Origin of the sequence: Burkholderia cepacia, from assembly GCF_001039005.1 — a bacterium.
GTDB lineage: Bacteria > Pseudomonadota > Gammaproteobacteria > Burkholderiales > Burkholderiaceae > Burkholderia > Burkholderia theae.
In genome coordinates this window covers 57672-114723 of record NZ_LDWR01000023.1, presented here as the reverse complement: position 1 = coordinate 114723, position 57052 = coordinate 57672, and the positions used below count along the sequence as shown (strand labels likewise).

Annotated in this window: 53 protein-coding genes (1 of these 53 running past the window's edge); 15 read left to right on the top strand and 38 right to left on the bottom strand. The window is 67.4% G+C overall.

Annotated elements, in window-relative coordinates; translation table 11 throughout:
- The first annotated feature begins 129 nt into the window (after positions 1-129).
- Complete coding sequence (gene ahpC, locus VL15_RS14815; protein ID WP_006488685.1) at positions 130-693, top strand: alkyl hydroperoxide reductase subunit C; 564 nt, start codon at positions 130-132, stop codon at positions 691-693.
- A gap of 128 nt (positions 694-821) precedes the next feature.
- Positions 822-2420: an alkyl hydroperoxide reductase subunit F gene (ahpF, locus tag VL15_RS14810; RefSeq protein ID WP_048246379.1), complete on the top strand. Its 1599-nt coding sequence runs from the start codon at positions 822-824 to the stop codon at positions 2418-2420.
- 110 nt (positions 2421-2530) lie between these two features.
- Here the strand turns inward: ahpF and VL15_RS14805 are convergent, their stop codons facing one another.
- Positions 2531-3445: a LysR family transcriptional regulator gene (locus tag VL15_RS14805; RefSeq protein ID WP_048246378.1), complete on the bottom strand. Its 915-nt coding sequence runs from the start codon at positions 3443-3445 to the stop codon at positions 2531-2533.
- 23 nt (positions 3446-3468) lie between these two features.
- Here VL15_RS14805 and VL15_RS14800 point away from each other — a divergent pair, with 23 nt between their 5' ends.
- On the top strand, positions 3469-5052 hold the full coding sequence (locus VL15_RS14800) for a YfcC family protein (protein ID WP_230684447.1): 1584 nt from the start codon (positions 3469-3471) through the stop codon (positions 5050-5052).
- A gap of 26 nt (positions 5053-5078) precedes the next feature.
- A complete protein-coding gene (locus VL15_RS14795; protein ID WP_048246376.1) occupies positions 5079-6269 on the top strand; it encodes a M20 aminoacylase family protein in 1191 nt (396 codons plus the stop codon).
- Here the strand turns inward: VL15_RS14795 and VL15_RS42690 are convergent.
- Entirely contained in the window at positions 6251-6424 is a 174-nt protein-coding gene (locus VL15_RS42690) for a hypothetical protein (protein ID WP_196319586.1), read from the bottom strand. The two genes, VL15_RS14795 and VL15_RS42690, sit on opposite strands and share 19 nt — an antisense overlap.
- Here VL15_RS42690 and VL15_RS14790 point away from each other — a divergent pair.
- On the top strand, positions 6390-7625 hold the full coding sequence (locus VL15_RS14790) for a lipase family protein (RefSeq protein WP_419188667.1): 1236 nt from the start codon (positions 6390-6392) through the stop codon (positions 7623-7625). The two genes, VL15_RS42690 and VL15_RS14790, sit on opposite strands and share 35 nt — an antisense overlap.
- Positions 7626-7744: 119 nt before the next feature.
- On the opposite strand, the gene VL15_RS14785 is transcribed toward VL15_RS14790, so the two are convergent.
- The 8 genes from VL15_RS14785 to VL15_RS14750 form a co-directional block, all read right to left on the bottom strand.
- On the bottom strand, positions 7745-8497 hold the full coding sequence (locus tag VL15_RS14785) for a hypothetical protein (protein WP_048246375.1): 753 nt from the start codon (positions 8495-8497) through the stop codon (positions 7745-7747).
- Between the two features lie 151 nt (positions 8498-8648).
- Positions 8649-9203, bottom strand: coding sequence for a carboxymuconolactone decarboxylase family protein (locus VL15_RS14780; RefSeq protein WP_048246374.1), 555 nt, complete (start codon positions 9201-9203; stop codon positions 8649-8651).
- Between the two features lie 36 nt (positions 9204-9239).
- Positions 9240-10574 carry an aspartate aminotransferase family protein gene (locus tag VL15_RS14775; RefSeq protein WP_048246373.1) on the bottom strand — a complete coding sequence of 445 codons (1335 nt, stop codon included), beginning with the start codon at positions 10572-10574 and terminating at the stop codon, positions 9240-9242.
- Between the two features lie 15 nt (positions 10575-10589).
- On the bottom strand, positions 10590-11639 hold the full coding sequence (locus VL15_RS14770) for a C45 family autoproteolytic acyltransferase/hydolase (RefSeq protein ID WP_048246372.1): 1050 nt from the start codon (positions 11637-11639) through the stop codon (positions 10590-10592).
- 20 nt (positions 11640-11659) lie between these two features.
- Positions 11660-12388 (bottom strand): glutamine ABC transporter ATP-binding protein GlnQ, encoded by a 729-nt coding sequence (gene glnQ, locus VL15_RS14765; protein WP_048246371.1) that lies wholly within the window; start codon positions 12386-12388, stop codon positions 11660-11662.
- The gene (glnP, locus tag VL15_RS14760; protein WP_048246370.1) at positions 12385-13041 is read right to left on the bottom strand and encodes a glutamine ABC transporter permease GlnP; all 657 of its coding nucleotides are present in this window, start codon (positions 13039-13041) and stop codon (positions 12385-12387) included. The genes glnQ and glnP overlap by 4 nt, the downstream gene beginning before the upstream one ends.
- 66 nt (positions 13042-13107) lie before the next feature.
- The gene (gene glnH / locus VL15_RS14755; protein ID WP_048246369.1) at positions 13108-13860 is read right to left on the bottom strand and encodes a glutamine ABC transporter substrate-binding protein GlnH; all 753 of its coding nucleotides are present in this window, start codon (positions 13858-13860) and stop codon (positions 13108-13110) included.
- A gap of 529 nt (positions 13861-14389) precedes the next feature.
- A complete protein-coding gene (locus VL15_RS14750) occupies positions 14390-17929 on the bottom strand; it encodes an ATP-binding cassette domain-containing protein (protein ID WP_048246368.1) in 3540 nt (1179 codons plus the stop codon).
- 120 nt (positions 17930-18049) lie between these two features.
- Here VL15_RS14750 and VL15_RS14745 point away from each other — a divergent pair, with 120 nt between their 5' ends.
- Entirely contained in the window at positions 18050-18997 is a 948-nt protein-coding gene (locus tag VL15_RS14745) for a LysR family transcriptional regulator (RefSeq protein WP_048246367.1), read from the top strand.
- 53 nt (positions 18998-19050) lie between these two features.
- Here the strand turns inward: VL15_RS14745 and VL15_RS14740 are convergent, their stop codons facing one another.
- Positions 19051-19422 carry an MAPEG family protein gene (locus VL15_RS14740; protein ID WP_048246366.1) on the bottom strand — a complete coding sequence of 124 codons (372 nt, stop codon included), beginning with the start codon at positions 19420-19422 and terminating at the stop codon, positions 19051-19053.
- A 302-nt stretch (positions 19423-19724) separates the two neighbouring features.
- Here VL15_RS14740 and alr point away from each other — a divergent pair, with 302 nt between their 5' ends.
- Positions 19725-20846 carry an alanine racemase gene (gene alr / locus VL15_RS14735; protein WP_048246365.1) on the top strand — a complete coding sequence of 374 codons (1122 nt, stop codon included), beginning with the start codon at positions 19725-19727 and terminating at the stop codon, positions 20844-20846.
- Positions 20847-21008: 162 nt separating this feature from the next.
- Here the strand turns inward: alr and VL15_RS14730 are convergent, their stop codons facing one another.
- Together VL15_RS14730 and VL15_RS14725 are read right to left on the bottom strand one after the other, a co-directional pair.
- Positions 21009-21803, bottom strand: a complete 795-nt coding sequence (locus VL15_RS14730) for an enoyl-CoA hydratase (RefSeq protein WP_048246364.1) — start codon at positions 21801-21803, stop codon at positions 21009-21011.
- A 163-nt stretch (positions 21804-21966) separates the two neighbouring features.
- Positions 21967-23394, bottom strand: coding sequence for an MFS transporter (locus VL15_RS14725; protein WP_048246363.1), 1428 nt, complete (start codon positions 23392-23394; stop codon positions 21967-21969).
- Between the two features lie 133 nt (positions 23395-23527).
- Here VL15_RS14725 and VL15_RS14720 point away from each other — a divergent pair, with 133 nt between their 5' ends.
- Entirely contained in the window at positions 23528-24409 is an 882-nt protein-coding gene (locus tag VL15_RS14720; RefSeq protein ID WP_048246387.1) for a LysR family transcriptional regulator, read from the top strand.
- Between the two features lie 16 nt (positions 24410-24425).
- On the opposite strand, the gene VL15_RS14715 is transcribed toward VL15_RS14720, so the two are convergent.
- The 12 genes from VL15_RS14715 to VL15_RS14660 all read right to left on the bottom strand — a co-directional run bounded on the left by VL15_RS14715 (position 24426) and on the right by VL15_RS14660 (position 36242).
- On the bottom strand, positions 24426-24899 hold the full coding sequence (locus VL15_RS14715; protein WP_048246362.1) for a DUF3592 domain-containing protein: 474 nt from the start codon (positions 24897-24899) through the stop codon (positions 24426-24428).
- Positions 24900-25275: 376 nt separating this feature from the next.
- Positions 25276-25641, bottom strand: a complete 366-nt coding sequence (locus tag VL15_RS14710) for a response regulator (protein ID WP_006486240.1) — start codon at positions 25639-25641, stop codon at positions 25276-25278.
- A 29-nt stretch (positions 25642-25670) separates the two neighbouring features.
- Complete coding sequence (locus VL15_RS14705; RefSeq protein WP_048246361.1) at positions 25671-26630, bottom strand: chemotaxis protein CheX; 960 nt, start codon at positions 26628-26630, stop codon at positions 25671-25673.
- 22 nt (positions 26631-26652) lie between these two features.
- Positions 26653-27225: a hypothetical protein gene (locus VL15_RS14700; RefSeq protein ID WP_048246360.1), complete on the bottom strand. Its 573-nt coding sequence runs from the start codon at positions 27223-27225 to the stop codon at positions 26653-26655.
- Entirely contained in the window at positions 27222-27962 is a 741-nt protein-coding gene (locus VL15_RS14695) for a methyl-accepting chemotaxis protein (protein ID WP_419188668.1), read from the bottom strand. The genes VL15_RS14700 and VL15_RS14695 overlap by 4 nt, the downstream gene beginning before the upstream one ends.
- 10 nt (positions 27963-27972) lie before the next feature.
- Positions 27973-30357, bottom strand: coding sequence for an ATP-binding protein (locus VL15_RS14690; RefSeq protein ID WP_048246359.1), 2385 nt, complete (start codon positions 30355-30357; stop codon positions 27973-27975).
- A 393-nt stretch (positions 30358-30750) separates the two neighbouring features.
- Complete coding sequence (locus tag VL15_RS14685) at positions 30751-31761, bottom strand: succinylglutamate desuccinylase/aspartoacylase domain-containing protein (RefSeq protein ID WP_048246358.1); 1011 nt, start codon at positions 31759-31761, stop codon at positions 30751-30753.
- A gap of 41 nt (positions 31762-31802) precedes the next feature.
- On the bottom strand, positions 31803-32996 hold the full coding sequence (locus VL15_RS14680) for a pyridoxal phosphate-dependent aminotransferase (protein WP_048246357.1): 1194 nt from the start codon (positions 32994-32996) through the stop codon (positions 31803-31805).
- Between the two features lie 53 nt (positions 32997-33049).
- Positions 33050-33745, bottom strand: a complete 696-nt coding sequence (locus VL15_RS14675) for an ABC transporter permease (protein ID WP_048246356.1) — start codon at positions 33743-33745, stop codon at positions 33050-33052.
- Positions 33746-33794: 49 nt separating this feature from the next.
- On the bottom strand, positions 33795-34511 hold the full coding sequence (locus VL15_RS14670; protein WP_048246355.1) for an ABC transporter permease: 717 nt from the start codon (positions 34509-34511) through the stop codon (positions 33795-33797).
- Between the two features lie 55 nt (positions 34512-34566).
- The gene (locus tag VL15_RS14665; RefSeq protein WP_048246354.1) at positions 34567-35364 is read right to left on the bottom strand and encodes a transporter substrate-binding domain-containing protein; all 798 of its coding nucleotides are present in this window, start codon (positions 35362-35364) and stop codon (positions 34567-34569) included.
- A 71-nt stretch (positions 35365-35435) separates the two neighbouring features.
- A complete protein-coding gene (locus VL15_RS14660) occupies positions 35436-36242 on the bottom strand; it encodes an ABC transporter ATP-binding protein (protein ID WP_048246353.1) in 807 nt (268 codons plus the stop codon).
- 304 nt (positions 36243-36546) lie between these two features.
- On the opposite strand from VL15_RS14660, the gene VL15_RS14655 reads away from it, so the two are divergent.
- Positions 36547-37137: a TetR family transcriptional regulator C-terminal domain-containing protein gene (locus VL15_RS14655; RefSeq protein ID WP_230684445.1), complete on the top strand. Its 591-nt coding sequence runs from the start codon at positions 36547-36549 to the stop codon at positions 37135-37137.
- Between the two features lie 76 nt (positions 37138-37213).
- Here VL15_RS14655 and VL15_RS14650 read toward each other — a convergent pair whose 3' ends face one another.
- The 9 genes from VL15_RS14650 to VL15_RS14610 form a co-directional block, all read right to left on the bottom strand.
- On the bottom strand, positions 37214-38815 hold the full coding sequence (locus VL15_RS14650; protein WP_048246352.1) for a 5-guanidino-2-oxopentanoate decarboxylase: 1602 nt from the start codon (positions 38813-38815) through the stop codon (positions 37214-37216).
- A 52-nt stretch (positions 38816-38867) separates the two neighbouring features.
- Positions 38868-39506: a MarC family protein gene (locus VL15_RS14645; protein ID WP_048246351.1), complete on the bottom strand. Its 639-nt coding sequence runs from the start codon at positions 39504-39506 to the stop codon at positions 38868-38870.
- Positions 39507-39568: 62 nt separating this feature from the next.
- A complete protein-coding gene (locus tag VL15_RS14640; protein ID WP_048246350.1) occupies positions 39569-40516 on the bottom strand; it encodes an electron transfer flavoprotein subunit alpha/FixB family protein in 948 nt (315 codons plus the stop codon).
- A gap of 16 nt (positions 40517-40532) precedes the next feature.
- Complete coding sequence (locus VL15_RS14635; protein ID WP_155420215.1) at positions 40533-41282, bottom strand: electron transfer flavoprotein subunit beta/FixA family protein; 750 nt, start codon at positions 41280-41282, stop codon at positions 40533-40535.
- Positions 41283-41311: 29 nt separating this feature from the next.
- Positions 41312-42040 (bottom strand): NAD(P)H-dependent oxidoreductase, encoded by a 729-nt coding sequence (locus VL15_RS14630; protein ID WP_048246348.1) that lies wholly within the window; start codon positions 42038-42040, stop codon positions 41312-41314.
- A 42-nt stretch (positions 42041-42082) separates the two neighbouring features.
- Positions 42083-42877 (bottom strand): ABC transporter permease, encoded by a 795-nt coding sequence (locus VL15_RS14625; RefSeq protein WP_048246347.1) that lies wholly within the window; start codon positions 42875-42877, stop codon positions 42083-42085.
- A gap of 21 nt (positions 42878-42898) precedes the next feature.
- A complete protein-coding gene (locus VL15_RS14620) occupies positions 42899-43774 on the bottom strand; it encodes an ABC transporter permease (RefSeq protein ID WP_048246346.1) in 876 nt (291 codons plus the stop codon).
- A gap of 25 nt (positions 43775-43799) precedes the next feature.
- Entirely contained in the window at positions 43800-44909 is a 1110-nt protein-coding gene (locus tag VL15_RS14615; protein WP_048246345.1) for an ABC transporter substrate-binding protein, read from the bottom strand.
- Positions 44910-45029: 120 nt separating this feature from the next.
- The gene (locus VL15_RS14610; RefSeq protein WP_053077643.1) at positions 45030-46196 is read right to left on the bottom strand and encodes an ABC transporter ATP-binding protein; all 1167 of its coding nucleotides are present in this window, start codon (positions 46194-46196) and stop codon (positions 45030-45032) included.
- 144 nt (positions 46197-46340) lie between these two features.
- On the opposite strand from VL15_RS14610, the gene VL15_RS14605 reads away from it, so the two are divergent.
- The 3 genes from VL15_RS14605 to VL15_RS14595 are packed head-to-tail and all read left to right on the top strand — an operon-like array spanning position 46341 to position 50470.
- Entirely contained in the window at positions 46341-47129 is a 789-nt protein-coding gene (locus tag VL15_RS14605; RefSeq protein WP_048246344.1) for an enoyl-CoA hydratase/isomerase family protein, read from the top strand.
- A 3-nt stretch (positions 47130-47132) separates the two neighbouring features.
- Entirely contained in the window at positions 47133-48290 is a 1158-nt protein-coding gene (locus VL15_RS14600; protein WP_048246343.1) for an acyl-CoA dehydrogenase family protein, read from the top strand.
- A 50-nt stretch (positions 48291-48340) separates the two neighbouring features.
- Positions 48341-50470 carry an acetate--CoA ligase family protein gene (locus tag VL15_RS14595; protein WP_048246342.1) on the top strand — a complete coding sequence of 710 codons (2130 nt, stop codon included), beginning with the start codon at positions 48341-48343 and terminating at the stop codon, positions 50468-50470.
- 75 nt (positions 50471-50545) lie between these two features.
- On the opposite strand, the gene VL15_RS14590 is transcribed toward VL15_RS14595, so the two are convergent.
- Positions 50546-51937 (bottom strand): FAD-binding oxidoreductase, encoded by a 1392-nt coding sequence (locus VL15_RS14590; RefSeq protein ID WP_048246341.1) that lies wholly within the window; start codon positions 51935-51937, stop codon positions 50546-50548.
- A gap of 43 nt (positions 51938-51980) precedes the next feature.
- Complete coding sequence (locus VL15_RS14585; protein ID WP_048246340.1) at positions 51981-53111, bottom strand: porin; 1131 nt, start codon at positions 53109-53111, stop codon at positions 51981-51983.
- Between the two features lie 262 nt (positions 53112-53373).
- Here VL15_RS14585 and VL15_RS14580 point away from each other — a divergent pair, with 262 nt between their 5' ends.
- Together VL15_RS14580 and VL15_RS14575 are read left to right on the top strand one after the other, a co-directional pair.
- The gene (locus VL15_RS14580) at positions 53374-53952 is read left to right on the top strand and encodes a thioesterase family protein (RefSeq protein ID WP_048246339.1); all 579 of its coding nucleotides are present in this window, start codon (positions 53374-53376) and stop codon (positions 53950-53952) included.
- An 18-nt stretch (positions 53953-53970) separates the two neighbouring features.
- Positions 53971-55458 (top strand): aldehyde dehydrogenase, encoded by a 1488-nt coding sequence (locus VL15_RS14575; RefSeq protein WP_048246338.1) that lies wholly within the window; start codon positions 53971-53973, stop codon positions 55456-55458.
- Positions 55459-55557: 99 nt separating this feature from the next.
- Here VL15_RS14575 and VL15_RS14570 read toward each other — a convergent pair whose 3' ends face one another.
- Both VL15_RS14570 and VL15_RS14565 read right to left on the bottom strand, forming a co-directional pair.
- Positions 55558-55965 carry a type II toxin-antitoxin system VapC family toxin gene (locus VL15_RS14570; RefSeq protein ID WP_048246337.1) on the bottom strand — a complete coding sequence of 136 codons (408 nt, stop codon included), beginning with the start codon at positions 55963-55965 and terminating at the stop codon, positions 55558-55560.
- Positions 55962-56204, bottom strand: coding sequence for an antitoxin (locus tag VL15_RS14565; RefSeq protein WP_048246336.1), 243 nt, complete (start codon positions 56202-56204; stop codon positions 55962-55964). The genes VL15_RS14570 and VL15_RS14565 overlap by 4 nt, the downstream gene beginning before the upstream one ends.
- Before the next feature lie 259 nt (positions 56205-56463).
- Between VL15_RS14565 and VL15_RS14560 the strand changes: the two genes are divergently transcribed.
- A protein-coding gene (locus VL15_RS14560; protein ID WP_048246335.1) for an alpha/beta hydrolase crosses the window boundary here: on the top strand, positions 56464-57052 show its 5' portion. Its footprint extends 95 nt past the window's final position; only the first 589 of its 684 coding nucleotides appear in the window; the start codon lies at positions 56464-56466; its stop codon lies off the right edge, out of view.

The following is a 57052-nucleotide window of genomic DNA, read 5'->3' as shown; positions in this document are numbered from 1 at the left end:
CCCAATCAAGGGCCGGAAGCAGATAGAAATTCTCGATGCCCCGGATTGAAACAAGCAATTTCACAAGATCAGGGTGAACCCGGATACTGACGACACTCCACTCACCACTGAAGCAAAGGAACTGACCAGATGCCGATCATCAACACCCAAATCAAGCCGTTCAAGGCAACCGCATACCACAACGGCGATTTCGTGCCCGTGTCGGAAGAGAACTTCAAGGGCAAGTGGTCCGTCGTCGTGTTCTACCCGGCCGACTTCACGTTCGTCTGCCCGACCGAGCTGGGCGACCTCGCCGACCGTTACGCGGAATTCCAGAAGCTGGGTGTCGAAATCTACGGCGTGTCGACCGACACGCACTTCACGCACAAGGCATGGCACGACACGTCGGACACGATCGGCAAGATCAAGTACCCGATGATCGGCGACCCGACGCTCACGCTGTCGCGCAACTTCGACGTGCTGATCGAGGAAGAAGGGATGGCGCTGCGCGGCACGTTCGTGATCAACCCGGAAGGCGAGATCAAGCTGTGCGAAATCCACGACAACGGCATCGGCCGTGACGCGGGCGAACTGCTGCGCAAGGTGCAGGCTGCTCAATACATCGCGGCGCACCCGGGTGAAGTGTGCCCGGCCAAGTGGACGCCGGGCGCGGAAACGCTGACCCCGTCGCTCGACCTGATCGGCAAGATCTGACGATCGCTCCGCGCGCCTCGCACGAGGCGCGCGAGACACACGCATACGGGCCGCCGCATCGCGCGGCCCGCGCCCTCCTCCGGCACGACGTGCCCGACCATAATCATTAATACGGAATCCGAAACGCCATGCTCGACGCCAATCTCAAGAATCAACTGAAAGCGTACCTCGAAAAAGTCACGCGCCCGATCGAACTCGTCGCCTCGCTCGACGACAGCGCGAAATCGCAGGAACTGCTGGCGCTGCTGAACGAGATTGCGTCGCTGACGGATCGCGTAACCGTGACCGAACGCCGCGACGACGCCGAGCGCAAGCCGTCGTTCTCGATCGGCGAGCCCGGCAAGCCGGCCGGCATCCGCTTCGCCGGCATCCCGATGGGCCATGAATTCACGTCGCTCGTGCTCGCGCTCTTGCAGACGGGCGGCCACCCGATCAAGCTCGACGACGATGTGATCGAACAGATCCGCGCGCTCGACGGCGACTACGCGTTCGAAACGTATTTCTCGCTGTCGTGCCAGAACTGCCCGGAAGTCGTGCAGGCACTGAACGTGATGTCGCTGATCAACCCGCGCATCCGTCACGTCGCGATCGACGGCGCGCTGTTCCAGAATGAAGTCGAGTCGCGCCAGATCATGGCCGTGCCGACGATGTTCCTCAACGGCACATCGTTCGGCCAGGGCCGCAGCAGCGTGAAGGAAATCCTCGCGAAGCTCGATACGGGTGCGAGCGCCCGTGCCGCGAAGTCGCTCGAAAGCAAGCCGGTGTTCGACACGCTGATCGTCGGCGGCGGCCCGGCAGGCGCGGCTGCGGCGATCTACTCGGCACGCAAGGGCATCGCGACGGGCGTCGTCGCCGAGCGTTTCGGCGGCCAGGTGCTCGACACGATGGCGATCGAGAACTTCGTGTCGGTGCAGGAAACCGAAGGGCCAAAGTTCGCGACCGCGCTTGAGCAGCACGTGAAGCAGTACGACGTCGACATCATGGACGTGCAGCGCGCCGATGCGCTGATTCCGGGCGACGTGCACCAGATCCGCCTCGCGAACGGCGCGGTGCTGAAGGCAAAGACGATCATCCTCGCGACCGGCGCACGCTGGCGCGAAATCAACGTGCCGGGCGAGCGCGAATACCGCAATCGCGGTGTCGCGTACTGCCCGCACTGCGACGGCCCGCTGTTCAAGGGCAAGCGCGTCGCGGTGGTCGGCGGCGGCAACTCGGGCGTCGAAGCCGCGATCGACCTCGCCGGCATCGTGAAGGCCGTCACGCTGATCGAATACGGCGCGCAACTGCGCGCGGACGAAGTGCTGCAGCGCAAGCTGCGCAGCCTGCCGAACGTGACGATCGTCACGCAGGCGCAAACGACCGAGCTGACCGGCGACGGCAGCAAGCTGAACGGGCTCGTCTACGAGGATCTGCGCTCGGGCGAAGCGCAGCGCATCGATCTCGAAGGCGTGTTCGTGCAGATCGGCCTCGTGCCGAACACCGAATGGCTGAAAGGCACGGTCGAACTGTCGAAGCACGGCGAGATCGTCGTCGATGCACGCGGCGCGACGTCGGTACCGGGCGTGTTCGCGGCCGGCGACGTGACGACGGTGCCCTTCAAGCAGATCGTGATCGCGGTCGGCGAAGGCGCGAAAGCATCGCTCGGCGCGTTCGATCACCTGATCCGGCAGGACGTGGCGCCGGTTGCAGCCGCTCAGCCGCAGGCCGAAGAAGCGGTCGCCGCTTAACGCACAACAGTTTGTCTCTCTTGGCCCCGCATGCTTTGGTCGGCGTGCGGGGTCCTTTTTTTGCATCTGCGTCGAGTGGTAGTGGACCGCAGGTCAAAGCCCCTTCGCTGCTACACGGTCGACATCAACCTGACGATTTCCCGCCGCAGATAGTTCGCAGCCGGACCGAGCCGCCGCCCCGCACGCGTGACCACATAACGATCGAACGAGCGCGCGATCGGATGATCGAGCGGCACCGCGACGACCTGCCCCGCCGCGATCCTCTCCTGCGCCGCACCGCGCGTCATGAACGCGACGGCGAGATTCTGTGCCGCAATCGCGACTGCCGTCGAAAACCGGTCGCAGCGGAATGCAGGCACGACGATGCGCCCGATATCGGCGAGGATCGCATCGACACGGGCCTGCGGCCCGAACTCGGCGGGCATGAAGACCACGCGCTCGTTGGCGAGCGCTTCCATCTTCACGGATTTGCGCGACGCCATCGGATGATCGACCGAGAAGATCGCGCAGATGGGCTCGCTCTGGAACAGGCGCGCGTTCAAGGTCGGATCCGTCGTCGCACCGATCGATACGCAGATATCGACCTGATCCTCCCGGGTCATCGACAAGAGTTGCGGAAGCGAGCCGGTGCGCAACTCCACGGTGATACCCGGATACTTTTCCAGGAAAGGCTTGAGGACCATCGAGACCAGGCTCGCTACCGCCCCTTCGCCTGCGGCGATCGTGACCTGCCCGCGTTTGAGGCCGCGATATTCGTCGAGCTGCGCACGAAACCGGCGGGCGTTGCGTTCGCAGTCGCGAAAATAATCGACCGCCATCTGCCCCGCTTCAGTCAACTCCATTTTTCGCCCGCGACGGGTGACCAGCGACAACCTGAGCTCGCGCTCGGCAACGGCAACCTGCCGGCTGATCGTCGACACGTTCACATCCAGACCGAGCGCCGCCTGGCGCATTCCGCCGTACGTGGCGATCGCGACCAGATAGTGCAGCGTGCGCTCCGAAAGACTCCGTTCGACCGTATCCAATGGGTGCTCCAGTGTTGCCTTCAATGCAACATTCTCGCAGCGACAGATGCAACTTTCCAGACGGGATTTCGCCGATACTCCGCCCCGGAGCCGGCCCGGACAAACAGACAGCCCGCGCCGGACCGAAAACAGGGTGGCCGACCACCCGAGCCCATCTACGGAGGAGCAACATGAACGACGTCAGCCGGTCAGTCGACGGCACGGGGCAACCGCGCCAGCCCGCCCGCGCGCGCGGCGGCAAGGAGCCGATCAGCCCCTATGTGCTGCTGTTCGTCATGCTGGTGGCGGCCGCCATCGCGACCTGGGTCGTGCCGTCAGGCGAATTTGCGCGAACGGTCAGCAACGGCGTCAGCTTCGTCATTCCGAACAGCCTGAAACCGGTTGCCCGGCACGGCGTGTTGCCGGGCGAGATGTTCGTCGCGCTGGCCAAGGGGATGACCACTTCCGCGCCGATCATCTTTCTCATCCTGTTCACCGGCGGCGCACTGGCCGTACTCGAATCGACGGGTGCAGTCCGCAGCGCACTTGCGCTGGTCGCACCGGGCGAGCGCACACGATCGCACGTCGCCGCCGTCGTCATCTGCTGCATTTTTTCGCTGCTCGGCACACTCGGCGTGGTGACTAATTCGGTCGTCGCATTCGTCCCGCTCGGACTGCTGCTCGCGGAGTCGATGCAACTGTCGAAAGAAATCGGCGCCGGCATGATCTATCTGGGCACCTATGCCGGCTTCAACACGGGCATCCTCAATCCTGTAACGACCGGACTGTCGCAACGCCTGGCCGGCCTGCCGATGTTTTCCGGGATGACGTTCCGGGTGTGCATCTATGTCGCGTTTCTGGCCGCCACCGTTATTTTCCTCGTCGCACGAATCCGTGCCGGTCGAATGAATGACGCTACGGTTCCGGACTCGACGACCCGTGCGGCCGGCGCTCGGTCGACGTCGTCCGCGCAACGGTTCGACGCGCGGCAACTCGCCGTCGTCGGCATCGTGCTCGTCTGCCTGGCGGTTTTCGTCTACGGCTCATCGACGCGCCACTGGGCCGAGATCGAAATGATCGCGATGTTTCTCGTCATGGCGATCGCCGCCGGGATCGTGAGCGGCATGCGCCCGGGTGCGATCGCGGACACGTTCCTCCACGGCTGCGGCGGGCTCGTCAAGGGCGCGCTCGTGGTCGGCATGGCGCGGGCCATCTCGATCGTGCTCGGCGACGGCAGAATCATGGACCCGATCGTCAACACGCTCGCCGGCATGCTCGCCCCGCTGGATGCCACACTGGCCGCGATCTGCATGTTCCTTAGCGCCGCGCTGATCCATGTCGGCATCTCGTCCGGGTCCGGCGAATCGGCAGTGCTCGTGCCGATCTTCGCGCCGCTTGGCGACACGCTGCACCTGACCCGACAGGTCACGGTGCAGGCCGTGCTGCTCGGCGAAGGCTTCATCAACTGCTTCAACCCGACTTCCGGTGTCCTGATGGCTGTCCTCGCAACGTCCGGCATCCCCTACTTCAAGTGGGTGCGTTTCGTCATGCCGCTGCTGGTTGCGTGGTTCGCCATCTGCATCGCCGCCATTGCGACCGGCGTCGCGATGCATTGGGGCCCCTTCTAGTCAGCCGCATTTTTCCTGGACCGCACATGCTATTACCCGACCTCAGTTCCCTCTCCGATCTGCAGCCGCTTGCCGACGACATGCGCAAGCTCCGCTATACGCTGCATTGCTGCCCCGAACTGGCATTCGAGGAGGTGCAGACCGCGGAAATCGTCGCAAGCCGCTTGCAGGAATATGGCTACACGGTCGCGACGGGCATTGCCGGCACTGGCGTGGTCGGTACGCTGCGATCGGGTTCGAGCGAACGTCGTATCGGGATTCGCGCCGACATGGATGCGCTGCCGATCGACGAACGCAATACGTTCGGTCACAAGAGCCTCCACCCGGGACGGATGCATGCGTGCGGCCATGACGGCCATACCGCGATGTTGCTCGGCGCGGCCCGGCACCTCGCACAACGCGGGCGATTCGACGGCACCGTGCATCTGATCTTCCAGCCGGCCGAGGAACGCGGCTTCGACAGCGGGGCCAAGCGCATGGTCGAGCAAGGGCTCTTCACGCGGTTTCCCTGCGACGCGGTGTTCGCCATGCACAACCATCCGGGCGCGCCGGCGGGCACGTTCATGTTCCGCAAGGGGCATTTCATGGCCGCGGGCGACCGTGTCTTCGTGAAGATCATCGGCAAGGGCGGGCACGCTGCCCGCCCGCACCTGGCCAACGACCCGATCGTCGCGGCCGGCAGCATCGTGATGGCCTTGCAGACCATCGTGTCGCGCAACGTCGATCCGACGCAGTCCGCGGTCGTGACGATCGGCAAGATCGTCGGCGGATCGGCGCCGAACGTGATTCCGGGCGAAGTCGAGTTGAGCCTCAGCATCCGGTCGTTCGATGCGGATGTTCGCCGGATGCTGAAGGAAAGAATCACCGCGCTCGTGCACGCGCAGGCCGACAGTTACGGCCTCCGGGCCGTCGTCGATTATGTGGAAGGCTACCCGGTCGTGACGAACACCGATGCCGAAACCGAGCTTGCGATCGAAGTCGCGAAGGAGCTGGTTGGCGAGGCGCGCGTGACGGAACAGATGGCCCCGTTGATGGGCAGCGAGGACTTCGCGTACATGTTGCAGGCGTGCCCCGGTACATTCCTGCGGATCGGCAATGGCCCGACCGACGGCGGGAACACGCTGCATAGCGCGACCTACGACTTCAACGACGAGAACCTGGTCGTCGGTTCCGCTTTCTGGGCCAGGCTGGTGGAACGTTATCTGCGCGTCGCCTGAGCGATCGATGGCCGCCGTGCGGCATCGCTCGCGCGGCGGCCCTTCGTCAACACGCCGTTGCACGGCCGACCCGATCCGGCGTAGGCTTCGTCGAACCTGTCCGTCAACCAGGAAACACCGATGATGCTCGGCACGCCAATCAGATCGTTCGTCATGCTGGCCCTCGGCGCCGCTGCCGGCACGTGGGCACTTGCCGCCGAACCGCTCCCTGTCGGGCGGGACGCCGGTGTTCCGGCCTTCTATGCGTGGACCGACACCGTTCCGGCAACGCCCGGACAATTGCTACGCTCCGAGCCGCTGACGCCTGAGCAGAGCCTCGCCGAAGCCGGCAAGAACATCCGGATCCTCTACACATCGACCGACGGCGTCGACGGCCGCACGCCGATCGTCGTGTCCGGCGCCCTGTTTCTGCCGAAAGGAACGCCGCCGCAAGGCGGCTGGCCGATGATGGCGTGGGCACACGGCACCGTCGGCAGTGCCGGCGTGTGTGCGCCGTCGCTGGCACGCCGAAGCGAACGCGACACGCGCTATCTGAATGACTGGCTCGCCCACGGCTACGCGATCGTCGCAACCGACTATCAGGGCCTCGGTGCGCCCGGCGTGCATCCCTACGGACTGACGCGCCCGCTCGCGTACGGCGTGCTCGACAGCATCCGCGCGGTGCAGCACGGCGACTTCGACCTGACGTCCCGCGCCGTCGTGTTCGGGCAATCGCAAGGCGCGCGCGCCGCATTTGCAACGGCCGTCTTTGCGAAGTCGTATGCGCCCGAACTGGCGATCGCCGGCGTGGTGGCCACCGGCACGCCCTATGCGGCCGTTCACATCCACGCGGCCGATGCCGAGCGCGCACACGCGCACCAGTCGGTCGTCCCGACCTTCGCATACGACATGCTGCGCATCAGTACCGCAGCGCTGCTCGATCCCGCGTTCGTTCCTGCCGATTACCTGAACGACAAGGCGATGCCGGCGTTCGAACTGAGCCGGCATGCATGCCTGCATGCACTCGAAGACAGGATCGTCGCGGACGGGCTCACGTACGACAGCAGCTTCAAGCGCTCGCCCAAACCGGCATTCGAGGCGATCCAGCGTGAAGCCGCCTATCCGGCGCTGACGTCGAATATCCCGATCTTCATCGGCACGGGCGGCAAGGATCGCGACGTGTTCGTGCCGGACCAGATCGCACTCGCCACTGACGCGTGCCGGGCCGGCGACCGGATCGAGTGGCATTTTTATCCGGCACTCGACCACTCCGGAACCGTCAACGGCTCGCTACCCGATTCCACTCGATTCGTCGCACGCGCGTTTGCGGGCGAACGCCTCGATGGAAATTGCGCGTCGTTACCGTCGAAACCTTGAACAGGCGCTGAAGCGCATGCGCCGACACGTTTCGCGAACGGCTCGTCGCACGCCCGGCCCACCGTCGACGACACGATCGCGACGCGCGTCCGTCATGCAACAGACGCCCGCCGCCGACATCACTTCGACGTCGCAGACGGGCTACCGTTCGTCGTCCTGACGTTGCTCGATTCCCGGATCAGTTGCTCGGTCATCGCCGCGGCAACCGGATTCGCGCCCGACGACGAACCACCCTGCCGAGTCGACCCACTGCTTGCCGACATCGATGACATCGGCGGCGGCGGCAACGACGGATCGAGCTTTGCCGATTGCCTGACGAGCGCGGCCGTCTCCGGCGTTTCGGATTTCGTTGCGGCAGGCGCTGCGGCCGCGTGGCGTTCGATGCCGTCGCGCTTGCGCGGTGCGCGTTGCGTGACCTGCGACGGCGCGGCCGGCTGTGCCGGTTGTGCGGCCGGCGGGGTCGAATCCTGCGCATCGACCGTCACGACGTTGACCTTCGGCGGCGGCGCGCTCGGCTTCGTCACCGGCTGCGCTTTCTCGCTGACGACCGGAACGGCGGGGACAGATGCAGGTGCGGCGCTAACGCGCGCAGTTGCGGGTGCAGCCGGCGCAGGCGCCGGTGCGGGTGAAGGCGGCGGGACAGCCGCCTTTTTCGACGCCGTATCGGCAGCTGCCGGTGCCGGCGGCGCGATGGCGCCCTGCACCGCGTGATCGTTGTTCGCGGGCGCCGTGGCAACCGGCGCGGCGGAATCGCCGATGCCTGAGTCTTCGATCGCACGGTGGTCCGCGCGCAGCAGCATCACGTAGGCAGTGCCGGCCGCGGCTACCAGGAGCCCACCGGCAATCATCAAGGTCTTGCGGGTACTCGTCATGCTTGTTCACCGATCATGTCGACGTGAACAAGCCATCATACGCGGCCATCGGCCGTTGATCCCCTACGAATACATTTGGTTGCATTGATGCCGGCAAGGCGATCGTCAGACGTATCGCCTCCCCTGTTCCGGCGCGATCAACGCACGGTCATCACTCCGGAAACGGCAAATCGGTCTGCCCATCCGCGCGCATGCCGAACGTATTCAGCGTCATCGCGACGAGCGCGTAGTAGCCGAGCAGCGCAACGAGATTCACGACGGTTTCGTGACCAAAGCGGGCTTCCGCACGCGCGAACGTCGCATCGCTGACGCGCCGCGTGTCGTACAGCTCGCTCGCGAACGCATGGATCAACGCATCGTCGTCCGACTCAAACGCCGGCGCGACGCCGCGCCGGATCGCCTCCGCGGTCGCGGCCGGCACGCCCGCATCGAGCGCGATCGGATGGTGGATGTGCCACTCGGCCTGCGAACGCCAGCGCGCGGCCGTCACGAGAATCGCGAGTTCCGACAGCCGCAGCGGCAAGCCCGTGCGATAACGGCAGAACGCACCGAGCTTCTGCGCGTGCTGCGCCAGCTCAGGGCTCGCGATCCAGCCGAGAAACGGCCCGTTCAGGTTGCCGCGCGGGCCGCTGAGAATGTCGGCCAGCACGGCCTTCTGGGCGTCGGTGGCCGACGCGGGATCGAAAGGGGGCAGTCTGTTCGTCATGGCGATGATCCGGTGAAGTTCAGTGTCTCGACGCCGTCACACGCCGGCCGACGCGAGCGCCGCACCGATCGCGCCGGACAGGCGCTCGACGATCGTATCGATCTGCTGCGCGGCGCAAATGAACGGCGGCGCGATCAGGATGTGATCGCCGTTCACGCCGTCGATCGTCCCGCCCATCGGATACACCATCAACCCGCGCTGCATCGCTTCGCGCTTGACCGCCGCGTGCAGTTTCAATGCGGGGTCGAACGTCGCCTTGGTGTCGCGATCGCGCACGAGTTCGACGCCGACGAACAGCCCGCGGCCGCGCACGTCGCCGATATGCGGATGCGCGCCGTAGTGCTCGCGCAGCGATGCACGCAGCTGCTCGCCGCGTGCCTTCACGTTGTCGAGCAGCTTCTCTTCGGCGATCACGCGCTGCACTTCGAGCGCGGCCGCGCACGCGGTCGCGTGGCCGAGGTACGTGTGACCGTGCTGGAAGAAGCCGGAGCCATCGACGATCGTCCGGTAGATGCGGTCGCTGACGAGCGTCGCGCCGATCGGCTGGTAACCCGCGCCGAGCCCTTTCGCGATCGTCAGCAGGTCGGGCGCGACGCCGTCTTCATCGCACGCGTACAGGTAGCCCGTGCGCCCCATCCCCGACATGATCTCGTCGAGGATCAGCAGCACGCCGTACTTGTCGCACACCGCGCGAATCTTCTTCAGGTACGTGCGCACCGGCGGCACCGCGCCGACCGTTGCGCCCACCACCGTTTCCGCGACGAACGCCGCGACGTTGTCCGCGCCGAGCTCGACGATCTTCCGCTCGAGCTCGTCCGCCAGACGCTGCGCATACGCTTCGTCGGTTTCCCCGGCCTGCTGGTCGCGGTACGCATAACACGGGCTCACGTGATGCGCTTCGATCAGCAGCGGCAGGAACGGCTCGCGCCGCCACGCGTTGCCGCCGATCGCAAGCGCGCCGAGCGTGTTGCCGTGATAGCTCTGGCGCCGCGCGATGAAATGGCGGCGCTGCGGCTCGCCCTTCTCGACGAAATACTGGCGCGCGAGCTTCAGCGCGGCCTCGACCGCCTCCGAGCCGCCCGACACGAAATACACGTGTTCGAGGCCGGCCGGCGCGGCATCGACGAGCCGGTCGGCCAGTTCCTCGGCCACGTCGGTCGTGAAGAACGACGTATGCGCGTACGCCAGTTGCTGCGCCTGGCGCTTGATCGCATCGATCACGCGCTGATTGCTGTGGCCGAGACACGAGACGGCCGCGCCGCCGCATGCGTCGATATAGCGTTTGCCGGTCGAGTCGATGATCTCGATGCCATCGCCTGCGACGGCGACGGGCAAGGTGGCGCGCGGGGCGCGATGAAATACGGTCGTCATGCGTTGCCTCATGGATCAGGACGCGCCGTGTGCGCGTCCGGACGGCACGATGCGCGTCGCAAAGCGCTGCGTGCCGTGTTGATGAATGCTGAAATCGATCGCCGCCGCGCCGATCGCGAACACCGCCGTCGCCAGCGTGTTCTCGTCGTCGGGGTCGGCCGGGTCGTCGCGATAGATCGGCAGCCCTTCCGGCGCGCGATCGCCGAGCACGCGCAGCAGCGCGGCTTCGTCGATCGTGTCGATGCCCGGTGTCAGCGCGTCGACGCGCCGCTGGCGGTCGGCCGACGATTGCGTGACGATCTGCGCTTCCGCATCGCAACCGGGGTGCACGAGATGGTTCGCATGGCCGGCAAGCCGCGCCACGTCGACCACCGAGCAGCGCGCGGCACTCGCTTCGATACTGAGCAGCCGCGCATCGCCGGTCGCGCCGAGCGTATGGTGGAAGCCGCTCGCGCGTGCATGCGTGCGCAGCACGTCGGCTGCCGCGTCGAGCGACGTCGCATCGAGCACGGCGCGCGCGAGAATCATCCGCGGCACGCCCGGCGCGGGCGTCCGGATCCGCAGGTTGTTGATCGCCTGCGCGATACCCGCGCGGTTCGCGGCAAAGGTATGCCCCGGCAACGAGCCGGGGTAATAGAAACTGATGAAGCCCGGTTTGCCCGCAGGCTGCACGTCGACGAGCAGGCAGCGCTCGCGCAGGAACGGATCGCCGTCCTCGTTGTGCGCGATCCAGCGCGTGCCGTCCGCATCGCGCGCGGCCAGCGTCGTGCAGCCGTCCGGCGCGTTGTGGATCAGCTCGCCGCGGCAGTTCCACAGAAAGATGTCCTCGGCCGGCCAGCCGATGCCCGCCGCGATCCCGTCCAGTTCCGCGACGAGATCGGGGTACGCGGCCAGCGCGGCCTGCCGCAGTGCATCGACGAACGGATGGCCGCGCCAGCGGCGCACGGCCTGCCACGCGCCGCTCTGCTGCATGTACGCATCGAACACGGGACGGGCGAGCTCGCCGAGGCGCACGCCGATGTCGAACGGCGCGCCGGCGATGACGGGAGAAAGGGAAAGCGGCATGTCAGATGATTCGGTTTCTTTCAGGACACATGTTTCAGGAACTCCTTCAGGCGCGGCGTCGGCGGCCGGTCGATCAAGTCGACCGGATGACCGTCTTCGGCGATACCGCCCTGATCCATGAACAGCAGGCGCGTGCCGACCCGCTTCGCGAAGCCGATCTCGTGCGTGACGACGATCATCGTCATCCCTTCGGTAGCCAGATCCTGCATCACTTTCAGCACTTCGTGGCGCAATTCCGGATCGAGCGCCGACGTCGGCTCGTCGAACAGCATCAGCCGCGGCCGGATCGCGAGCGCCCGCGCGATCGCGACGCGCTGCTGCTGGCCGCCCGACAGCTCGGACGGGTAGTGATTCGCCCGCGATTCGAGACCGACCTTGTCGAGCAGCGCCATCGCCTGGTCGCGTGCGTCGGCACGCGACGCGCCGCGCACCTGGGTCGGCCCGAACATCACGTTCTCGAGCGCGGTCATTTGCGGAAACAGGTTGAATTGCTGGAACACCATGCCGGCTTCGAGCCGGATGTTGCGGATCGTCGTCGCGTTGCCGCGCACGCTCTGGCCGTCGACGAGCAGCTCGCCGCCGGTGATTTTCTCGAGTGCGTTGATACAGCGCAACATCGTCGATTTGCCCGACCCCGACGGGCCGATCACGACGACCACCTCGCCCGCGTCGATCTTCAGGTCGATATGCTTCAGCACCGGCACGTGGCCGAAGCTCTTCGACACGTTCTGGAATTCGATCATGCTCATAGGATCCTCATCCTCTTTTCGACGACCCGAAGCGTCAGCGTCATTGCGCCGGTAAGAATCAAGTAGATCACAGCCACCGCGCTCCAGATCTCGACCGCCTGGAAATTGCCCGCGATGATTTCCTGCCCCTTGCGCGTCAGTTCGCCGACGCCGATCACGATGAACAGCGACGTGTCCTTCAGGCTCACGATGCACTGGTTGCCGAGCGGCGGAATCAGCCGCCGGAACGCCAGCGGCCCGACCACCTTCAGCAGCACGCGCGGCATCGACAAGCCCATTGCGAGCCCCGCTTCCGTCAACCCCTTCGGGATCGACAGCAGCGCGCCGCGCACGACTTCCGCGAGATACGCGCCGGAATTCACCGTGATCGCGATGATCGCGGCCGTCAGGCCGTCGATGCGGATGTGCGCGAGCAACGGCAGCGCGAAATACAGGAACATCACCTGCACGACGATCGGCGTGCCGCGGATCAATTCAATGTAGACCTGGACGAGCACGTTCATCGCCTTCGGTCCGTATGCGCGGAACATCCCCGCGACCATCCCGACGATGAAACCGCCCGCCAGCCCGAAAAATGCGATGAACACCGTCAACCGGACCCCGTCCATCAGGTCCGGCAACGCCGCCCAGATCGCCGACCAATCGAAATTCACTTGTCGCTCTCCGTTCGATTCAAGACCGGCGCGGCCGCACGGCCGCGCGCTGTTGCCGCGTCACGCTCACATCTTCGGCGGTTCGGCACCAAACCACTTCTTGTAGATCTGCGCGTAACGACCGTCGGCCTTGATCTTCACGAGCGACGCGTTGACCTTCGGCACGAGCGGGCTGCCCTTCGGGAAACCCATCCCGTACTTGTCGCCGCTGACCGGCTGGCCCGCGACCTGCACCTTGCCCTTGCCTTCGTTGTTCACGAAGAACAGCACGTTCGGCGTGTCGTGCATCGCCGCGTCGACCCGGCCGGCTTCCAGCGCGAGGTAGGCCTGGTCGATGTTCGGGAACTGGCGGATCTCCTTCGGCTTCAGGTGCGCCTTGATCCAGTCGATCGTCGCCGTGCCCGTCTTCGCGGCGATCACCTTGCCGTTCAGGTCGTCGATCGACTTGATCGACGTGTTGCCGACCTGCACCATCGCCGCGAGGCCGCTGTCGTAGTACGGCGCGGAGAAGTCGATCGCCTTCTTCCGCTCCTCCTTGATCGTCATCCCCGACAGCGCGACGTCGATGTTCTGCGTCTGCAGCGCCGGGATCAGGCCCGCGAAATCCATCGGCTGGATCGTGTATTTCCAGCCCTGGTCCTTCGCGATCTCGGCCCACAGGTCGAGATCGAAGCCGACGTACTTGTCGCCTTGCTTGAACTCGAACGGCATGAACGACGTATCGGTCCCGACGACGAGCGTCTTGGTGTCCGCGTGCGCGATGCTTGCGCCGAGCGCGGCAGCAACCGCGACGGCTTTCAGGAAGGAACGGCGACTCATGGTTTCTCTCCGCATGATTGAGCGATGTAACCGGCCAGCCGGCCGGCGGTAACGACGACATCAAGCCGCACCGCAACATGCGATGTCGAATTAGACATTAATGCAACATGTGTTGTCAATCGCGATACTACGACAACAAAAAAGTCCGCAACGGAAAAATGCATCGAGACAAACCCGAGCCGCTCGGGCCGGATAGATCTGAGGAAACGGGGAGATGGGCGGTGTGAAGCGCCGCGCAGGTGGATGGCGGCGCGTGAAGAGAGGATGGTGGTGTCGGGTGTGGGCCGGCAGGTTGGCCATCCCGTGCGACAAGCGCGACGGGATGACGACCGTTCAACCATGAACGCATTCGCGCTGGACGGCCCGCTCGTTCATGCGAAACGTCGGCGATCCGCCGCGGCGTGGCCCGGGTGGCCGGGGTGGCCGGGGGCGGCCGCACGCGCGAAGCCGGCAAGCGCCGGCGCGGCTCAACGAACGGGACGGGATTCCCGTAACGACACCGGCCGGCGACGCGCCGATCCGGCGTCCGTCACGCCGCCACCCCGCTCGCCTGATGCGACACGAGCCGCGCATACGCGCCCTGCCGCGCCAGCAGTTCCGCATGACGCCCGGCCTCGATGACGCTGCCCTGCTCGATCACGAGGATCAGGTCGGCATTACGCACGGTCGACAGCCGGTGCGCGATGATGATCGACGTGCGTTGCGTCATCAGGTCTTCGAGCGCCGCGCGGATCTGCTGCTCGCTGATCGTGTCGAGGTGGGACGTCGCCTCGTCGAGGATCAGCACGGGCGCATCCTTCAGGAACGCACGCGCGATCGCGACACGCTGGCGCTGGCCGCCCGACAGTTGCACGCCGCGCTCGCCGACGCGCGTCGCAAGCCCGTCCGGCAGCCGCGCGACGAATTCGCCGAGCGCCGCCTGGTCGATCGCACGCTGCACGTCCGCGTCGGATGCGTCGTTCGCGGCGAGCCGGATGTTCGCTTCGAGCGTGTCGTTGAACAGGTAGGTATCCTGCGCGACCAGCGCGATGTGCTGCCGCAGGTCGTCGAGCCGCAGGTCGCGCAGGTCGACGCCGCCGAGCGTCACGCGACCCTGCTGCGGATCCCAGAAGCGCAGCAGCAGGCTCGCGACCGTCGACTTGCCGGCGCCCGACGCGCCGACCAGCGCGACCGTGCTGCCGGGCGGCACCTCGAAGCTCACGCGGTCTATCGCGGGCACGCTGCGGCCCGGATACGTGAAACGCGCGTTCTCGAAACGCACCGTCGGATTGCCTGGCATCACCTGCGCGCCGTCCGTCACGGTCACGGGTTCCTTCTCCAGCGCGCGCAAGCGGCGCGTCGACGCGATCGTGTCGGCCAGCTGGCGCGCGACCTGACCGATCTCCGCAACCGGCATGAACGCGGCCACGGCAACCAGCACCAGCAGCGGCAACGACTCGCGCGGAAACCAGCCGCGCGCACACAGCAGCGCGCCGAGCGCCGCGACCGCCAGCCCGCCGATCCCGCTCGCGATTTCCAGCGCGGCGCTTTGCGTCGACAGGTCATCGAGCAGCTTCCCGCGCTGCTTGCGGTACGCATCGGCCTCCGCGACGAACGCTTCGCGCCGGCGCGCGATCGCCTGGAACGCGGTCAGTTCCGCGAGCCCCTGGATCGTTTCGGTCAGGTGCGCGCCCAGTTGGCCGAGCGCTTCGCGCGCGCCGGTGCCGAGCCGGTCGACGTCGCGCCGGGCCAGCACGGGCGCCAGCCCGGCCCACAGCAGGAACGGCAGCAGCACGAGCGCGAGCGGCCACGCGACCGCCGCCAGCAGTATCAGCACGGCGGCCGGCACGAGCACCGCGACGAACGCGGGTGCCAGCGTGTGCGCGTAGAAATACTCGACCGTCTCCACGTCCTGCGTTGCGAGCGACACGAGATCGCCCGAGCGGCGGCGCAGCAGCCCGGCCGGTGCGAGACGTTCGAGCGTCGCGAACAGCGCAATGCGCATTTCCGCGAGCAGCCGGTACGCCATGTCGTGCGCGAGCCACGATTCGAGCCAGTGCAGAACGGCCGCCACCGGCGCGATGACGAGCAGCGCCGCGACGAGCGCGGGACTCGCGTGACCGGTCGACACCGCGCCGACCACCATCGCGCCGATCACGCCCACGCCGATGAATGCGAGCACGCGGCCGATCCCGAACAGCACGGTCAGCGCAACCTTGCCCTTCCACGGACGCACGAAGCGCAGCAGCGTCTGCAGGGTTTCCGGCCAGCCGATCGTCGCCGCATCGTCGTTCAGCGGCCGCACCTGCGGGCCCGACGACGCGCGCGCGGTGGCACCGGCCGTCGTCGCCGCGCCGACGGATTCGGCGACCGCTTCCAGTTGCGGCCCCATCAGCCGCCGATACGGGCCGTCGCGCGCGATCAGCGCCGCGTGCGTGCCCTCGTCGACCACCTGCCCCTGGTCGAGCACCAGGATACGATCTGCGCCGATCACGCTGGACAGCCGATGCGCGAGCACGAGCGTCGTCCGCCCGCGCGTGAGCCGGTCGAGCGCCTGCTGAATTAGCGCTTCGTTCTCCGCGTCGACCGACGACAGCGCCTCGTCGAGCAGCAGGATCGGCGCATCGCGCAGCAGCGCGCGGGCAATCGCGATGCGCTGGCGCTGACCACCCGACAGCATCAGCCCGCGTTCGCCGATGCGCGTCGCGTAGCCGTCGGGCAGCGCCGAGATGAAATCGTGTGCGTTGGCGGCGCGCGCGGCCGCGATCATGTCCGCGTCGCTCGCGTCGGGGCGGCCGAGCCGCAGGTTGTCGGCAACGCTGCCGTCGAACAGCGTCGCATCCTGCGCGACGACCGCGATCATCTCGCGCACCTGGCCGGCATCGAGCGCGCGCACGTCGTGACCGCCGATGCGGATCGCGCCGCCCTGCGCATCGTGCTGGCGCAGCAGCAGGCGCACGATGGTCGACTTGCCCGCGCCGCTCGGGCCGACGATCGCCACCGTCTCGCCTTCGCGAACCGAGAAGCTCAGCGCCGCATGCGCATCCGCGCGGCGCCCCGGATACGCGAAGCTGACGCCGTCGAATGCGATCTCCGGCCGCAGGCCCGTCACGCGCGGCGCGTCGGCAACCGGTGCGTGGCTGCCCGCGTCGAGCAGCGCGTGAATCGCATTCGCCGCCGACTGGCCGATCATCCCCTGATGCAATACCGAGCGCAGGTCGCGCAGCGGCCGGAAGATTTCGCTGCCGGCCATCAGCACGATCAGCAGCGCCTCGAGGCTCATGTCGCCGTTCCGCACGCGCCACGCGCCGACCGCGATCGCCGCGGCTGCGCCGAGGCCGGTGCCAAGATCGGTGAAGAGCCGCGTCAGCAGCCCCAGCGCGAGCACCCAGAACGTGCTGTCGGACAGCGCGCGCGCCTTCGCCGCCAGCTTCGCGCCGAACGCGGTGCTCTGCCCGAACGCCTTCAGCGTCGGCAGGCCCTGCACCGCATCGAGAAATTCCTCGCCGAATGCCTTGAATGCGGCCGAGCGCGCGAGCGCCGCGCGCCGGTCGGCGCGATGCACGAGCTGCGGCAGCGCGAGCGTGACGAGCGCCGCGACCAGCAGGATCGCGGCCGTCGGCACGTCCCACCATGCGAGCACCGCGAAGATCATGACCGGCGCGCACGCGGCGATCACGAGCTGCGGCAGGTAGACGCCGAAGAAGGTCTGCAACTGCTCGACGCCGTCGACGACGGCCAGCATCACGCCGCCCGTGCGTTCGCCGCTGAACCATGCGGGGCCGAGCGCGGCGATCCGGTCGAACAGCCGCGCGCGCAGCGTGGTCTGCACACGGCCCGCCGTGTGTTGCGCGAGCACCGTGCGGCGATGGTCGAGCCACGCACGCAACAACACGCAAGCCGCCGTTGCAACGACGGCTTCGCCGATGCTGCGTGCCGGCGCGCCGGAAAAGACCAGCGCCAGCACGCGGCCGAGAAACACGAATCGGAGGATGCCGACACCCATCGCGAGCAGCCCGAGCGCGACGGCCGCGGCCACCCGCCAGCGTAGTCCCGCCATCATTGCCCATAGTCGTCGGTCGAAATACATGAAGCCCTCCAGTCGGTGTTTTGGTGCGGTTTTTCTTGACCGGATCGAGGCTACCCGCGCCGCCCGCGCGCGGCAAAAGATGATTTTTCAACGGGTGTTGAGTCAACTACAATACCCCGCATGTCGCACCTTCCTCCCCTTAGCGCACTGCGAGCGTTCGAGGCGGCTGTCCGCCTCGGCGGGTTTGCGCGCGCAGCAGCCGAGCTGAATGTCTCGACGAGCGCGGTCAGCCACCAGATCCGCGCGCTCGAGGAATCGCTCGGCGCGCGGCTGCTCGAACGCAGCACGGGGCTCGGCGGCATCAGTCTCACGCCGGCCGGCGCACGCCTGCTGCCGGCCGTCAGCGATGCACTGACGCGCCTGACCGACGCCTGCGGCGAGATTCGCGGCACCGCGCAACGCTTGACGGTGTCCGCCAATGCGCCGTTCTCGTCGATGTGGCTCGCGCGCCGCCTCGCGGAATTCTCGTCGCTTCATCCCGAAACGCCGCTGCATGCCGTCGTGCTCGACGACGAACCGGATTTCGCGCGCAGCGGCGTCGATCTAGCGATCGTGCACGTGCCCGCGCACCGGCTGCGAGCCGACGACGACGTGCTGATGCGGGAGACGGTGTTTCCGGTATGCAGCCCCGAGCTGTATCCGTACGCGTCGGGGCACGTGTGCGTCTCGCGGCTGCTGCAGGAGATGCACGAGGACAGCCCCGAGATCGACTGGCGCAACTGGGCCTCGGAATTCGGACTGCCGGACGACTTCGAGACGAAGATCGTCCGCTACAGCAGTTTCAGCCAGGTGATCGGTGCGGCGGTCGGCGGTGCGGGCATCGCGCTCGGCCGCGTGCCGCTCATCGAGCCCGAGCTGCGCAGCGGGCGTCTGGTGCCGCTGATTCAGGGCCTCGAACGCGATGCGTCATGGCGTTTCGTGCTGCGCCGCCATCCTTCGACGCGGCACCGGCTGCTCGATCCGTTGATCGCGTTCCTGCGCCGCGAGGCGGATGCGCCGCCGTTCACCGCGAAGATCGTTGCGCCCGCATCCAACGACAGTCACGCGCGGGGCGCGGGCGGCGCTTAAGGGCGCAGCTTAGGGCCGGCACGCAAAACCGGCCTCGCCCGCTCACCCACCCGTCACGGCGTGGCGAAGAACAGCGCAACGACACACGCCATCCCGGCGAACCACACGAGCGAACGCAGCGACGCCCAGTTCAGCAGGTACATCAGCGTATAAACGACGCGGATCGCGACGAAACCCATCGCGAGCTGGTCGACGTGGTGCGCGTTCGCGCCGTTGTGCCACGCGACGACCAGCGCGGCCGTGAACAGCGCGAGCGCTTCCCACGCGTTCTGGTGCGCAGCCTGCGCCCGTGCGCGCCAGCCTTCGAGTTTCGCCAGGTAATCGCGCGGCGTACGGTTGTCGTAGCCCTTGCGCGCCTTCGCCAGGAACGTCAGCGGGAACGGCAACAGCGCCACGATGAACAGGCACAGCTGGGACGTCGTCATCAAAGTCTCCTCCTTTATGATTACATTGTTCAATGACAAGATCGTCGAGAGCTTAGCATTGCGCCGCGCCGTTCGCGCACCGATTTTCTAGACGGGAGACTCGGCCGAGCGTGCCGCCGACCGCCTTGGTCGGCCTGGTTCGCCGCCCAAATTTCAACCAAATCGTCGACAAATACGTTAATTAAAACTGGTCGAACACCAATAAGATAGCGCTCAACACTGGCTTGGCGCGCTACCGCGCCAACCCGCCGCCCCCTATTGCGCCGCCGCGCGCCGAACGACATCCGACCCGAGCCATCGCCATGCCCCGCCCCATCGTCGCCCACATCCGCCCCGACGCCGTCCGCCACAACCTCGACTTCATCCGCCGCACCGCCGCACAATCGCGCGTGTGGGCCGTGATCAAGGCTAACGCCTACGGCCATGGCATCGAGCGGATCTACCCTGGCCTCGCGGCCGCCGACGGCATCGCGCTGCTCGATCTCGACGAAGCCGTGCGCGTGCGCGAACTCGGCTGGGACAAGCCCGTGCTGCTGCTCGAAGGGATCTTCGAACCGGCCGACATCGAGCTGGCCGATCATCACCGGCTGACGGTGGCCGTGCACTGCGACGAGCAGCTCGACCTGCTGATCGCCGCGAAGCCGCGGCAGCCGATCGACATCCAGCTCAAGAAGAACTCCGGGATGAACCGGCTCGGCTATCGGCCTGCCGCCTTCCGCGCCGCGTGGGAACGCGCGGCGAGCGCGCCGTCGATCGGCAAGATCACGCTGATGATGCATTTCGCGAACGCCGACGAAGGCGAGGTCGACTGGCAGCTCGAACAGTTCGATGCGACCACGGCGGGGATTCCGGGCGAGCGCTCGGTGTCGAATTCGGCGGCCGTGCTGTGGCATCCGCGCGCGCACCGCGACTGGGTGCGGCCCGGCACGATCCTGTACGGCGCATCGCCGACGGGTGCGTCGCGGCACATCGCCGATACGCCGCTGATGGCCTCGATGACGCTGACGAGCAAGATCATCGGCGTGCAGACGCTGTCGCCGGAAGAAACCGTCGGCTACGGCCGCCGCTTCACGGCCGATCAGGCGATGCGGATCGGCGTCGTCGCATGCGGCTACGCGGACGGCTATCCGCGCCACGCGCCGACCGGCACGCCGATCGCGGTGGACGGCGTGATGACGCGCGTCGTCGGCCGCGTGTCGATGGACATGCTGACCGTCGACCTGACGCCGTGCCCGAACGCGGGCATCGGGTCGGCCGTCGAGCTGTGGGGCGACCAGGTGAGAGTGGACGACGTCGCGGAAGCCAGCGGCACGATCGGCTACGAGCTGATGTGCGCGCTCGCGCGCCGCGTGCCGGTCGTGATCGTGCCGCCCGGCGCGTCGACCGCGCAGCCGGCGCTGCGGACAGGGAGCTACGGACGTTAAGGTGAATGCGGCGATGCGCTGCCGCGTCGCTGCGCATACCGCGCCACTTGCGGGCCGCCTCGGGCGGCCCGCTTGCGTTCCGGCGGACGGAAAATTCGAGCCGAAGAAAACGCGTCGGTAACGGCCCGCCCGCTCCGTTCGACGCGCCCGTTCAGCGACGTGCTACGAGCGCCAAGTCGGCTTGCGCTTCTCGAGGAACGCGTCGATCCCTTCGCCGGCATCCTCTTCCATCATGTTGCGCGCCATCACGTCGCCTGCGTACGCATAGGCTTCGTCGAGCGGCAACTCGCGCTGGCGGTAGAACATCTGCTTACCGACTCGCACCGCGGCCGGGCTCTTCGCGACGATCTCCGCGACCTTGCGCGCGACGGCCGCGTCGAGCGCGTCCTCGGGCACGGCCTCGTTGACGAGCCCCCACGCGGCGGCCGTCGCCGCATCGACGAAACGCCCGGTCACGAGCATGTCGAACGCGCGCTTCGCCGTGACGTTGCGGCTCAATGCGACGGCCGGCGTCGAACAGAACAGCCCGACGTTGATGCCCGATACCGCGAAGCGCGCGGTGTCGGCCGCGATGGCGAGGTCGCACGCGGCGACGAGCTGGCAACCGGCCGCCGTCGCGATGCCCTGCACGCGCGCGATCACCGGCACCGGCAATGCGCGCATCGCCAGCATCACGCGGCTGCATTGCGCGAACAGCGTGCGGTAGTAATCGAGGTCCGGCTTGCCGCGCATCTGCCGCAGGTCGTGGCCCGCGCAGAACGCCTTGCCTTGCGCGGCCAGCACGACGCAGCGCACGTGCGGATCGGCCGCCAGCGTATCGAATGCATCGTGCAGGCTCGCGAGCATCGCTTCGGACAACGCGTTGAACTGCTGCGGCCGGTTCAGCCGCAGCGTGACGACGCCGTCGTGCGACTCGCGCAACAGGATCGGCTCGGCAGTCTCTTGATCGGGTTCCATGATGTTCCGCTCGACGGGTTTCGATCGGGCGCACACGGGCGGCACGCGCCCGCGTTCGCGACTGACATGATCACGAATCGTCCTCCACATTGCGCGCGACGTCCAGCCGGGACGGCCAGCATGCCTGCGCACCGCCGCACGGCGGCGCCTCGGCTTGCGCGCGTTACGGGTGCCGCTGCGCAAGCTTCCCCATGCTCGCGCCTGCGATCAGCGCGACCAGCACCGCCGCTGCATACGTGGCAAAGCCGAGCACCGCGACCGCCCGCAGCGCCGCCATCAGATTCGGCAACAGCATCGTCGCGGCGCCGGCGATTGCGACGCCGAGCAGGCTCCCTGCCTGCCTTGCCGCATTGAGAAATCCCGATGCGACACCCGCCGCATCCGCCGGCACCTGTTCGAGCACGGTCGCGATCATCGGCGCCACGGACAACGCGGTCCCGGTGCCGAATGCCGCCATCGCCGCCCACGCCGCGGGCCACGGCGCGTGCATCGTCAGCGCGGCCGCGAGCGCCGGAACCGCGCACGTCGCGAGGAAAAGGCCGCCGGCCATCAGCTGCGTCGCGCTGGCCCGCCCGAGCAGCTTGCCCGACAACAGGTTGCCGAGCGACAGGCTCAATGCAAGCGGCAACAGCATCAGCCCCGTCTGCCGCGCATTCAGCCCGAGGTTGCCGTGCAGGTACAGGCTCAGGATGAACAGCAACCCGAAATAGCCGACATAGACGAGGGTGCCCATCACGTTCATCGCAATGAACACGCGATTACGAAACCACACGAGCGGCACCATCGGATCGGCGGTGCGCCGCTCGACGACAATCAGCACGGCGGCGGCGAGCGCGGCAACCAGAAGTGCGGCGAGGACTTCAGCCGCGCCCGGACCACGCGTCGGCAGCTCGATTGCGGCAAAGCACAGCGCGCCGAGCGCCGTGGCGCTGGCGAACTGGCCGGCCCAGTCGAAGCGCCGCGCGTCACGCCTGGCCGACGCGCGAACCAGCGCCGCCGCCCCGGCCAGCGCCAGCGCGCCGGTCGGCACGTTGACGAGGAACGCGCTGCGCCAGCCGAAATCCTCCACCAGCACGCCGCCCAGCACCGGCCCCACCGACGCGGCGACGGATGCGATACCCGCCCAGACGGCGATCGCCCGCGCCCGCTCAGCCGGCACATCGAAGGTGTTGCGCACGATCGCCAGCGACGCGGGCAGAAAGAGCGCCGCGCCCACGCCCTGCACGAATCGCGCAGCGACGAGCACGGTCACGGAGGACGCGAACCCGCATCCCGCCGACGCGCCGATGAAGAGCGCGAGGCCGGCGAGATAGGCGTGCTTCGCACCGAACCGGTCGGACAGGACGCCGCCCGCGAGGATCAACGCGGCGAAACTGAGCGTGTACGCATCGACGATCCACGCGAGCCCGGCGACCGTCGCGCCGAGGCTTGCGCGCATCGCCGGCAGCGCAACGTTGACGATAGTCGTATCGAGCACGGCCATGAACATGCCGATCGCGACGAGCGCAAGCGTGAAGCGGCGTTCGCGGGCCGTCAGACGACCGGCCGTCGTCAGCGGTGCGGCGAGGGAAGCAGAGGTGCAATCGGTCATGAGAACTCCAGGCTGAAGCCGAGAGTCTAGGAACCACTCGCGATGCAGAAAAGTGATAATTTCGCATTTACGTGATGCAGAAATGCATCCCCGCCACTCGCTACCGCCCTGCCGGATGAAACCGCTAATGCACATGAACTGGGACAACACCCGCTTCTTCCTCGCCCTGGCCCGCGCCGGCACGCTGCGGGGCGCTGCAGCACAACTGAACGTCGACCAGGCGACCGTCGGACGCCGGATCGCGGCGCTCGAAGACGAGCTTTCCGCGCGCCTGTTCCTTCGAACCCCGGCCCTCTATGTGCTGACGCCTGCCGGCGAAGCGCTGCTCGAACCCGCTGAAACGATGGAACGGGCGTCTCTCACCATCGAGCGACGTGTCATGGGGCTCGACGAGCAGCTTGCCGGGTCCGTGCGCATCGCCACGACCGACACGCTCGGCAAGCGTTTCGTCATTCCCGCGATCGCCCGCTTGCGGCGCAGGCATGCCGGTATCGACGTCGTGTGCGTGACGTCGGCGGAAATCGCCAATCTCACGCGCCGCGAAGCGGATCTCGCGATTCGCACGTTGCGGCCGGAATCGCCGGACCTGATCGTCCGGCGGCTCGGGCATCTCGAAACGGGCATCTACGCATCGCGCCGCTACCTGGCCGAGCGTGGCGAACCTGCCGCGGGCAGTGCGTTCGAAGGGCACGATCTGGTGATGTACCAGCAGCCGGTGGTGCCGACGATGTGGGATGCGCTGTGCGGCGAATCGACGTCGCGCGGCCGCGTGATGTTCCAGACATCGTCGACGATGATGCTGGTCGAGGCCGCGCTTGCGGGCCTCGGCATCGCGGAGCTGCCGTGCTTCCGCGCCGAAGCCGAGCCGGAACTGGTGCGCCTCATGCCGCGACGATGCAATCATTTCGACGTGTGGCTCGTCGCGCATGCCGATCTCTACAAGACCGCACGCGTGCAGGCCGTGATCGAAGCCGTCGTCGACGAATTCGCGACCGCCGCGCCCTCGGGCCGGTAACGAACGGGCTACCGATTCAGCGCGCGACCGGGTTCCGCCCGCCGCGCCATGCGCGCACGCCCGACCAAAGCTGCCCGATACCGGCGAGGAAAAACACGGCGCCCATCCCGCCGAGGGTCAGCACGGTGCCCCAGATCGCGCCGAACGTATTCATTCGCGCGCTCGTCCTGGGTTCATCCGGCGTGTAGCGCACCTCGACCGTCGCGCCGTCCGCCACACTGACGTCGCCGCCCTGCGGGTATTCGACATGCTCGCCCGCGAGCGTCGTGAATGCGATTTCCGGATGATGCGGCCCCGCGTTCAACTTGACGACGTGACCCGGCACGACCACCGACGTCCGCAGGAACTCGCGCGTCGACTGCGCGTACATGACGTCGCCGATCAGCATGCACGTGCCCACCACGGTGAACACGACGCCTTTCGCGATCAGCAGCTCCGTGTGCTGCGCGGCGGTGCGGGCGAGCGGTGCATGATCGATTTTCACTGGCATCTGTCCCGTTCCTGATTGTTGTGGATGCCGGGCGTGATGCGCATGACGCGCAGGCACGCCGCCCTCGGCATCCGGCAGGATACGAGCATCGCGGGGCACTGTAAATTGCGCCGCTGCCCGCCGCTTCCCTCCGCTACTCCGCGCTCGCGACGCGCGCGATCGTCTGCCGCAGCCAGACATGCGCGGCGTCGCCGTGCCGGCGCGCATGCCAGTGCTGCGCGAACTCAAACGAATCGCTTCGCGGGGATGATCGTCGTGCAATGGCAGACGCCCGCGCCGCGCGCGCCGGTTGCATCAGACAACGCGGCGGCCGCGCAACCCGAGCCGCTGCGTTGAATGCGCAACCGGCGTCCGGCCCGCACCCGCGAAGCGCGCGTCAGCCCGCGAGCTTCTTCAGCGCGTCGAGCACCGCGTCGCCCTTGAACGGCTTCACGATCCAGCCCTTCACGCCGGCGGCCTTGCCGCGCTCCTTCATCGCCGGGCTGCTTTCGGTCGTCAGCATCACGACGTTGACCGCCGTGTTCGCGAGTTCGCCGCGGATCTTCTCGACCATCGTCAGGCCGTCCATGTTCGGCATGTTCACGTCGCTGATCACGAGGCGCACGCCGGGCGTCGCCTTGAGCTTCGCGAGCCCGTCCTTGCCGTCGACCGCCGTCGCGACGTCGAGCCCGTGATTGCGCAGGAAGCCCGCGACCTCGTCGCGCACCGTGCCCGAATCGTCGACCACCAGAATCTTTGCCATGCCGTATTCCCCTTTCCTTGTTGCTGACTTCAAAACAGTTCGAGTTCGCCCGATTCGACCATCGGCCCCACGTCCTGCACCGATTCGCGGAAATCCTCCGGCGACCAGCTGAGGCTGAACACGAAACGCTGGTCGAGACAGACGGAGCGCCCCGATGCCGGGTCGGTCATCCGGTACTTGAAACAGAGCTGCGGACAGTCGCCGCCGAACGAAATGAATTTCTGCTTGTGATTGACGACGAGCGGCACCTGCACCGGATGGCGCGCCAGTGCCTCGGCGTCGCCGAGATAGCGGTTCTTGAACGCGCCCCACACGAGGTTGGTCAGCTCGCCGAGCACGCTGTTCACGTCGCGGAAATCGGGCGCGCGGCCGTCGTCGCGCGTGCCGCCGAGCATGTCGAGCAGCGGCTGCTCGCTCGTCTGCAGCAGCATGTAGCCGCGGCACCACGCGCTTTCGAGCGCGATCAGGCTGAACACTTCGCCGAAGATGATCTGGTCGCGCACGATGCACGGCGTGTCGTGCTCGATCGCCATGCCCGGAAACAGGCTGTCGATGCGCGCCTCGGTGATCTCCGAGATGCCGCGCACGAGCGCGTTCGGGTAGTCCCGGCCGAACAGGTATTCGTCGATCGCGCGCTTGAGCGGCGTCATGTCGTCCGCGACGTAGGCCGCACACGCCACCCGCGCCAGGGCGTCGGGGAGCCCGTCGCGCGACGCGAGCGATTCGCGGCGAAGGATGATCGGCAGCTCGGGCCGCAGCGCGTCGATCTGCGTCGCGATGATCGCGCTCTCGGCCGGCGAGCCGCCGTAATCCTCGGCCAGCAGAATCGCGCCGAGATCGATGTTCGAGCGCAGCACCTTCAGCAGCCGGTTGCGCCGCACGGTCAGGCCGACCAGGTTGTGCTCGTCGCAGAAACGCTTGATCGCATCGGCGTGCGCGCGGCTGTCATCGAGCACGAGCACCTTGCTGACGGGTTGGTCTACGGTCATGTCAAGGGTTCCTAATGGTCGGTCAGAAGAGTTCGAGCTCACCGCCGGTATCCACCGTGGCCGTGTCCGGCATGTGAAAATCGACCGGCGCGTTCGCGCACACGCACAGCGTCGCGCCGACCCGCACGTCGCCGTCGAGCGTCAGGTCGTATGCGGCGACGTGATCGGGCGCGAGCGCGGGCAGGTAGTCGATGCTCGCGCCGCTCAGCAGGTAAGGCGTCGACATCCCGAGATCGGGAAACGGCACGGTCAGCGCCTGGTTGATCGCGCCGCAGCACAGGTTCGCGACTTCCATGAACGCTTCGGGCAGCGGCCGCTGGCCGCTCGTGCCCGCCGTCGCGCCGGCGAAACGGCGGCGCGTCGCATCGTCGTCGCTGAAGCGCAACGCGAGCAGCAAGCGGAAATGCAGCGCGGATATCGTCAGCACCGCGACGTGCTCCGGCACCTTCGGTTTCGATCGCGACGCGGCACGCGCAGGCTCGTGTGCGTCGGCCGCGGACGGCCGGATGTCGCACGCGCCGCCGGACGCGAGCCGCGTACGCGCCGCATCGAAAAAGATCCGCTCGAAGCCGGCCCTGGCCTGCGCGCTGATCACGCCGCCTCTCCTTCGATCCGCGTGTGCAGTTGCCCGGCCAGCGTCTCGACGGTCGCGAGCGCGGCCGTGATCATCTTGCCGCCGGCCTGGATGTCCTGGAACGTCGCAGCCGTCACGAGATCGTTGCGGTTCAGGCTATCGCGATAGCTGTTCGACAGTTGCTGCGAGCGCGCGGCCAGCCCGCGCACCTCGCTCGCGACGATCGAGAAGCCGCGCCCGGCCGTGCCGGCACGCGCGGCCTCGATCGACGCGTTGAGCGACACGATCGACACGTGCGCGACGATCGCCGACAGTTCCTGGTTCTTCGCGCGCATGTCCTGGTTCTGCGTGGTCAGCGAGATCATCTGCTCGTGCCAGCGCTCGAACGTGCCGGCGAGCCCGCGCAGGCGCGCGGCTTCGTCGGCGATCTTCATCGCCTGCTGCGCGAGCGCGGCGCGATCGGCCGACAGCGCCTGCAGCGCGTCGCGCTGCGCGCCGGTCGCAGACGCCTCGCGCGCCAGCGCATCCTCGAGTTCGGCCTCGCGTTGCGTCCATGCATCGGCCGCTTCCGCATGCGCCGACGCCGCCTGTTCGGCGCGCGCCTCGGCCGCCTCGAGCGCGCCGCGCAACGCATCCGCGTCGTGTTCCATCGCCGCGACGAGCCGCCTGCGCATCACGCGAAACGCGACCGCCGCCACCACCGCGACGACAACGCCGCCCGCCAGCGCGGCGGCAACCTGAATCATCCACGCCTGCACGATCACTTCGTCACTCCGCCGCGCCGATATCCGCGATACGTGCGCGCTCGTGCACGGCGTCGTGACCGGCGCCGTCCGCCGCGAAGCGGGCCGGCAGCGACACGATCGTCTCGAACGCGCGATACGGTGCGCCGACATGATCGTCGGTGAAGCGCAGCGCGATATCGCCACCGTCGCGCTTCAGGAAGTTGCGTACCGCGTCCATGCCGACGCCGCGTCCCGACACTTCGGTCACCGCGTGCGCGGTCGAGAAGCCCGGCCGGAAGATCAGCTCGGCCACATCTTCGTCGGACAGCCCCGCGTTGTCGTCCGCATCGATCCAGCCGCGTTCGTGCGCGATGCCGCGAATCCGGTCGAGCGCGAGGCCGCGGCCGTCGTCGCTGAGCACGAACCACAGCTCGTCGCTGCCCACGCCGACCGCGATGTCGATCGTGCCGGACGCCGCCTTGCCGGCCGCACGCCGCTCGTCGGACGATTCAATGCCGTGATCGATCGAATTGCGCAGCAGGTGCATGAACACGTTCTTCAGCGTCGCGCCGATCTCACTGCGCACGCGATGGCCGTGGCTGTCGATATGCACGACGGGCGCCGGCTTGCCGAGTTCGGCCGCGAGCGACGGCAGCGACTCGATCACGCCGCCGAGCGCGTCGCCGATGCCCTGCGTGCCGAGCTGGCTCAGCATGCGGCGCACGGAATCACGCGCCGCGTGCCAGTCCGCTACGTTCGCCGGATCGGCGCCGTCGAGCACGCGCAGGCTCTCGCTGATATGCGCGCGTTCGACCATCAGGTAATCGGCCCCGCCCTGCGCCGGTTCGCCGCTGCGGCCGAGCGTGACCGCGTTGATCGTCGCGTAATGTTCGACCGCCTCGCGCACGCGGGCCAGGTCGTCCATCAGCGCGTCGCGGTTCCACTCGGGGCCGCCATCCGCACGGCGCAGCGACTCGTACGCCTGCTCCGCCTCATGAACGATGTTGGTCAGGTGCTGGAGGCTGTACGTGCGCGCGTTGCCCTTGATCGTGTGCATGTTGCGGAACAGCGCCGCGACGATCGAGTGATCGACGCGCTCGTGCTGGCGGATCATCCGCTCGTTCTCGCTGAGGAAGCCCTTCGCGCTGTGCACGAAGTCGTGGAACTTGTCCTGGCTGATCGACAAAATCTCGCCGATCATCTCGAGGCGGCGCTGTTGCTCGCCAGCCTGCGCGGTCAGCTCGCGAATCTCCGTCACGTCGCGCACGCACAGCATCAGGCGCACGACCGTGTCGGTCTCGTCGGTGATCGCCGACCAGCTCAGGTCGAGCCACTTCTCGCGGCCGTCCGGCATCCGCTTCGCGACTTCGTTGACGAGCAGGTGCGCGTTGAACTCGAAGTTCATGCTGTCTTCGCCCAGGCATGCGTGCACGGCCGCATCGACCTGCGAACGCGCGTCGGAGCCGATCCCCGAATCGTCGAACACGAGCGCCATCAGGTCGCGGCCGGCGATGTCGCTCGTCTCGAAGATGGTTTCGAGGTACGCGGAATACTCCGCATGCACGACGCCGCCTTCGACGACGGTCAGGATCCCCTGCTGCATGTTCTGCAGCATCGCCTGGATGTCCGCCGTCTTCTGCTTGAGCTGCGCGGCGTTCTCCTGGATCTTCTCGATCATCCCGTTGAACGCGACGATCGAATGGCCGATCTCGTCCATCCGGCCCACCGGCACGCGGCGCGTGAAATCCTGGCTCGTCGCGATCTCGCTCATCATCGTCTGCATCCGGATCAGCGGGCGCGTGATCTGGCGATACAGCACGAAGCCGAGTGCGGTCAGCAGCACGATCACCGTGCCGGCGACACCCGCGATCGCGGTCGCCGTCGTCGCGAGCATCCCGTTCAGCGCGCTGATCGCGTCGTCCTTCTGGCGGTTCTTCTCGACGCGCAGCGTGTCGACGATGCTTTCGAGTTCGTCGCGATACTGCGCGACGTTCGCGAACAGGTAGGCCTGCGCCATTTCGGGCTTGCCGTCCGTCTTCATCTTCACGGTGTCGTCGATCGCCGCGAAATAGTTCGCGACGCTGTCCTTCGCCTGCGTGACGAGGCCTTCCTGCGCGCGGCCGACCGCCGACTTCGCCTGCACGTCGAGCGCGGCGCGCAGTGCGCCCTGCTTGGCCTTCAGCTCGTCGCGCGCCTGCGCGGCGGTGTTCGCGTCGGGCGCGTAGACGAGCGTCATCGTCGCGATCTGGATGTTCTTCACATCGGCGACGAGATCCGCCGACGCGAGCGCGCTCGGCACGATTCCCTGGGTGACCTGACGCACCTCGGACGCGCTCTTGCGTGTCTGGTACACGGCATAGATGCCGATCGCGGACAGCGCGAAGAAGGTCAGGACGACTAGCAGCGTAATGCGATGACGGATGGTCATGAGTACAGCTCCCCGCAGCGATCCGGCTTCGATCGCCCTTTGGTCTATTGAAAGAATGTGAGCGCCGAATTATCGGGGATGGTGTATGACTGTCCGATGACCGTAATTCAATCGGTCATTGAGGAAATTGCAATGATTAATTGCGGCGAAAAAACCCTAAAGTTTTTCGCGGATCGACCGTTAACCACCGGGCACCCGCGCCAGAACGGCTGCGGCGTGTGACGAATCGGCGGCATAGCGGATATTCATTGTTTTATTCGGATTCCGCCGATTCAATTTCATTGATGATCGGTAAAACGTTTGCGCATTATCGCGCGAGTCGATTACTTTCCGTCCCTTGATGCGAAAAATATCGCATGCGATGCGCGGGCTCGCGCCGGCCCGCGTCGTCGCTTACGGATCGAGCGCGCCGCCCGACCAGCCGGCCGACGGCCGCGAACCCGTCAGCTTCAGCGCGACGTCGCCCTGCGCGACCAGCCGCTCGCGGTTGCGCGTGACGATGCGCCCGGCCTGCGGCGCGACCAGCACATGCTCGCTGCCTGGCACGCCCGGATGCGCGACGATCCGCGCGACGCGCTCGCCGGCCTCGACCGTCGCGCCGAGTTCGCGTTCGTAGACGAGCACGCCCGACACCGGTGCGATCAGTGTCTCCATATGCGCGATCGGTACGGCTTCGCCGTGCCAGTCGGGCGCGCCGGGCGACTCCGCAATCACGCCGCGGCCGCGCAGGAACGCGAGTACGCCGTCGGCATCGCGCTCGGCGAGCGCATCCGACACGTCGGACTGCCCGCGCAGCTCGACGGTCGCGACGAGCCGGTCGCTCAGGCCACCGCTGCGTGCCCAGTGCGCGACGACGGCGCCTTCGAACGCGCCGTCGTCGTCCTCGTCCCACAGGATCGCGACATCGGCGCCGAGCGCGGCGGCGAGATCGCTGCCCGCCGGCCACAGGTCGCGATGCAGGTACACGTACGGCAGCGCCTCGGAATCGGTATGGAGGTCGAGCACGATATCGGCGTCGCACGCGGCGGCAAGCAGCGTGCGCTGCCACGCGGCGAATGTCGTCGCGGGCCGGCGCGCAGCCGCCGATTCGTGGAAATGCCGGTTGAAATTGCGGTGCGTCGTTTCGTGAAAGCGGCCCAGCAGCCGCCCCTGCCGGAACTGCGCAAGCCCGAGCGGGTTGGCCTGCGGCACGACCGTGACCGTGCCGCGCAGCACGCCGCGATCGTGCGCCGCGCACAGTTGCGGCAGCAGCCGGTGCAGCACGAGCATGCCCGCGATCTCGTCGGCATGCACGCCGGCCTGCAGGTGCACACGCGGCCCGTCGCCGGCCGACAGGCGCCACGCGCGGATCGCGAGCGGTTGCCCGTTGTCGCCCGGCACCTGCCAGTTCAGCGTGTCGATCATCGTCTTTTCTCCTTCAGGACCGGTGCATCATGCATGACGATTCACGACGACGCACGCGAATCGGCGCCAAGGCTTGCGACGAATGCAGCGATGCGCTCGCACGCGTCGGTCAGCCGCGCATCGTCGACGACGAAACCGAAGCGCACGAAGCCCGACGCGGTGTCGCCGAACGCGCTCGCGTCGAGCAGCGCGACCTGCTTCGCGCGGAACAGCCCCCACGTGAACGCATGCGCATCCAGCCCGGTGCCGCGCACGTCGACCATCATGAACATCCCCGCTTCCGGCAGCAGGCAGCGCAGCCCCGGCACGTCGCGCAGGCGCGCGTAGGCGAGATCGCGGCGGCGCCGGTAGAGTTCACGCATGTCCGCGACGATCGCGGCCCGGTTGTCGAGCGCGGTGACGGCCGCCTGCTGGATGAAGCCCGGCAGCCCGTACAGCATGCACAGCGCGAGCCGCTCCGCATGCTCGATCAGCTCCGTCGGGCCAATCGCCCAGCCGACCCGCCAGCCCGGCATCGCATGTGATTTCGACAGGCTGCCGAGTGTCACCGTGCGCTCGGCCATCCCCGGCAGCGACGCGATGCTGACCATTTCGCGCTCGAACGTCAGCGCCGCATACACCTCGTCGGACACGACCCACAGATCGCGCTCGCAGGCGAGCCGCGCGATCCGTTCGAGGTCCGCGCGCGGCATCACGACGCCGGTCGGGTTGCAGGGCGTCGCGAAGAAGATTGCTTTCGTGCGCGGCGTCACGGCCGCTTCAAGCGCGTCGAAGTCGAGATGAAAACCGCGCGATGCATCGACCGGCACCGGCACGAGCGTCGCGCCCGACGCGCGCACGCTCGCCTCGTAGGTGAGGTACATCGGCTCCGGCACGATCACCTCGTCGCCCGCCTCGCACAGGCACATCGCCATTGCGAACAGCGCGTTCTGCGCGCCGGCCGTCACGATTACGTGCTCGGCGCCGACCGCCTGCCCCGACGCTTTCGCGTGCTCGCGCGCGATCGCCGTGCGCAGTTCGGCGCGGCCGCGTACTTCGCTGTAGTGCGTGTCGCCGCCGCGCAGCGCGGCGACCGCACGCTCGACGATCACGTCGGGCGTCGCGAAATCGGGATCGCCGACGCTCAGGATGATCGCCGGCTCGCCGGCGGCAACTGCCTGCTGCGCCGCGTAGTGAATGTCCCATGCGGTCGTGCGCTTGCCCTGCAGGCGATCGACCAGCTTCGAATAGTTCATGCGTCCTCCATCGCGCGGCGTCCGTCCGGCTGCCGCGCCGTCAGTGGGTTCATTCAGCGCGGCATGCGCACGGGCACGCGCCGCTCGAGCCGGCCGAACGCGCGCTCGATCACGAACGCGAGCGCGACATAGATCGCCGCGATCGCCAGCAGCGGCTCGTAGGTCCGCAGCGTCTGCGCGCGGATATAGTTCGCGGCGCCAAGCACGTCCATCACCGCGACCGTCGATGCGAGCGCCGTCGATTTCAGCAGCATCACGGTCTCGCCGGCCAACGTCGGCAGCAGAATCTGGATCGCGCGCGGCAGCCATACGCGGCGCGCGATCATCGACGGGCGCATCCCCATCGCGCGCGCGGCCTCGATCTCGCCCTTCGGCACGCCGCGCAGGCCGGCACGCAGTACCTCGCCGACATACGCGCCGACGCTGATCACGAGCGCGAACGCGACATACCAGAAACCGTCGCGCAGGAACGGCCAGAACACGCTGTCGCGCAGCGCGGGCCAGCCCGCGAACAACGAGCCGACGCCATAGTAGATCAGGTAGATCTGCACGAGCAGCGGCGTGCCGCGTATCACCTCGGTGAAACCCTTGCTGACGCGCGCGACGATCGGGTTCGGCGACAGTCGCGCGAACGCGACGGCGATCGCGAGCCCGAAGCCGAATACGGCCGAGATGACGAGCAGCTTGACGGTGGTCAGCACGCCGAGCAACAGCAGCGATCCATAGGAAGACAGTACGCTCAGATCCATGACGTTGATCCGGTTCGATGGGAAAGCATGCGGGAGAGCGCGGCGCGGTTCACGATGCCGGCATCCAGCGGCCGAAGCGGCGCTCGATTTCGCGGAACAGCACACCGGACAGCGACGTGATCGCGAAATACACGGCAGCCACCATCAGGTAGTAGTGCATGTATTCGCGCGTCGAACCGGCCGCCTGCTTCGCCGTGTAGAGCAGCTCGCTGTAGCCGACCACGCTGATCAGCGCGCTGTCCTTCACGAGGATCAGCCACAGGTTCGCGAAACCTGCCAGCGCGTACGGCGCCATCGCCGGCAGCGTCACGCGCCGGAACACGAGCCCCGGCGGCGCGCCGAAAGCGCGGCCGGCCTCGATCTGCCCGTACGGAATCGCAAGGATCGCGCCGCGGATGATCTCCGCCGCGTACGCACCCTGCACGATGCCGAGCACGATCACCGCCGCCGCGAACCCGTTGACCGCGACCGGCCCGACGCCGATCGCCGTCATCAGCAGGTTGATCGCATCGGTGCCCGCGTAGTAGAGCAGCAGGATCAGCAGCAGTTCGGGCACCGCGCGGCACACCGTCGTGTAGCCCTGCGCGATCCGCTCGAGCGCGCGCACGCCGGACAACTTCGCGGCCGCGCCCAGCAACCCGAGCACGATGCCGACGACGAACGCGCCGAGCGAAATCTCGAGCGTCACGCCCGCGCCCTGCAGCAGCGCGACGCCCCAGCCGTCCGGGTCCATGCCCAGGTAGCTCACCCATCCCCAACCGTCCATGCCGCCTCCTCGTCCGTGCGTGCGCCGGTGTATCCGTGTGCCGGTAGCGGCGCGATCAGTGCGGCCAGAGGTCGATCGGGAAATACTTCTTCGCGATCTGCGCGTACTTGCCCGACGCATGCAGCTGTTCGAGCGCCTGGTCCATCTGCTGCTTCAGCGGCGCATCGGCCTTGCGCATCCCCGCGCCGACGCCGTAGCCGAAGATCGCCGGATCCATCTTCACGCTGCCGGGGCCCTTCAACTCGAACGTCGAGCCATCCTTCGACTTCAGGAAATCGAGGATGCCGAGCTGGTCGAGATACATCGTGTCGATCCGGCCCGCGACGAGATCCGCGTTGCAGTCGTCCTGCGTGTTGTACAGGCGCACCGTCGCGCCCTTGCCGTACGCCATCTTGATGAACTCCGCGTTCGCGGTGGAGCCCTGCACGCCGATCACCTTGCCCTTCAGGCCGTCGGGCGTCAGCGTGAGCTTCGTGTTCTTCGCGCCGACGAAGGTGCCCGGCGTCTCGTAGTACGGCCGCGAGAACGCGATCACCTTCTGGCGCTCCGGCGTAATCGACATCGAGTTGAAGATCACGTCGATCTTGTCGCTGAGCAGCGCCGGGATGATGCCGTCCCACGCGACTTCCTTGATCTCGCACTTCGCCTTCATCTGGTCGCACAGCGCGCGGATCAGGTCGGCCTCGAAGCCGCTCCACTGCCCGGTAGGGCTCTTCATCAGGAACGGCGGATACGGTTCGGCGGCGACGCCGAAGCGCAGCACGCCCGACGACGCATGCGCGGAACCGAGCGGCGCGAGCGCCGCGACGACGATACTGAACAGGCACAGCAGACTGCGTACGACACGTTTCATGGTCGGACTCCTTGCAGGAAAGATAGGGATCGGGCGGGCCGGCCCGCGCGTTCGCGGGCGGCTCCCGTGATTCAGTGGTGCTGCCGGTGCGCGTTGACGAACTGGCGGCAGCGTTCGCTCTGCGGCGCATCGAAGATTTCCGACGGCGTGCCGCTCTCCTCGACGCGCCCCTGGTGCAGGAACAGCACCTTGCTGGACACGTCGCGCGCGAACGCCATCTCGTGCGTGACGAGTATCATCGTGCGGCCTTCGCACGCGAGATCGCGGATCACCTTCAGTACTTCGCCGACGCGCTCGGGGTCGAGCGCGGAGGTCGGCTCGTCGAACAGCATGACTTTCGGCCGCATCGCCAGCGCACGTGCGATCGCGACGCGCTGCTGCTGGCCGCCGGACAGGAAGGCCGGATAGACATTGCGCTTGTCGGCCAGGCCGACGCGTTCGAGCAGTTGCTCGGCGCGCGCGATCGCTTCGGCGCGCGGTTCGCGCAGCACATGCACGGGCATCTCGATCACGTTCTCGAGCACCGTGCGGTGCGCCCACAGGTTGAAGCTCTGGAACACCATGCCGAGCCGCGTGCGGACCCGCTCGACCTGACGCGCATCGGTCGGCACGGTGCGCCCCTTGCGGTCTACTTTCAGCCCGATCTCCTCGCCGTCGACGACGATGCGCCCCCGGGTCGGCGTCTCGAGCAGGTTGATGCAGCGTAGCAGCGTGCTCTTGCCCGATCCGCTCGCACCGATCAGCGAGATCACCTCGCCTTCGCGCGCGCTCAGCGACACGCCCTTCAACACTTCCAGGTCGCCGAACCGCTTGTGCAGATCTTCCACCTGCACGCGTTCCTCGACGTCCGTTTTCACGCTCTCCACCCGCGCCAACATGCTGTCTCCTGTGTCGAATTCTCACGCCCGTCCCACGCGGGATCGTGGCGTCTTGTTGAATGGCCGACCAACCTCATGCGGAGTCGAGTATAGGTGCTGTTGAACAATGGTTCAACAGTTTTAAAATAATCCAGAGCAAGGGTTTTCGCGGGTTTCGCGACGCTTTCATCACCGTAATTGAACAAGCGTCCGGCACTCCCCTATAATCGGTGCCATGACGATTCCGTAAGGTCACCACGTGAAAAAGACTCCTGGCACGGCACCGGTTCAGGCACGCAGCCGCGGTATCCGAGAAACACCCGCGGTGCGTCAGCAATCGATCATCGACGCGACGATGCGCTGCATCGCGCGCTACAGCTATTCCGAGACCACGATCGACCGCATCTGCGCGGAAGCGAAGGTCTCGCGCGGGCTGATCAATCATCATTTCCAGTCGAAAGACGAACTGATGGCGCAGACCTACAAGCGGCTCGCGACCGACCTGCTCGACGTGTCGCGCGCGGCGGCCGCGAACGCGACGGGCCCCGAGGAAAAGCTCGACGCGATCATCAAGGTCTGCTTCGCCACGCCGGTGTTCGCGCCGAAGAACGTGAAGGTATGGCTCGGCTTCTGGAGCGTCGCGCACAGCGACCCGGTGATCCGCAAGGCGCACAAGGAGCTGTACAGCGGCTACCGGCAAGCGTTGAAGAAGCTGTTCGACCAGATCGCGGAAGTGCGCGGCGGCACCGTCGACAGCGATCTCGCCGCGCTGACACTGACGGCCGTGATCGACGGCTTCTGGCTGGAGCTGGCGCGCGACCCGACGTCGTTCACCGCGGAAGACGCGCTGACGAGCTGCCTGCGCGTCGTCGATACGTTCCTCCCGCCGCCGAAGACGGCCCGCAAGCGGGCGTAACGCATCACGCGCGCACCCGTCGCCGGGCGACCGGCGGCGGCAACGACGGCCTCGCACAGCGAGGCCGTTCGCGTTTTCAGGCCGCGCGGATCTCGATCAGGTACGGCGCGTCGTGGGCGGCCGCTTCGCTCAGCGCACCGGCCAGCGAGGTACCCTCTTCGACCCGCTGCGCACCCCATCCGTACGCACGCGCGATCGCGACGAAATCCGGCGTGTGCAGATCCACGCCGACCGGCTCGACACCGACGTCGACCATCGCGCGCTTGATCTCCCCGTACCCGCCGTTGTTCAGCAGCACGACGATCACGCGTGCGCGGTGCTGCACCGCGGTACCGAGCTCCGCGAGCGTGTACTGGAGCCCGCCGTCGCCGGCCACGCAGACGACCGGGCGCGACGCGTCGCCAATGCTCGCACCCACGGCGGCCGGCAGCCCGTAACCGAGCGAGCCGAATCCCACCGACGCGTTGAACCAGCTGCGCGGGCGCGGCGCCGCGAAACCGACGTTGCCCGCGTAAACGATGCGGGTCGAATCGCCGACGATCGCCGCATCGGGTAACGCGTCGCGCACGCTGTCGAGCAGCGCGAGGTCGCGCCGCATCTCGTCGTTCAGTTCCTGCCGCGCCGCCGCGCGGCACATCGCTGCGCGTTCGACGCCGTCGCCGTCCGCGCGCGCGGGCGCAGCGGCCGGCCAGCTGCGCCGGAGTGCGCGCACGGTTTCGCCGACGTCGCCGAGCAGCGGCAACGCGGGCACCGCGTTGCGGCACAGCTGTTGCGGGTCGATGTCGATCCGCACGAGCGGCGCGGGTATCGCGAAGCTGCGTGTTGCGTACAGATCGTAGTCGGTCGGCCCCAGCTCGGTGCCGAGCGCAATGATCAGGTCGCTGTCGCGCATCAGCGCACGCACCGCGTCGCTCGACGCCGACCACGCGATGCCGAGCGGATGGGCGGGCGGCAGCACGCCGCGCCCGTTGATCGTCATCACGACCGGTGCGTCGAGCGTTTCCGCGAGCCAGCGCACGTCGTCGGCTGCGTCGAGCGCGCCGCCGCCCGCGAGGATCAGCGGCGCGCGCGCGGCGGCCGCCTTCGCACGGAATGCGTCGATGCCCTGGGCCGATGCGGGCCCCGGCGCGATGCGCGGCGGCGCGGCCGGCACCGGCGGCAACGCATCGGCAGGCGCCGCGAGCACGTCGAGCGGAATCTGAATATGCACGGGGCGCGGGCGGCCGCCCGAAAACACCGCGAATGCGCGCGCGATCGCCTGCGGCAGCGCGTCGGCGCGCGGCACCGTGTAGCTGAACGCGGCGACGTTGTCGGCGAACGCATGCTGGTCCGGCAGTTCGTGCAGATGGCCGTTGCCCGAACCAATGTCGCCGGATGCGTTGACGCTCGAGATCACCAGCATCGGAATCGAATCCGCATACGCCTGCGCCATCGACGTCGCGATGTTCGTCATGCCGGGCCCGGTGATCACAAAACACACGCCGGGCTTGCCGGTCGCGCGCGCATAACCGTCCGCCATGAAACCCAGGCCCTGCTCGTGGCGCGCGCTCACGTGACGCAGCGCGCTGCCGGCCAGGCCGCGATACAGCTCGATCGTATGCACGCCGGGAATGCCGAACACCGTGTCGACGCCGTAGGCGGCGAGCAGATCGACGAGGTACATGCCTACTGTTTTCATAAGGTTTCCATCGTTCAGGACAGGTTTGAAGATCGTACGCCGGCCGCTGCCGTCAATGCGCGAGCCCCGGCAGCAGTTCGCGCACGCCCTGCGCGAGCATCTGGAACGCGATCGCGGTCAGCACGATGCCGGACAGCCGCTCGACCAGCGTCCTGCCGATCTCGCCGAGCCGGCGGCACCACGACGCCGAGCACGCATACGTGAGCCCGATCACGCCCGCATGCAGCACACAGGCGGCGCTCAATGCCAGCAGGTCGGCGGGCGTATGGAAGCGCGTCGCGGTCGTGATCACGAGCGACATCACCGCACTGCCAATCGACAGCGGAAAGATCAGCGGCACCGCGATGTAGTTGCGCCATTGCGCATACTCGAGCCGCGTGTCGCCGCCGCTGCGTTCGTCGTTCGCCGTGCCGCGCATCATCGGGATCGACCACAGGCACAGCACGAGGCCGCCGGTCAGCGTCAATGCGCCGAGCGTCAGGCCGAGCATGCGCAGCAGGAACTGCCCGCCCCATACCGCGCCGACCATCAGCGTCGCGATCCACGCGAACAGCCGGAACGCGATCTGCCGCTGTGTCGTATCCGGGAAATGCCCGGTGACCGCCGCGTACATCGGGATCGCGACGGGCGGACAGAACAGCGTCAGCAGGCCCGTCAGGAACAGCAGCACGTCGCTCGACGTCAGGGTCATCGTTCGCACTCGGATGCGGTCGGGTGGATAAGGAATGCAATGGCATCGCGGCCGGGGCTTGGTCAGCCGAGTTCGGCGTGGAGTTCGGGGACCGTCGCGAACAGATCGCCGACGAGGCCGTAGTCGGCCACGCTGAAGATCGGCGCTTCCGGATCCTTGTTGATCGCGACGATCACCTTCGAATCCTTCATGCCGGCCAGATGCTGGATCGCCCCCGAGATGCCGACCGCGATGTACAGCTGCGGTGCGACGATCTTGCCGGTCTGGCCGACCTGATAGTCGTTCGGCACGTAGCCTGCGTCGACTGCCGCGCGCGATGCGCCGAGTGCAGCCGACAGCTTGTCGGCCAGCGGCTCCAGCACCTTCGTGTAGTTCTCGCCGCTACCCAGACCGCGGCCGCCCGACACGATGATGCTTGCGCTTGTGAGTTCCGGACGGTCCAGCTTCGTCACCTCACGGCCCACGAACTGCGACTTGCCGGTGTCGGCCGCTGCCGCGATCTTCTCGACCGCTGCGCTGCCGCCTTCGGCCGCCACCGGATCGAAACCCGTCGAGCGCACCGTGATGACCTTGACCGGGTCGCTCGACTGCACCGTCGCGATTGCGTTGCCCGCGTAGATCGGGCGCTCGAACGTGTCGGCTGAATCGACCGCCGTGATGTCCGAGATCTGCGCGACGTCCAGCTTCGCGGCGATACGCGGCGCGATATTCTTGCCGTAGGCGGTAGCCGGCGCGAGGATGTGCGAGTAGTCCTTCGCGATGTTCAGCGCGGTCGCTTCGACGTTTTCCGCGAGGCCCGCTTCGAGCTGCGGCGCGTCGGCCAGCAGCACCTTCGAAACACCTGCGATCTTTGCTGCCGCATCGGCCGCCGCTTGTGCGTTGTGGCCCGCGACCAGCACGTGAATGTCGCCGCCGACGAATTTTCCAACCTCGGCTGCCGCCGCCACCGTATTCAACGTCGCGGCCTTGACCGACGCGTTGTCGTGTTCTGCAATCACCAGAATCGTCATTTCCTTGCGCTCCCTCTTACAGCACCTTGGCTTCGGTCTTCAGCTTCTCGACCAGCGTCTTCACGTCCGGCACCTTCACGCCGGCCGCGCGCTTCGGCGGTTCGACCACCTTCAGCGTCTTCAGACGCGGCGCGACGTCCACGCCCAGGTCTTCCGGCTTCACGGTTTCCAGCGGCTTCTTCTTCGCCTTCATGATGTTCGGCAGCGTCACGTAGCGCGGCTCGTTCAGGCGTAGGTCCGTGGTCACCACGGCCGGCAGTCGAAGCGACAGCGTTTCCGCGCCGCCGTCGACTTCACGTGCGACCGTGGCCTTGCCGTCGGCGACCGTCACCTTCGACGCGAACGTCGCTTGCGGCAGGCCGGCCAGCGCAGCCAGCATCTGGCCCGTCTGGTTCGAATCGTCGTCGATCGCCTGCTTGCCGAGAATCACCAGTTGCGGCTGTTCCTTGTCGACCAGCGCCTTCAGGATCTTCGCGACAGCCAGCGGCTCGACGCTGTCGGTCGATTCGACGAGGATCGCGCGATCCGCGCCGATCGCCAGCGCCGTGCGCAGCGTTTCCTGCGCCTGCGTGACGCCCACCGACACGGCGATCACTTCGGTCGCGACGCCCGCTTCCTTCAGGCGCACGGCTTCTTCAACGGCGATTTCGTCGAACGGGTTCATCGACATCTTCACGTTCGCGAGGTCGACACCCGTGTGGTCCGACTTCACGCGGACCTTCACGTTGTAATCGACCACCCGCTTCACTGCCACCAGTACCTTGATGCTCATTCATTCCCCCGGAATCGAATCGTTCAGTCCTGCGCGGCTTCCTGCGGCGCGCGTTCGCGCGGCCGCATGTCGCCATCGAAATCGTCGAGCGTCGGGAACGCCATCGGTTCCAGCCGATCGAGCTGCGTCAGGTACGCGTCGTAGCGTTCGAGCACGGCCGCCCGCTCGACGTCGCCGATATACGGCACGTGATAACCGACAAACGACGGCAGCACGTCGAAACCCGCATAACCGAGCGTGCCGCGCAGCACGTGGCGCAGCATCAGGTCCATCTCGCCGTGCACGCCGTCCGCGCCGAACATGTAGTCGCGGCCGCCGCACGTATAGGCGAGCAGCGCGCGCTTGCCGCGCATTCCGCCGCGGTCGTAGAAGCGCACGCCGCCGTACACCTTGCCCGACACGAGCACGCGGTCGATCCAGCCTTTCATGATCGCCGGCATCGAGCACCAGAACAGCGGGAAGCTCAGGATCAGCAGGTCGCAGGCGACCAGCTTGTCGAGTTCGGCGGCGATGTCGGGCGCGATCGCATGCGCGGCGACGTTCTCGCGCTGCTCCAGCGCATAGACGAGATAGTCCGGGTTCTTCCGCACGCCGAAATCGGCCGCGCTCGCGACCGGGTTCCACTGCATCGCGTACAGGTCGGACACCGTCACGGTATGCCCCTGCGCTTCGAGCGTGCTCACCGCGCGGTGCAGCATCGACGTCGTGAACGACTGCGGTTCGGGATGGGCGTGAACGATCAGGACTTTCATGGTGCTTTTCTTCTCCGCAACGTAACGTTGATTCGGTTGATATCAGACGGACCCGGCCGCACGCTTGCGCAGCAGCGACAGGCCGATCGCGATACAGGTAGCCGCCAGCAGCAGCGTGGAGACCGACGCGATCGCCGGATCCACGTTCTCGCGCATCCCGTCCCACATGCGGCGCGGCAGCGTGTAGACGCCCCGGCTCGAAATGAACAGCGTGACGACCAGTTCGTCCCACGACAGGATGAATGCGAACACGGCCGCCGACAGCACGCCGGGCCGGATCGACGGCAGGATCACGTAGCGCAGCGTCTGCGACAGGTTCGCGCCGAGGCTGCGCGACGCCTGCTCGATCCGCAGGCCGACCGTCGCGAGCGATGCGGATACCGCGACGACCACATAAGGCACCGACAGCACGACATGCGACAGGATCACCGCCGGATAGCTGTCGAGCATCCCGAGCTCGCCCCACAGCCGGTAGAACGCGAGCGCCGACACGATCGGCGGCACGATCAGCGGAAACAGGATCACGCCGCGCACCAGCTCGCCGCGCCGCGATGCCACCTTCCACAAGCCGATCGCGCACAAGGTGCCGAGCGTCACCGAGATCGCCGACGAAACGAGCGCGATCAGCCCGCTCTGCAGGAAGCTCGACACCCAGCCGTCGTCGTCGAGCAGCACGCTGTAATGCCGCAGCGACAGCGCGCCGTCCGGCATCGACAGGTAGTCGCTCGGCGTCAGCGACACGGGCACCGACACGAGCAGCGGCAGCATCAGGAACAGGATCGCCGCCCATGCAATGCCAACCACGAGTGCGCGGCCGGCCGTCAGTCTGGTCTTCATCTTCGATTCCTCCGGTCGGATTCAGCGCGCGCCGAACAGCTCGCGCAGGTCGACGAAACGTGCGAGCAGCGCGAGCGCGGCCAGGATCGACGCCAGCAGCAACGACGCGAGCGCCGCCCCGCTGCCCCAGTTCATGAGCTGCAGGATCTGCGTGCTGATGTATTCGGCGATCATCACCGTGCGGCCGCCGCCGAGAATCACCGGCGTCACGTAAAAGCCGAGCGAGAAGATGAACACGAGGATCGCCGCGCCGACGATGCCCGGCCGCGTCTGCGGGAAATACACCTTGCGGAACGTGACGAGCGCGCCCGCGCCGAGCCCCTGCGACGCACGCACCAGCTGCGGGTCGATGCCCTTCATGTTCGCGTACAGCGGCAGCACCGCGTACGGGATCATGAAGTGGATCATCCCGATCACGACGCCGATCTCGTTGCGCATCAGCGGCAGCGGCGCGTCGATCAGCCCGATGCGCATCAGCAGCGTGTTGACGAGCCCCTGCTCGCCGAGCAGGAACAGCCACGAGAACGCGCGCACCAGCACCGACGCCCAGAACGGCACGAGCAGCCCGAACATCAGCGCGATCCGCTGGCGCGGCCCGACGTGCGCCATCGCATACGCGATTGCATAACCGAGCGCGACCGAGCACACGGTCGTGACCGCACATACACGCAGTGTCGTCCACAGCACGCGGTGCACGCCACGGTTGTCGAGCAGCCGCGCGTAGTTGTGCAGGCCGGGCTCCGGCACCGCGAAGCCGAGCCACAGCACGCGCACGAGCGGATACACGTACAGCACGATCAGCACCGCGAGCAGCGGCACGACCAGCAGCCAGTAGCGGTCGGCTTTCGCGCGGCCGAGCGGGGCGGCGCCCGCGACAGGGGTAGTCAGGGTATTCATGGCGTCATGCTCACGAGGCGGCGGCTCAGGACGACATCAGGTCGGTGTACTGCGCGAGCGTCGCTTCGTAATGCTGCGCCCACCACTCGGGATTCACCTTGCACTGCTTGGCCCAGTTCTCCGGCGTGCCGGGATTGTCCGCACGCAGCGCCTGCGGCACGGCGGCCGTCGCGACCGGCGTCACCGGCCCGTTGCCGAGCAGCGACAGCAGGCGCACCTGCGGCTCGACGCCCTGCACGAACTTGATGAACTGCCAGACGGCGTCGCCCGACGGATTGTTCTTCGGCACGCCCCACACGTCGCACGACGCGAGCCCCTGCTCCCACGTATAGCGGAACCGCCCGCTGCTTTCGCGCTGCAGCACGTTCGCGCGCGTATGCCAGATACACGCCATGCTGACTTCGCCGTTGCGCAGCAGTTGCAGGCTGTCCGCGCCCGAATCCCACAGCAGCACGTTCGAGCGCAGCTCCTTGAGCTTCTTCATCGCACGCGGCACATCGATCGGGTAGACCTTGTCCTTGTCGACGCCATCGGCCATCAGCGCGGCCTCGAGCGCGCCGCCCATCCACTTCCACAACCCGCGCTTGCCCGGAAACTTGCCGACGCTCCAGAAATCGGCCCAGTTCTTCGGCGGATTCGCGCCGAACTTGCGCGCGTCGTAGACGAGCACGTAGCTCAGCAAGTACGACGGCACGCCGAAATCCGATGCGAGCCCCGGCAACGCGTTACGGCCGACGACCGAATAATCGATCGGCCGCAGGAACCCCTGCTTGCCGAGCTTGATCGCCGCGAAACCGTCGAGATCCATCACGTCCCAGATCACGTTCCGGTTCTCGACCATCGCCTTGATCTTGCCGTCCTCCGGCGACGAGTCGTAGCCCATCCGGATCCCGCTCACCTTCGTGAACGGGTCCATATAGGCGGAGCGAAACGCGGAGCGCGCCTCGCCGCCCCACGCGCTGAGCACGATCTCCTTCGGGTTCGCGGCCAGCGCGTCCTTCGCGCCCGCCGCCAGCAGCGTAGGCGCGACGCCGGCGGCCGCGCACAGCCGCAGGAAGTCGCGGCGGCGCTGCGAGGTCGCGGGTTGAAGCTCGCGTGCCTGGTCGAGCAGGTCCTGCAGATAGCGGTTCGTCATGGTGTCTCCTCCTTGCTGGGCGGGGCAGCACCCGCACGCATCTCGTCGTTTCCGGGCACCGTTGAATCGGCCGGCGACGACGGCGTTCGCCGCGTCGCGCGGGATGCATCGTTCGTCGCGTCAGTCGCGCTCGATCCGGCAGGTGGCGTCACGCTCCCACTGCACGAACACGTCCATGCCGGTGCGCGGCGACGCGAGTCCGCGCCAGGCCGGCACATCGGCGGTCACGCAACCGAGCGCCGCGGTGTCGATCTCGAAGCGGTACGACGAACCGAAATAGCTCCAGTGGCGAATCCGGCCGGCCACTTCGTTGTGCACGCCACCACACGATGTGGCCGAGACGCCAACCTTCTCCGGCCGCAGCGCGAACAGCAGCGTGTCGTCCGGCCGAGCGCCGCAGGCGGGCGCGACGAACCGCGCATCGCCGACGCGATAGTGCGTCGCCGCGGCATCGCCGCCGAGCGCGATACCTTCGATGAAGTTGCTCTTGCCGAGGAAATCGGCGACGAAGCGGTTGGCCGGCTGTTCGTACAACCCGTCCGGCGTCCCGATCTGTTCGAGCCGGCCGTCGCGCATGATCGCGATGCGGTCCGACATCGACAGCGCCTCCTCCTGATCGTGCGTGACGAACAGGAACGTTGCGCCGAGCCGTTCGTGCAGCGCCTTGAGTTCGACCTGCACCTCGCCGCGCAGCTTGCGGTCGAGCGCGCCGAGCGGCTCGTCGAGCAGCACGAGATCGGGATCGAACACCAGCGCGCGCGCAATCGCGACGCGCTGCTGCTGGCCGCCGGACAACTGGCGCGGCAACCGGTCCGCGAGCTGGCCGAGCCGCACGAGATCGAGCGCGGCCTTCACGCGCTTCACCGCGTCGGGCCCCTTCTGCTTGCGCACCATCAGCGGATACGCGACGTTCTGCTCGACCGTCATGTGCGGAAACAGCGCATAACCCTGGAACACCATCCCGAAGTTGCGCTTCTCGGGCGGCAACGCGACGATGCTGCGGCCGCCGACGCGCAGGTCGCCGGTCGTCGGATGCTCGAACCCCGCGACGATCGTCAGCAGCGTCGTCTTGCCGGAACCCGACGGCCCGAGGATCGTCAGGAATTCGCCGCGCGGAATGTCGATCGTCGTTTCCCGCAGCGCATGCACGTTGCCGTAGCGTTTCGACACGCGGTCGATCTGCAGACCCGCACCGCTCGCCGTGCGCCCCACCGGTTCCGCGCGAACCGCGTGCGCACCGGGCCCACCCTGCTCCACACCTGCCGTCGTCTCCATCACCGCGCTCATCGCGTGTCTCCTGGTCAACTCACATTTGGGTTGAACGTTCATTTAACAGAACTTATACTATGCCGAAATGCGGTTCGCAAGTAGCGGCGACCCTTGCCGGCTCTGACACAACACGACACCCAACACCAAGGAGACAGTGGCAACATGAGCAACGAGGACATCCGAATCGAACGGCACGACGGGGTCGTGACGCTTCGCCTGAACCGCCCGGCGAAGCGCAATTCGCTCGCGCGGCCGCATCTCGACTTTCTTCGCGACACGCTGGACACGCTCGCGAACGACCCGGCCGTGCGCTGCCTCGTGCTGACCGGCACCGGCAGCGCATTCTGTGCGGGCGCCGACGTCGATGAATGGGCCGAGGCCGAGCGCAACGGCGAACTCGATACCTACGGCTGGAGCGAGCGCGCGCACCGCTTCGTCGAGGCGCTGGCGGCATTTCCGCGCCCCACCGTCGCGGCGCTGAACGGCTCGACGGTCGGCGCGGGCACCGACATCGGCTTCGCGTGCGACTTCCGCATCGCCAGCACGGCCGCGACGCTGCGCTGCGGCTATACGGGCATGGGCTACAGCCCCGACATGGGCGGCAGCTGGTTCCTGCCGCGTCTCGCGCGGCCCGACGTCGTGCGCCGCTACATCTTCCTGAACGAACGCTGGAACGCGCAGGACGCGCTCGCGGCCGGGCTCGTGTCCGAAGTCGTCGACGCCGACGCGTTCGCACAACACGTCGCCGCCTTCGCCGCGCGTCTCGCGCAAGGGCCGAGCGTCGCGTTCGGCCATGCGAAGGCGCTGCTCGCGCAGTCGCTCACGCACACCCTCGCCGAGCAATTGCGCGGCGAACTGGCGGCCTGTGTCGCTTGCGGTCACAGCGAGGACGGCCAGGAAGCGCTACGCGCATCGGTCGAAGGTCGCGCACCTAATTTTGTCGGGAGATGATTCATGGATTTTTCGCTGACTCAAGAGCAGGAAATGCTGGTGTCGTCGCTGCGACAGTTCGTCGAGAAGGAACTGCAGCCCCATGAATTCGCGGTCGACCGTGCGGACGACGTGCCGCCCGAACTCGCCGATTCGATCCGCCGCAAGGCGCTCGACCTGGGTTTTTATGCGTTCAACATGCCCGAAAGCGCCGGCGGCCCGGGCCTCGACTACGTGACACAGGCGCTCGTCGAGCGCGAGCTCGGCCGCACGAGCTGGGCGCTGCACGTGTTCGTCGCGCGGCCGAGCAAGATCCTGATGGCGTGCAAGGGCGACCAGATCGAGCGCTACCTGAAACCGACCGTGCGCGGCGAGCGCGTGGACTGCTTCGCGCTAACCGAGCCGGGTGCCGGCTCCGACGCGATGGGCATCCGCACGCGCGCGGTGCGCGACGGCGACGACTACGTGATCAACGGCAGCAAGCACTTCATCAGCCACGCCGATACGGCCGATTTCGTGATCCTGTTCGCCGTCACCGGCGAGGAGGAAGTGCGCGGCCAGAAACGCAAGCGCGTGACCTGCTTCCTGATCGACAAGGACACGCCGGGCATGACCGTGCGGCGCGGCCCGCACTGCACGAGCCTGCGCGGCTACCACCAGTCGGAGATCTTCCTGTCCGACTGCCGCGTCAGCACCGCGCAGATCCTCGGCGAGGAACATCGCGGCTTCGATCTCGCGAACGACTGGCTCACCGCCGGCCGCGTGATGGTCGCGGCGAACAACATCGGCCGCGCGCAGCGCGCGTTCGAGATGGCGGCCGAATGGGCCGCGACACGCCAGCAGTTCGGCAAGCGCATCGGCGAATTCCAGGGCACGTCGTTCAAGCTCGCCGACATGCAGACCGAGATTCGCGCGGCGGAACTCGTCACGCTCTATACCGCGCAGAAGCTCGACCTGGGCACGATGACCGACGGCGATGCCGCGCTCGCGAAGCTGCTGGCGACCGAAACGCTCGGCCGCGTGACCGATCATGCGGTGCAGATCTACGGCGGCATGGGGCTGATGGACGAACTGCCGATCGAGCGCTTCTGGCGCGATGCGCGCATCGAGCGCATCTGGGAAGGCACGTCCGAGATCCAGCGACACATCCTGTCCAAGGAAATCCTCCGACGCTACAGCTGACGCGAACCGCCGCGCCGGCAAGTACGGCGCGACTTCCGAAAGGACTTTTCATGAATTCCTCTCCCGCAGTCAGGGATCGCCGCACCACCGCCGCGGCCAACCTGCGCCGGCTGCTCGAGCCGGCCAGCATCGCGTTCGTCGGCGGACGCGGCATCGCGGGCGCCGTGCAGCGCTGTCGCGACTACGGTTACGCCGGCGATATCTGGCTCGTCAACCCGAACCATGCCGAAATCGACGGCGTGCGCTGCCATGCGAGCGTCGCCGACCTGCCCGCCGCGCCCGATGCCGTGTTCGTCGCGGTGCCCGCGCGGCAGGCGATCGACGTCGTGCGCGCGCTCGCCGAACGCGGCGCGGGCGGCGCGATCGTCTACGCATCGGGTTTCTCCGAGACCGGCGCCGACGGCGCCGCGCTGCAGCAAGCGCTCGTCGACGCGGCCGGCGACCTGGCCGTGCTCGGGCCGAACTGCTACGGGCTGATCAACGGCCTGAACGGCAGCGCGCTGTGGCCCGTCGCGCACGGCGCGCCGCGCGTCGAATCGGGCGTCGCCGTGATCACGCAGAGCGGCAACCTCGCGTACAACCTGTCGATGAGCGCCCGCTCGGTGCCGTTCGCGACCCTCGCGAGCGTCGGCAACCAGGCCTCGGTCGACATCGCGCGCCTCGTCGACGCGTTCGTCGACGATCCGCGTATCCGCGCGATCGGCGTGCATCTCGAAGGCCTGAAGGACGTGCGCGCATTCAGCGAGGCCGCCGCACGCGCGCTCGCGCGCGGCGTGCCGATCGTCGCGCTGAAGAGCGGCACGTCGACGCTTGGCGCACAGCTCGCGATGAGCCACACGAGTTCGCTCGCGGGCTCGGACGCGCTGTACGACGCGCTGTTCCGGCGGCTCGGCGTGATCCGCGTGAAGGACCCGGTCGGCCTCGTCGAGACGCTGAAGCTGCTCGCGATCGCCGGCGTGCCCGAGCGCCGCACGCTGGCCGCGCTAGCGACATCCGGCGGTGATGCGGGGCTCGTCGCCGATCTCGGTGAAGCACGCGGCATCGCGTTCCCCCCGGTCGGCGACGCGGGCCGCGACGCGCTCGCCAACGTGCTGCCCGCCTACGCGACGATCGCGAACCCGCTCGACTTCACGACGACGCCGTGGGGCGACCCCGACAAGATGCGCGCGTGCTGCGACGCGCTGCTGGCCGATCGCCCGGGCGCGGCCGCGATGATCCTCGACTATCCGCAGGAAGCAACCGGCGAACGGCCGCTGTGCGACATCGCGGCCAACGCGTTCGCGGCGTCCGCGCGCCAGCACGGCGTGGTCGGCGCGGTCATCTCGGTGTTTCCCGACCTGACGCCGCCCGATCACGCGGCGCGCATGGCCGCGGCCGGCATCGCACCGCTGCAGGGGCTCGCCGACGGGATCGACGCGATCGGCGCGGCGATGACCTACGGCGACACGCGCCGCCGCATCCTCGATGCCGATGCGCTGAACGCGCTGCCCGTGTTGCGGGCCGGCCATGGCGACGACGGCGCGGCCACGCTGCACGACGAATGGGCGAGCAAGCGCATGCTGGCCGCGCACGGGCTCGACGTGCCGCCAGCCGAATGCGTCGCCCCCGCCGATGCGCCGGCCGCCGCGCAGCGGCTCGGTTTTCCGGTGTGCGTGAAGGTCGTCAGCGATCGCCTGCCGCACAAGACCGAGGCCGGTGCGGTAGCGCTGAAGCTCGCATCGCCCGAGGCCGTCGCCGCCGCGGTCGAGCGAATGACCGCGCAAGTCGCGCGTCATGCGCCCGACGTGCGCGTCGAGCGCATCCTCGTCGAGAAGATGGCCGACGCGCCGCTGCTCGAACTGATCGTCGGCGTGAAGCGCGAGCCGAACTTCGGTCTCGCACTCGTGCTCGGCGCCGGCGGCGTACTGGTCGAGCTGATCCGCGACACCGCGACGCTGCTGCTGCCGGTACGGGAAAGCGACGTGCGCGACGCGCTGCTCGGGCTGAAGCTCGGGCCGCTGCTGATCGGCTATCGCGGGCGGCCGAAGGCCGATCTCGATGCCGTCGTCGCGAACGTGATGGCGATCGCGCGCTTCGCACAGGCGCACGCGGATACGCTCGTTGAGCTCGACGTCAATCCGCTGCTGGCGATGGAACACGGCGCGGTCGCGGTCGACGCGCTGGTGAGGCTCGATACCTGATACACCGGCCATGAAACGCACCGGCCCGCTCGCGCGATGCACGAGCGGGCCGGATGCCGCCGCGCGGCGTGATGTTCAGAGCACCTTGCCGGGATTGAGCAGCCCGAGCGGATCGAATGCGTGCTTGAGCGTGCGCATCGCGGCCAGTTCGGTGTCGCTGCGCGAGCAGCCGAGCCAGTCGCGCTTGTAGCGCCCGATGCCATGCTCGGCCGACACCGATCCGCCCGCGTCGCGCACCAGCGGATACAGCACCGCGTCGACGTCGTGCGCGCTTTCGCCCTTCGCATACGGCGCCGATACGCAGACATGCAGGTTGCTGTCGCCGAGATGCCCGAAGAAGAACACGTGCGCGCCGGGCCAGCGTGTCGTCAGCGCGCGATCGCACGCGTCGATGAACGCCGCCGTCTCGCGCGGCGGAATCCCCACGTCGAAATTCACCAGGCCGGGCAGCGCGTCGATCGCGAGCCCTTCCCTCAACGTCCAGAACGCCTGGGCGTCCGCGGCGCTCTGCGCGAGCGCCGCATCGTCGATCAGCCCGCGTTCGAGCCAGCCGGCCAGCACGGTTTCAAATCGCTCGGCGGTCTGCGCCGCGTCACCGCTTGCGCATTCGATCAGCACCTTGACGCCGCCGTCCGCCGGCAACGGCGCACGCAGGCCCGGCGTGTGTTCGGCGACGTAGCCGTAGAACGCCGGCCACATCGTCTCGAAACTGAGCAAGTCCGCGCACGACGCCCGCGCATCGCGCAGCAGCGCGAGCGCCGCGGCCGTGTCGCGCACCGCGCACAGCGCGGTCGACGGCGCGGCGAGCTTCGGATGCAGCCGCAGCACGACACGCGTGACGATGCCGAGCGTGCCTTCGCTGCCGACGAAGATCTGCCGCAGGTCGTATCCCGTGTTGTTTTTCAGCAGCTTGTTCAGCGAACCCAGCACGGTGCCGTCGGCCAGCACCACTTCGAGACCGAGCACCTGTTCGCGCGTGGTGCCGTAGCGGATCACGCGGTTGCCGCCCGCGTTGCTCGCGACATTGCCGCCGATCTGGCACGAACCGCGTGCGCCGAGATCGATGCCGAGCGCGAACCCCGCGTCGTCCACCGCCTGTTGCAGATCCTGCAGCGTGGTGCCGGCCCAGGCTGTGACGGTCGCCGCGTCCGCGTCGATCTCGACGACACCCGTCAGCCGCTCGAGCGACAGCGCGACGTCACCCTCGGTTGGCGCCGCGCCGGCCGCGAGCCCCGTCATCCCGCCCTGCGGCACGACCGTCTGCCGGTATGCGGTGCAGATCGCGAGCGCGCGGCTCACGTCGCCGACGCTGCGCGGCCGCAGCAGCGCATGCGGCCGCGCGCCCGGCGCTTCGCCGTAGTTCGTGAAATGACGCGTGCCGATCGCGTCGCCCGTGCTCACGCAATCGTCACCGAGCGCATCGCGCAACGCGGCGACGACGTCGCCGTTCGAGGAAAAATCGGACATGGTCGACGGGGCCGGCCGTTCCCGGCCCATGGAAACAGAAGGATCAGAAGTTGTGCCGCATGCCGACGCGTGCGGCGGCCTGCGTGCGGCTCGTCGACGGCGCGAAGCTGTAGCCGATCACCGCGTCGACGCCGTTCGACGCGCGCATCCAGTCGACGGCCGCATACACGTCGGTGCGTTTCGACAACGCGTAGTGCGCGCCGAGCGCGGCCTCGTGCCAGTGATGGCCTTCGAAGGTCGTGTACTGGTAGCCCGCGACGAGCGACAGCGGCGCGGTCGCCTGGTACACACCGCCCGCCTCGTACACGCGCATCGTCGACGATTGCCCGTAGCCCTTGAACGTCGTGTTGCTGAAGTCTGCGCTGAGCGTCAGCTTGCCGAGCACGTACGATGCGCCGATCCCGAAGATCGACTGCGAATTGATCGCAAACGGCGTCGAGTCGTGCAGGTCGGTGACGGCGCCGGTCGCCGGATCGATCGTCGCGACCGTCTGCCCAAGCATCGTCGTCACGCCGATCTGCGCATACGGGTCGAGCGCCGCGAGCCCGCGCGGCGAATTGAGCCGCGTATAGTTGCCGCCCGCCGAGAAATCACCTTGCGTGTAGGTCGCGCCGACGCTCCACGCGCTGCCGTCGTGGAAACTGCCCGCGTCGTTGCTGAACGAATACATGCCGCCGACCACGAGCCCGTGGAAGCTGTTGCTGACGAACTTCACCGCGTTCTGCAGCCGGTCGCCGCTCTGGCGGTCGAAATCGCCGAGGTGCACGCCGTAGCCGCTGCCGAACGCGCTGACGTTGAACGCCGCCGTGAAGTCGAACGCGAAGTCGTACTGATTGCCGAACGTCAGCGTGCCCCAGTCGTTGCCGAGCCCCACGTAAGCCTGGCGCCCGAACATCGCGCCGCCCTGGTTCAGCTTGCCCGTGCCGAGCCGGAAGCCGTTCTCGAGCTTGAACACGGCCTTGTTGCCGCCGCCGAGATCCTCGGTGCCCATCAGGCCGACGCGGTTGCCGTACGACACGCCGTCGTCGAACAGATACGCATGCGCGCCGCCCGTATTGTTCACGTAGGTGATGCCGCCGTCGATGATCCCGTACAGCGAGACGCTGCTCTGCGCGTGCGCATAACCGTGGGCCATCACCGACATCAAGCCGGCCAGCAGGAAGCGTTTCTTCATTTCCGGTGTCTCCAGTTTCCGCGCGACGCGGATCGATTGTCGTTGTTCGTGAAAGACCGCCCGCCTGCTTCGCTTCGGCATCGCGGCGCTGGCGAGTATAGGTTTCGTTGAATGAATGTTCAATCGATAGAGGCACCGATCGGCACCGGTGTTTACACGCATCGGCGATATCTTTATTGAAAAAACGTTCAACCTGTCATAACATCGACCGGCAGCCCCGCGGACGACGCGCGGGCCCGTTCCGAACCTCGGAGTGCACCGGATGACGACCCACCTCAGCCCCGCCGCCGAGCCGCGCCTGCGCTCGGCCTACGAAGGACAGAAGTCTCGCCCGTACGACCCGGGCGCGCCGATCGCGACGCCGCTCGAACTGCACCGCTGCACCGTGCAGCCCGAATGGGTCGACTACAACGGCCACATGAGCGAATCGTGCTACCTGCTCGTGTTCGGCGACAGCAGCGACGCGTTCTTCCGTTATTTCGGCATCGACGACGACTATCGCAAAGCCGGCTGCTCGATCTATTCGTCGGAAACCCACATCCGCCACCTGCGCGAAGCGATGCTCGGCGATCCGCTCAGGCTCACGCTGCGATTGCTCGATGTGGACGACCGGCGCCTGCACGTGTTCCATTCGATGCATCACGCGACGACCGGTGCGCAGCTCGCGACCGGCGAGCAACTGCTGACCCACGTCGACATGCGCGCGAAGCGCTCCGCGCCGTTTCCCGACACGATGCGCCGGCATCTCGACGCGATTCATGCCGAACACGCACGCGCGCCGCGCGAACCTCATGCGGGCCGCGCGATCGCGATCCGCCGCCCCGCCCCCGCTTCACGCTGAACCATGACGGAGCCTTCCATGCAGACGAACGACGCCTGGCGCACGCGCGCCGGCCAACTCGAAATCGAATCGCGCGCCTTCGTGGATGGCGCGTTCCGCGACGCGCACGACGGCGCGACCTTCGCATGCACGAGCCCGATCGACGGCCGCGTGCTCGCCCAGGTCGCGCATTGCCGGCAGGCCGACGCCGACCTCGCGGTTGCGGCCGCGCGGCGTGCGTTCGAGCACGGCGCATGGCGCGGTGCGACACCGCGCGAACGCAAGCGCGTGCTGCTGCGCTGGGCCGCGCTGATCCGCGAGCACGCGGACGATCTCGCGCTGCTCGAGACGCTCGACACCGGCAAGCCGATCGCCGATACGACTGCGGTCGATATTCCGTCCACCGCGTATTGCGCCGAATGGTTCGCGGAAGCGATCGACAAGACCGGCGGCGAAGTCGTGCCGGCTGACGCGCATCTCGTCGGGCTCGTCACGCGCGAGCCGATCGGCGTGGTCGCCGCGGTCGTGCCGTGGAATTTCCCCGCGATGATCGCGATGTGGAAATGCGCGCCCGCGCTCGCGGCCGGCAACAGCGTCGTACTGAAACCGTCGGAGAAATCGCCGCTGAGTGCGCTGCGGCTCGCCGCGCTCGCGGCGCAAGCCGGGTTGCCGGCCGGCGTGCTCAACGTGCTGCCGGGCTTCGGAGACGCGGGCGAAGCGCTCGCGCGCCATCCGGACGTGGACTGCATCGCGTTTACCGGCTCGACCGCGGTCGGCCACAAGGTCGCGCGCTGCGCGGCCGATTCGAACCTGAAGCGCGTGTGGCTCGAACTCGGCGGCAAGTCGCCGCAGATCGTGCTGCCCGACTGCCCCGACCTCGACCGCGCGGCACGCACCGTCGCGCATGCGGTGTTCTACAACACCGGACAGATGTGCACGGCCGGCTCGCGGCTGCTGGTCCATCGCGAGATTCGCGACGCGTTGGTCGCGCGCGTGCTCGCGATCGCGCCCGACTATGCGCCCGGCGATCCGCTGTCGCCCGACACGCGGATGGGCAGCCTGATCGACGCGGCGCAGGTCGAGCGCGTGCTCGGCTACGTCGATGCCGGCCGCGACGAGGCGACGCTGCTGGCGGGCGGCAAGCGCGCACGCACCGCGAGTGGCGGCCAGTACGTCGAGCCGACCGTGTTCGACTGCCCGCGTGCCGATGCGCGGATCGTGCGCGAGGAGATCTTCGGGCCCGTGCTCGCGGTCACCGCATTCGACGATCTCGATACGGCCGTCGCGCTCGCGAACGACACGCGCTACGGGCTCGCGGCATCGGTGTGGACGGCAAACCTGACGACCGCGCACGAAACCGCGCGCCGGTTGCGGGCCGGCACGGTGTGGGTGAATGGCTACGAGGAAACCGACGACATGAACTTCCCGTTCGGCGGCTTCAAGGAGTCGGGCAACGGGCGCGACAACTCGCTGCACGCGCTGGAGAAATACACGGAACTGAAGTCGACGATCATCCGGCTTCGGTAACGCGAAATGGGCGGCGCTCGCAAGCCGGATCGCGAGCGCGTGGCGAGCCGAATTCGGCGATCGGGAATCCGTTCCGGTCGCCGGATGACCGCAATGCGGTCAGTTTTCGCGCGCGTCTGCGAGCCAATCCTCGACCTGCAGCTCGGCGACTCGCTCGAATTCGCGCGTGTTATGCGTGACAAGCACCAGCCGTCGCGCACGCGCCTGCCCCGCGATCAACGCATCGTACGGACCGATCGGGGTGCCTGCCGCGGTCAACTGCGCACGAATTTCGCCGGCATGCTGAGCATCTTCCGCGTCGAACGACACGACCTCGAACTGGAGCCCCTCCACGCGTGCCAGATTGGCTGCGACTCGCTGACTTTTGTAAGCGCCGTAATAGAGCTCGTGTGCGACGATCGCCGGAATGCCGAAATCTGCCGGTTGATGCGCACGCAGCCTGGTCAACATGGCCGGCTCGCCTTTGAGAATGGCGATTACCGCATTGGTCTCCAGCAGAAACTTCATTCAAACACGTCCAGTCCCGGGCGTTCTTGAGCGGCCGGCTGGGTTGTTGCGGCGGCCTCGAAATCGGCGTCGACCGGACCGATCAACGGCGTCAGCCATGTCCAGTCTTGCGGCACCGGTTCGAGAATGACGGACGCTCCGTGGCGGCGAATCCTGACCTCGGTCGTCTCGAAGCGGAAATCCTTCGGCAGCCGGACGGCCTGCGATCCGCCATGCTTGAAGAGCTTGGCAATATCCATCTTCACGCCCTCACGTATCTACAGAATGTATCTACTTTATCAACTGTGCGTGAAGATGACGAGTCGTCCGATCGGCCGGTTTTCCGCGGGGGTTTTTGCCTTCGGCCCGCTCCATGCGCTGCGGTACGGACAATCTGTCCCCGACACGAACCGCTCCCCGATTCATTCCCACCAGGAAACAATCAATCGCAACCCGGCGATTCACCTCCCCGTCCGCACGCTCTAGACTGTCGCATCGTTCCCTTTCCGGACCCACGCAATGACCGACGTCCTGCCGCTGACCACCGAACCCGATTCAGGCCTCCAGTACCGGCTGCGCCCGGCCGCCGAGCGCCCCGCCGCCCGCCTGTTGCTGCTGCATGGCGTCGGCGGCAACGAAACCAACCTTCAGAACATTGCCGATGCGATCGACCCGCGCATCGAGATCGCGTTCGTGCGCGGCCCGCTCACGTTCGGGCCCAATCAGTACGCGTGGTTTCCGGTGCGCTTCGGCCCGAACGGCCCTGAAATCGACGCGGCCCGCGCGGACGCAAGCCGCGTGCAGCTGATCGCGCTGCTGCGTGCATTCCGTGCGCAAAACGGCGCAGGCTCCGCATTGCCGACCGTGATCGCCGGTTTCAGCCAGGGCGGCATCATGAGCGCGAGCGTCGGCCTCACGTCGCCGGACGACGTCACCGCGTTCGCCGTGCTGTGCGGCCGCATCCTGCCGGAAATCGATCCGCTGATCGCGCCGCGCGATGCGCTTCGCCCGCTTCACGCGCTGATCGTGCACGGCCGCTTCGACGACAAGCTGCCCGTCGCCTGGGCCGACACCGCCGACGCGAAACTCACGGCGCTCGGTGTCGCGC

What these genes read in the sequence shown, in the direction of transcription:
- ahpC (WP_006488685.1), top strand. Translation starts at nt 130, where the DNA reads ATGCCGATCATCAACACCCAAATCAAGCCGTTCAAGGCAACCGCATAC.
- ahpF (WP_048246379.1), top strand. Translation starts at nt 822, where the DNA reads ATGCTCGACGCCAATCTCAAGAATCAACTGAAAGCGTACCTCGAAAAA.
- VL15_RS14800 (WP_230684447.1), top strand. Translation starts at nt 3,469, where the DNA reads ATGCAACATTCTCGCAGCGACAGATGCAACTTTCCAGACGGGATTTCG.
- VL15_RS14795 (WP_048246376.1), top strand. Translation starts at nt 5,079, where the DNA reads ATGCTATTACCCGACCTCAGTTCCCTCTCCGATCTGCAGCCGCTTGCC.
- VL15_RS14790 (WP_419188667.1), top strand. Translation starts at nt 6,390, where the DNA reads ATGATGCTCGGCACGCCAATCAGATCGTTCGTCATGCTGGCCCTCGGC.
- VL15_RS42690 (WP_196319586.1), bottom strand. Translation starts at nt 6,424, where the DNA reads ATGACGAACGATCTGATTGGCGTGCCGAGCATCATCGGTGTTTCCTGG.
- VL15_RS14785 (WP_048246375.1), bottom strand. Translation starts at nt 8,497, where the DNA reads ATGACGAGTACCCGCAAGACCTTGATGATTGCCGGTGGGCTCCTGGTA.
- VL15_RS14780 (WP_048246374.1), bottom strand. Translation starts at nt 9,203, where the DNA reads ATGACGAACAGACTGCCCCCTTTCGATCCCGCGTCGGCCACCGACGCC.
- VL15_RS14775 (WP_048246373.1), bottom strand. Translation starts at nt 10,574, where the DNA reads ATGACGACCGTATTTCATCGCGCCCCGCGCGCCACCTTGCCCGTCGCC.
- VL15_RS14770 (WP_048246372.1), bottom strand. Translation starts at nt 11,639, where the DNA reads ATGCCGCTTTCCCTTTCTCCCGTCATCGCCGGCGCGCCGTTCGACATC.
- glnQ (WP_048246371.1), bottom strand. Translation starts at nt 12,388, where the DNA reads ATGAGCATGATCGAATTCCAGAACGTGTCGAAGAGCTTCGGCCACGTG.
- glnH (WP_048246369.1), bottom strand. Translation starts at nt 13,860, where the DNA reads ATGAGTCGCCGTTCCTTCCTGAAAGCCGTCGCGGTTGCTGCCGCGCTC.
- VL15_RS14750 (WP_048246368.1), bottom strand. Translation starts at nt 17,929, where the DNA reads ATGTATTTCGACCGACGACTATGGGCAATGATGGCGGGACTACGCTGG.
- VL15_RS14745 (WP_048246367.1), top strand. Translation starts at nt 18,050, where the DNA reads ATGTCGCACCTTCCTCCCCTTAGCGCACTGCGAGCGTTCGAGGCGGCT.
- VL15_RS14740 (WP_048246366.1), bottom strand. Translation starts at nt 19,422, where the DNA reads ATGACGACGTCCCAGCTGTGCCTGTTCATCGTGGCGCTGTTGCCGTTC.
- alr (WP_048246365.1), top strand. Translation starts at nt 19,725, where the DNA reads ATGCCCCGCCCCATCGTCGCCCACATCCGCCCCGACGCCGTCCGCCAC.
- VL15_RS14730 (WP_048246364.1), bottom strand. Translation starts at nt 21,803, where the DNA reads ATGGAACCCGATCAAGAGACTGCCGAGCCGATCCTGTTGCGCGAGTCG.
- VL15_RS14725 (WP_048246363.1), bottom strand. Translation starts at nt 23,394, where the DNA reads ATGACCGATTGCACCTCTGCTTCCCTCGCCGCACCGCTGACGACGGCC.
- VL15_RS14720 (WP_048246387.1), top strand. Translation starts at nt 23,528, where the DNA reads ATGAACTGGGACAACACCCGCTTCTTCCTCGCCCTGGCCCGCGCCGGC.
- VL15_RS14715 (WP_048246362.1), bottom strand. Translation starts at nt 24,899, where the DNA reads ATGCCAGTGAAAATCGATCATGCACCGCTCGCCCGCACCGCCGCGCAG.
- VL15_RS14710 (WP_006486240.1), bottom strand. Translation starts at nt 25,641, where the DNA reads ATGGCAAAGATTCTGGTGGTCGACGATTCGGGCACGGTGCGCGACGAG.
- VL15_RS14705 (WP_048246361.1), bottom strand. Translation starts at nt 26,630, where the DNA reads ATGACCGTAGACCAACCCGTCAGCAAGGTGCTCGTGCTCGATGACAGC.
- VL15_RS14690 (WP_048246359.1), bottom strand. Translation starts at nt 30,357, where the DNA reads ATGACCATCCGTCATCGCATTACGCTGCTAGTCGTCCTGACCTTCTTC.
- VL15_RS14685 (WP_048246358.1), bottom strand. Translation starts at nt 31,761, where the DNA reads ATGATCGACACGCTGAACTGGCAGGTGCCGGGCGACAACGGGCAACCG.
- VL15_RS14680 (WP_048246357.1), bottom strand. Translation starts at nt 32,996, where the DNA reads ATGAACTATTCGAAGCTGGTCGATCGCCTGCAGGGCAAGCGCACGACC.
- VL15_RS14675 (WP_048246356.1), bottom strand. Translation starts at nt 33,745, where the DNA reads ATGGATCTGAGCGTACTGTCTTCCTATGGATCGCTGCTGTTGCTCGGC.
- VL15_RS14670 (WP_048246355.1), bottom strand. Translation starts at nt 34,511, where the DNA reads ATGGACGGTTGGGGATGGGTGAGCTACCTGGGCATGGACCCGGACGGC.
- VL15_RS14665 (WP_048246354.1), bottom strand. Translation starts at nt 35,364, where the DNA reads ATGAAACGTGTCGTACGCAGTCTGCTGTGCCTGTTCAGTATCGTCGTC.
- VL15_RS14660 (WP_048246353.1), bottom strand. Translation starts at nt 36,242, where the DNA reads ATGTTGGCGCGGGTGGAGAGCGTGAAAACGGACGTCGAGGAACGCGTG.
- VL15_RS14650 (WP_048246352.1), bottom strand. Translation starts at nt 38,815, where the DNA reads ATGAAAACAGTAGGCATGTACCTCGTCGATCTGCTCGCCGCCTACGGC.
- VL15_RS14645 (WP_048246351.1), bottom strand. Translation starts at nt 39,506, where the DNA reads ATGACCCTGACGTCGAGCGACGTGCTGCTGTTCCTGACGGGCCTGCTG.
- VL15_RS14640 (WP_048246350.1), bottom strand. Translation starts at nt 40,516, where the DNA reads ATGACGATTCTGGTGATTGCAGAACACGACAACGCGTCGGTCAAGGCC.
- VL15_RS14630 (WP_048246348.1), bottom strand. Translation starts at nt 42,040, where the DNA reads ATGAAAGTCCTGATCGTTCACGCCCATCCCGAACCGCAGTCGTTCACG.
- VL15_RS14625 (WP_048246347.1), bottom strand. Translation starts at nt 42,877, where the DNA reads ATGAAGACCAGACTGACGGCCGGCCGCGCACTCGTGGTTGGCATTGCA.
- VL15_RS14620 (WP_048246346.1), bottom strand. Translation starts at nt 43,774, where the DNA reads ATGAATACCCTGACTACCCCTGTCGCGGGCGCCGCCCCGCTCGGCCGC.
- VL15_RS14615 (WP_048246345.1), bottom strand. Translation starts at nt 44,909, where the DNA reads ATGACGAACCGCTATCTGCAGGACCTGCTCGACCAGGCACGCGAGCTT.
- VL15_RS14610 (WP_053077643.1), bottom strand. Translation starts at nt 46,196, where the DNA reads ATGAGCGCGGTGATGGAGACGACGGCAGGTGTGGAGCAGGGTGGGCCC.
- VL15_RS14605 (WP_048246344.1), top strand. Translation starts at nt 46,341, where the DNA reads ATGAGCAACGAGGACATCCGAATCGAACGGCACGACGGGGTCGTGACG.
- VL15_RS14600 (WP_048246343.1), top strand. Translation starts at nt 47,133, where the DNA reads ATGGATTTTTCGCTGACTCAAGAGCAGGAAATGCTGGTGTCGTCGCTG.
- VL15_RS14595 (WP_048246342.1), top strand. Translation starts at nt 48,341, where the DNA reads ATGAATTCCTCTCCCGCAGTCAGGGATCGCCGCACCACCGCCGCGGCC.
- VL15_RS14590 (WP_048246341.1), bottom strand. Translation starts at nt 51,937, where the DNA reads ATGTCCGATTTTTCCTCGAACGGCGACGTCGTCGCCGCGTTGCGCGAT.
- VL15_RS14585 (WP_048246340.1), bottom strand. Translation starts at nt 53,111, where the DNA reads ATGAAGAAACGCTTCCTGCTGGCCGGCTTGATGTCGGTGATGGCCCAC.
- VL15_RS14580 (WP_048246339.1), top strand. Translation starts at nt 53,374, where the DNA reads ATGACGACCCACCTCAGCCCCGCCGCCGAGCCGCGCCTGCGCTCGGCC.
- VL15_RS14575 (WP_048246338.1), top strand. Translation starts at nt 53,971, where the DNA reads ATGCAGACGAACGACGCCTGGCGCACGCGCGCCGGCCAACTCGAAATC.
- VL15_RS14570 (WP_048246337.1), bottom strand. Translation starts at nt 55,965, where the DNA reads ATGAAGTTTCTGCTGGAGACCAATGCGGTAATCGCCATTCTCAAAGGC.
- VL15_RS14565 (WP_048246336.1), bottom strand. Translation starts at nt 56,204, where the DNA reads ATGGATATTGCCAAGCTCTTCAAGCATGGCGGATCGCAGGCCGTCCGG.